50 protein-coding genes and 1 pseudogene (1 of these 51 running past the window's edge) are annotated in these 57,671 nt (G+C 71.1%); 25 read left to right on the forward strand and 26 right to left on the reverse strand.

Annotated features, from left to right (window positions below; translation table 11 throughout):
* Positions 1 to 145 precede the first annotated feature (145 nt).
* Positions 146 to 1,429, forward strand: coding sequence for an MFS transporter (locus tag ACWD4G_RS36135; protein WP_451301197.1), 1,284 nt, complete (start codon positions 146 to 148; stop codon positions 1,427 to 1,429).
* Positions 1,430 to 1,432: 3 nt separating this feature from the next.
* Here ACWD4G_RS36135 and ACWD4G_RS36140 read toward each other — a convergent pair whose 3' ends face one another.
* The 3 genes from ACWD4G_RS36140 to ACWD4G_RS36150 form a co-directional block, all read right to left on the reverse strand.
* Positions 1,433 to 1,951 carry a hypothetical protein gene (locus ACWD4G_RS36140; protein ID WP_451301199.1) on the reverse strand — a complete coding sequence of 173 codons (519 nt, stop codon included), beginning with the start codon at positions 1,949 to 1,951 and terminating at the stop codon, positions 1,433 to 1,435.
* 77 nt (positions 1,952 to 2,028) lie between these two features.
* On the reverse strand, positions 2,029 to 4,707 hold the full coding sequence (locus tag ACWD4G_RS36145; RefSeq protein WP_451301201.1) for a DUF6185 family protein: 2,679 nt from the start codon (positions 4,705 to 4,707) through the stop codon (positions 2,029 to 2,031).
* A gap of 98 nt (positions 4,708 to 4,805) precedes the next feature.
* Entirely contained in the window at positions 4,806 to 5,744 is a 939-nt protein-coding gene (locus tag ACWD4G_RS36150) for a nuclear transport factor 2 family protein (RefSeq protein ID WP_451301203.1), read from the reverse strand.
* Between the two features lie 147 nt (positions 5,745 to 5,891).
* Between ACWD4G_RS36150 and ACWD4G_RS36155 the strand changes: the two genes are divergently transcribed.
* Complete coding sequence (locus ACWD4G_RS36155) at positions 5,892 to 6,884, forward strand: aldo/keto reductase (protein ID WP_451301205.1); 993 nt, start codon at positions 5,892 to 5,894, stop codon at positions 6,882 to 6,884.
* A 157-nt stretch (positions 6,885 to 7,041) separates the two neighbouring features.
* On the opposite strand, the gene thpR is transcribed toward ACWD4G_RS36155, so the two are convergent.
* The 4 genes from thpR to ACWD4G_RS36175 all read right to left on the reverse strand — a co-directional run bounded on the left by thpR (position 7,042) and on the right by ACWD4G_RS36175 (position 10,768).
* Positions 7,042 to 7,614 (reverse strand): RNA 2',3'-cyclic phosphodiesterase, encoded by a 573-nt coding sequence (thpR, locus tag ACWD4G_RS36160; RefSeq protein WP_451301207.1) that lies wholly within the window; start codon positions 7,612 to 7,614, stop codon positions 7,042 to 7,044.
* Positions 7,615 to 7,840: 226 nt separating this feature from the next.
* Entirely contained in the window at positions 7,841 to 9,118 is a 1,278-nt protein-coding gene (locus ACWD4G_RS36165) for an MFS transporter (RefSeq protein WP_451301209.1), read from the reverse strand.
* 92 nt (positions 9,119 to 9,210) lie between these two features.
* The gene (locus tag ACWD4G_RS36170) at positions 9,211 to 9,402 is read right to left on the reverse strand and encodes a hypothetical protein (RefSeq protein WP_451301211.1); all 192 of its coding nucleotides are present in this window, start codon (positions 9,400 to 9,402) and stop codon (positions 9,211 to 9,213) included.
* Between the two features lie 928 nt (positions 9,403 to 10,330).
* Positions 10,331 to 10,768, reverse strand: coding sequence for a MarR family winged helix-turn-helix transcriptional regulator (locus tag ACWD4G_RS36175; protein WP_451301212.1), 438 nt, complete (start codon positions 10,766 to 10,768; stop codon positions 10,331 to 10,333).
* A gap of 143 nt (positions 10,769 to 10,911) precedes the next feature.
* On the opposite strand from ACWD4G_RS36175, the gene ACWD4G_RS36180 reads away from it, so the two are divergent.
* Positions 10,912 to 11,100, forward strand: a complete 189-nt coding sequence (locus ACWD4G_RS36180; protein WP_451301347.1) for a ribbon-helix-helix protein, CopG family — start codon at positions 10,912 to 10,914, stop codon at positions 11,098 to 11,100.
* 27 nt (positions 11,101 to 11,127) lie between these two features.
* Here ACWD4G_RS36180 and ACWD4G_RS36185 read toward each other — a convergent pair whose 3' ends face one another.
* Positions 11,128 to 12,558, reverse strand: coding sequence for an NCS2 family permease (locus ACWD4G_RS36185; protein ID WP_451301214.1), 1,431 nt, complete (start codon positions 12,556 to 12,558; stop codon positions 11,128 to 11,130).
* 153 nt (positions 12,559 to 12,711) lie between these two features.
* On the opposite strand from ACWD4G_RS36185, the gene ACWD4G_RS36190 reads away from it, so the two are divergent.
* The gene (locus ACWD4G_RS36190) at positions 12,712 to 13,008 is read left to right on the forward strand and encodes a DUF2530 domain-containing protein (RefSeq protein ID WP_451301216.1); all 297 of its coding nucleotides are present in this window, start codon (positions 12,712 to 12,714) and stop codon (positions 13,006 to 13,008) included.
* Positions 13,009 to 13,165: 157 nt separating this feature from the next.
* Positions 13,166 to 15,583 (forward strand): HAD-IC family P-type ATPase, encoded by a 2,418-nt coding sequence (locus tag ACWD4G_RS36195; RefSeq protein WP_451301218.1) that lies wholly within the window; start codon positions 13,166 to 13,168, stop codon positions 15,581 to 15,583.
* 34 nt (positions 15,584 to 15,617) lie between these two features.
* On the opposite strand, the gene ACWD4G_RS36200 is transcribed toward ACWD4G_RS36195, so the two are convergent.
* From ACWD4G_RS36200 to ACWD4G_RS36220, 5 genes are all read right to left on the reverse strand, one after another.
* A complete protein-coding gene (locus tag ACWD4G_RS36200) occupies positions 15,618 to 16,367 on the reverse strand; it encodes a calcium-binding protein (protein WP_451301220.1) in 750 nt (249 codons plus the stop codon).
* A gap of 105 nt (positions 16,368 to 16,472) precedes the next feature.
* Positions 16,473 to 17,324, reverse strand: a complete 852-nt coding sequence (locus tag ACWD4G_RS36205) for a hypothetical protein (protein ID WP_451301222.1) — start codon at positions 17,322 to 17,324, stop codon at positions 16,473 to 16,475.
* A gap of 240 nt (positions 17,325 to 17,564) precedes the next feature.
* Positions 17,565 to 18,344: a calcium-binding protein gene (locus tag ACWD4G_RS36210; protein ID WP_451301224.1), complete on the reverse strand. Its 780-nt coding sequence runs from the start codon at positions 18,342 to 18,344 to the stop codon at positions 17,565 to 17,567.
* A gap of 213 nt (positions 18,345 to 18,557) precedes the next feature.
* The gene (locus tag ACWD4G_RS36215; protein ID WP_451301226.1) at positions 18,558 to 21,689 is read right to left on the reverse strand and encodes a sacsin N-terminal ATP-binding-like domain-containing protein; all 3,132 of its coding nucleotides are present in this window, start codon (positions 21,687 to 21,689) and stop codon (positions 18,558 to 18,560) included.
* A gap of 280 nt (positions 21,690 to 21,969) precedes the next feature.
* Positions 21,970 to 22,902 carry a DUF3027 domain-containing protein gene (locus tag ACWD4G_RS36220; RefSeq protein WP_451301228.1) on the reverse strand — a complete coding sequence of 311 codons (933 nt, stop codon included), beginning with the start codon at positions 22,900 to 22,902 and terminating at the stop codon, positions 21,970 to 21,972.
* 591 nt (positions 22,903 to 23,493) lie between these two features.
* Between ACWD4G_RS36220 and ACWD4G_RS36225 the strand changes: the two genes are divergently transcribed.
* The 4 genes from ACWD4G_RS36225 (at position 23,494) to ACWD4G_RS36240 (ending at position 27,217) form a co-directional block, all read left to right on the forward strand.
* On the forward strand, positions 23,494 to 24,885 hold the full coding sequence (locus tag ACWD4G_RS36225; protein WP_451301230.1) for an MFS transporter: 1,392 nt from the start codon (positions 23,494 to 23,496) through the stop codon (positions 24,883 to 24,885).
* Between the two features lie 142 nt (positions 24,886 to 25,027).
* Positions 25,028 to 25,519, forward strand: a complete 492-nt coding sequence (locus ACWD4G_RS36230) for a hypothetical protein (protein ID WP_451301232.1) — start codon at positions 25,028 to 25,030, stop codon at positions 25,517 to 25,519.
* A gap of 31 nt (positions 25,520 to 25,550) precedes the next feature.
* Complete coding sequence (locus ACWD4G_RS36235) at positions 25,551 to 26,342, forward strand: futalosine hydrolase (RefSeq protein ID WP_451301234.1); 792 nt, start codon at positions 25,551 to 25,553, stop codon at positions 26,340 to 26,342.
* Positions 26,339 to 27,217 carry a 1,4-dihydroxy-6-naphthoate synthase gene (locus ACWD4G_RS36240; RefSeq protein WP_451301236.1) on the forward strand — a complete coding sequence of 293 codons (879 nt, stop codon included), beginning with the start codon at positions 26,339 to 26,341 and terminating at the stop codon, positions 27,215 to 27,217. Before ACWD4G_RS36235 ends, ACWD4G_RS36240 begins: the two co-directional genes overlap by 4 nt.
* Positions 27,218 to 27,299: 82 nt before the next feature.
* On the opposite strand, the gene ACWD4G_RS36245 is transcribed toward ACWD4G_RS36240, so the two are convergent.
* Complete coding sequence (locus ACWD4G_RS36245) at positions 27,300 to 27,683, reverse strand: cold-shock protein (RefSeq protein ID WP_451301238.1); 384 nt, start codon at positions 27,681 to 27,683, stop codon at positions 27,300 to 27,302.
* Between the two features lie 173 nt (positions 27,684 to 27,856).
* Here ACWD4G_RS36245 and ACWD4G_RS36250 point away from each other — a divergent pair, with 173 nt between their 5' ends.
* Positions 27,857 to 28,114, forward strand: a complete 258-nt coding sequence (locus tag ACWD4G_RS36250) for a hypothetical protein (RefSeq protein ID WP_451301240.1) — start codon at positions 27,857 to 27,859, stop codon at positions 28,112 to 28,114.
* A gap of 94 nt (positions 28,115 to 28,208) precedes the next feature.
* Here the strand turns inward: ACWD4G_RS36250 and ACWD4G_RS36255 are convergent, their stop codons facing one another.
* Entirely contained in the window at positions 28,209 to 28,838 is a 630-nt protein-coding gene (locus tag ACWD4G_RS36255; RefSeq protein ID WP_451301242.1) for an HAD family hydrolase, read from the reverse strand.
* Between the two features lie 427 nt (positions 28,839 to 29,265).
* Complete coding sequence (locus ACWD4G_RS36260; RefSeq protein WP_451301244.1) at positions 29,266 to 30,405, reverse strand: hypothetical protein; 1,140 nt, start codon at positions 30,403 to 30,405, stop codon at positions 29,266 to 29,268.
* A gap of 334 nt (positions 30,406 to 30,739) precedes the next feature.
* Here ACWD4G_RS36260 and ACWD4G_RS36265 point away from each other — a divergent pair, with 334 nt between their 5' ends.
* Both ACWD4G_RS36265 and ACWD4G_RS36270 read left to right on the forward strand, forming a co-directional pair.
* A complete protein-coding gene (locus ACWD4G_RS36265) occupies positions 30,740 to 33,355 on the forward strand; it encodes a helicase-associated domain-containing protein (protein ID WP_451301246.1) in 2,616 nt (871 codons plus the stop codon).
* A gap of 320 nt (positions 33,356 to 33,675) precedes the next feature.
* Entirely contained in the window at positions 33,676 to 33,846 is a 171-nt protein-coding gene (locus ACWD4G_RS36270; RefSeq protein ID WP_451301248.1) for a hypothetical protein, read from the forward strand.
* 6 nt (positions 33,847 to 33,852) lie between these two features.
* Here ACWD4G_RS36270 and istB read toward each other — a convergent pair whose 3' ends face one another.
* A complete protein-coding gene (gene istB, locus ACWD4G_RS36275; RefSeq protein WP_451301250.1) occupies positions 33,853 to 35,562 on the reverse strand; it encodes an IS21-like element helper ATPase IstB in 1,710 nt (569 codons plus the stop codon).
* A gap of 187 nt (positions 35,563 to 35,749) precedes the next feature.
* Here istB and ACWD4G_RS36280 point away from each other — a divergent pair, with 187 nt between their 5' ends.
* On the forward strand, positions 35,750 to 37,393 hold the full coding sequence (locus ACWD4G_RS36280; protein ID WP_451301252.1) for a DNA repair helicase XPB: 1,644 nt from the start codon (positions 35,750 to 35,752) through the stop codon (positions 37,391 to 37,393).
* A gap of 27 nt (positions 37,394 to 37,420) precedes the next feature.
* On the opposite strand, the gene ACWD4G_RS36285 is transcribed toward ACWD4G_RS36280, so the two are convergent.
* A complete protein-coding gene (locus ACWD4G_RS36285) occupies positions 37,421 to 37,618 on the reverse strand; it encodes a hypothetical protein (protein ID WP_451301254.1) in 198 nt (65 codons plus the stop codon).
* 325 nt (positions 37,619 to 37,943) lie between these two features.
* Here ACWD4G_RS36285 and ACWD4G_RS36290 point away from each other — a divergent pair, with 325 nt between their 5' ends.
* Entirely contained in the window at positions 37,944 to 40,088 is a 2,145-nt protein-coding gene (locus ACWD4G_RS36290) for a HelD family protein (protein WP_451301256.1), read from the forward strand.
* 109 nt (positions 40,089 to 40,197) lie between these two features.
* Here ACWD4G_RS36290 and ACWD4G_RS36295 read toward each other — a convergent pair whose 3' ends face one another.
* Positions 40,198 to 41,451 (reverse strand): trypsin-like serine peptidase, encoded by a 1,254-nt coding sequence (locus ACWD4G_RS36295; protein WP_451301258.1) that lies wholly within the window; start codon positions 41,449 to 41,451, stop codon positions 40,198 to 40,200.
* A 401-nt stretch (positions 41,452 to 41,852) separates the two neighbouring features.
* On the opposite strand from ACWD4G_RS36295, the gene ACWD4G_RS36300 reads away from it, so the two are divergent.
* On the forward strand, positions 41,853 to 42,629 hold the full coding sequence (locus tag ACWD4G_RS36300) for an NPP1 family protein (protein WP_451301260.1): 777 nt from the start codon (positions 41,853 to 41,855) through the stop codon (positions 42,627 to 42,629).
* Positions 42,630 to 42,679: 50 nt separating this feature from the next.
* Here the strand turns inward: ACWD4G_RS36300 and ACWD4G_RS36305 are convergent, their stop codons facing one another.
* Entirely contained in the window at positions 42,680 to 43,189 is a 510-nt protein-coding gene (locus tag ACWD4G_RS36305; protein WP_451301262.1) for a hypothetical protein, read from the reverse strand.
* A gap of 80 nt (positions 43,190 to 43,269) precedes the next feature.
* Positions 43,270 to 43,779 (reverse strand): RipA family octameric membrane protein, encoded by a 510-nt coding sequence (locus ACWD4G_RS36310; protein ID WP_451301263.1) that lies wholly within the window; start codon positions 43,777 to 43,779, stop codon positions 43,270 to 43,272.
* A gap of 141 nt (positions 43,780 to 43,920) precedes the next feature.
* On the opposite strand from ACWD4G_RS36310, the gene ACWD4G_RS36315 reads away from it, so the two are divergent.
* Positions 43,921 to 45,063 (forward strand): hypothetical protein, encoded by a 1,143-nt coding sequence (locus tag ACWD4G_RS36315; RefSeq protein ID WP_451301265.1) that lies wholly within the window; start codon positions 43,921 to 43,923, stop codon positions 45,061 to 45,063.
* A 77-nt stretch (positions 45,064 to 45,140) separates the two neighbouring features.
* Positions 45,141 to 45,482, forward strand: coding sequence for a hypothetical protein (locus ACWD4G_RS36320; RefSeq protein WP_451301267.1), 342 nt, complete (start codon positions 45,141 to 45,143; stop codon positions 45,480 to 45,482).
* A gap of 557 nt (positions 45,483 to 46,039) precedes the next feature.
* Here the strand turns inward: ACWD4G_RS36320 and ACWD4G_RS36325 are convergent.
* Together ACWD4G_RS36325 and ACWD4G_RS36330 are read right to left on the reverse strand one after the other, a co-directional pair.
* On the reverse strand, positions 46,040 to 46,825 hold the full coding sequence (locus ACWD4G_RS36325) for a copper homeostasis protein CutC (RefSeq protein WP_451301269.1): 786 nt from the start codon (positions 46,823 to 46,825) through the stop codon (positions 46,040 to 46,042).
* Positions 46,826 to 46,963: 138 nt separating this feature from the next.
* Positions 46,964 to 47,638: a maleylpyruvate isomerase family mycothiol-dependent enzyme gene (locus ACWD4G_RS36330; RefSeq protein WP_451301271.1), complete on the reverse strand. Its 675-nt coding sequence runs from the start codon at positions 47,636 to 47,638 to the stop codon at positions 46,964 to 46,966.
* Between the two features lie 448 nt (positions 47,639 to 48,086).
* Between ACWD4G_RS36330 and ACWD4G_RS36335 the strand changes: the two genes are divergently transcribed.
* The 4 genes from ACWD4G_RS36335 (at position 48,087) to ACWD4G_RS36350 (ending at position 51,724) form a co-directional block, all read left to right on the forward strand.
* Complete coding sequence (locus ACWD4G_RS36335) at positions 48,087 to 48,308, forward strand: hypothetical protein (protein ID WP_451301273.1); 222 nt, start codon at positions 48,087 to 48,089, stop codon at positions 48,306 to 48,308.
* A 118-nt stretch (positions 48,309 to 48,426) separates the two neighbouring features.
* Complete coding sequence (locus ACWD4G_RS36340) at positions 48,427 to 49,152, forward strand: HD domain-containing protein (protein WP_451301275.1); 726 nt, start codon at positions 48,427 to 48,429, stop codon at positions 49,150 to 49,152.
* Between the two features lie 134 nt (positions 49,153 to 49,286).
* Complete coding sequence (locus ACWD4G_RS36345) at positions 49,287 to 50,597, forward strand: Cmx/CmrA family chloramphenicol efflux MFS transporter (RefSeq protein ID WP_451301349.1); 1,311 nt, start codon at positions 49,287 to 49,289, stop codon at positions 50,595 to 50,597.
* A gap of 29 nt (positions 50,598 to 50,626) precedes the next feature.
* A complete protein-coding gene (locus ACWD4G_RS36350) occupies positions 50,627 to 51,724 on the forward strand; it encodes a GNAT family N-acetyltransferase (protein WP_451301351.1) in 1,098 nt (365 codons plus the stop codon).
* 125 nt (positions 51,725 to 51,849) lie between these two features.
* Here ACWD4G_RS36350 and ACWD4G_RS36355 read toward each other — a convergent pair.
* Positions 51,850 to 52,172, reverse strand: a pseudogene (locus ACWD4G_RS36355) (DUF4031 domain-containing protein).
* Positions 52,169 to 52,606 (reverse strand): hypothetical protein, encoded by a 438-nt coding sequence (locus ACWD4G_RS36360; RefSeq protein ID WP_451301277.1) that lies wholly within the window; start codon positions 52,604 to 52,606, stop codon positions 52,169 to 52,171. The pseudogene ACWD4G_RS36355 and the gene ACWD4G_RS36360 overlap by 4 nt, the downstream one beginning before the upstream one ends.
* Positions 52,607 to 52,675: 69 nt before the next feature.
* Between ACWD4G_RS36360 and ACWD4G_RS36365 the strand changes: the two genes are divergently transcribed.
* The 4 genes from ACWD4G_RS36365 (at position 52,676) to ACWD4G_RS36380 (ending at position 55,837) form a co-directional block, all read left to right on the forward strand.
* A complete protein-coding gene (locus tag ACWD4G_RS36365; protein WP_451301279.1) occupies positions 52,676 to 53,668 on the forward strand; it encodes a MurR/RpiR family transcriptional regulator in 993 nt (330 codons plus the stop codon).
* Positions 53,669 to 53,869: 201 nt separating this feature from the next.
* Positions 53,870 to 54,763, forward strand: coding sequence for an N-acetylmuramic acid 6-phosphate etherase (murQ, locus tag ACWD4G_RS36370; RefSeq protein ID WP_451301353.1), 894 nt, complete (start codon positions 53,870 to 53,872; stop codon positions 54,761 to 54,763).
* A gap of 197 nt (positions 54,764 to 54,960) precedes the next feature.
* Positions 54,961 to 55,140, forward strand: coding sequence for a hypothetical protein (locus tag ACWD4G_RS36375; RefSeq protein ID WP_451301281.1), 180 nt, complete (start codon positions 54,961 to 54,963; stop codon positions 55,138 to 55,140).
* Between the two features lie 118 nt (positions 55,141 to 55,258).
* Entirely contained in the window at positions 55,259 to 55,837 is a 579-nt protein-coding gene (locus ACWD4G_RS36380; RefSeq protein ID WP_451301283.1) for a hypothetical protein, read from the forward strand.
* Positions 55,838 to 56,138: 301 nt separating this feature from the next.
* Here the strand turns inward: ACWD4G_RS36380 and ACWD4G_RS36385 are convergent, their stop codons facing one another.
* A protein-coding gene (locus ACWD4G_RS36385; RefSeq protein WP_451301285.1) for a hypothetical protein crosses the window boundary here: on the reverse strand, positions 56,139 to 57,671 show its 3' portion. 468 nt of this gene lie beyond the right edge of the window; only the last 1,533 of its 2,001 coding nucleotides appear in the window; the start codon falls outside the window, past its right edge; the stop codon is at positions 56,139 to 56,141.

Raw genomic sequence — 57,671 nt, forward strand, 5'->3', positions numbered from 1 at the left:
ACGCCATCCAACCCCCGAGCAGTACGTCCGCCTGCGACGGACTGACACACCGGCCCGGCCCCGACCCACCCCCACACCCCAGGCGCCCCACCCGCTTGGATGGACCCGACCACACGGCAGGAACCCACAGACAACGGGGGCCGGAATGAGCAGCACACTGGGCCGAGAGTTCCGCTGGCTGTGGACGGCGTTCGCGGTCAGCACCGCCGGCACCTGGCTCGCCTTCGACGCCTTCCCCCTCATCGCCGTCCTGGTCCTCGACGCCACCCCCACCCAGGTCTCGGCCCTCGCCGCCACCGGCCTGGCGGTAGGCGCCGTCATGGCCGTACCCCTCGGCCCCTGGATGGAGTTCCGCCGCAAACGCCCGGTGATGATCACGATGGACCTCATCCGCTGCGCCGCCATCCTGACCATCCCCGCCGCCTACGCCCTGGACCTCCTCGGCTTCACCCAACTCCTCCTCGTAGCGGTCGTCATGGCCACCGCCGACCTCACCTTCAACGCGGCGAGCGGCGCGTACCTGAAATCCCTGGTCCCCCCGGACCACCTCCTCACCGCGAACGCCCGCTTCGAGGCCACCACGTGGACGGCCACGATGCTGGGCCCACCCCTCGGCGGCGCCGCGATCGGTGTCCTCGGCCCGATGACGACCCTGATCACCAACGCCGCCAGCTACGCCCTCTCGGCGGCGGGCATCCAGGCGATCGCCACCAAGGAGAAACACCCAACCGCCCCCACCGACCGCACCCACCCCACCACCCACACCCACCCGGCCAGCCGCCCCCACCGCACCCCCCTCCGCACCCCCCTCCACCCGGCCGACCTCCTGGAAGGCTGGCGCTTCCTCCTCCGCAGCCCCTCCCTACGCCCCCTCTTCCTCAACACGATCCTGGTCAACGGCCTGATCATGGCGACCTCCCCGTTGCTGCTCATCCTCATGGTCGACGACCTGGGCTTCGCCCCCTGGCAGTACGGCCTCGCCTTCGCGGTCCCCTGCGCCGGCGGTCTCATCGGCTCCCGCCTCTCCCGCCGGCTGGTCGCCCGCCACGGTCAGCGCAAGGTCCTGCTGATCGCGGGAACCCTCAGGGCGTGCTGGCCGCTGGGCCTGGCCTTCGTCCACCCCGGTACGCCCGGACTCCTCCTGGTCATGGCGGTGGAACTCGGCCTGATCACCTGCGCGGCGGTGTTCAACCCGGTGAGCGTCACCCACCGCCTCAACGAGACCCCACCGGACCGTACGGCCCGTACCCTCTCGGCCTGGTCGATCACCAGCAAACTCACCACGGCCGCCCTGACCGCCCTCTGGGGCCTCCTGGCCACAGCGACGGGCCCCCGCCGGGCGATAGCCCTGGCCGGCGCCCTCCTCCTGGCGACCCCGCTCCTCCTCCTACCCCACCGTCGCCCACTCCCCAGCCTCCAGAAAACCTGACCCTCACCCCTCCACCACACCGTCCCCCACCACACCGTCCCCCACGAGCCCGATCGCGGCGACGAACCCGGAGAACGTGGGCGCCACGACCCGCCACTCACACTCCACCGAGCTGCGGCCCCAGAAGTCGCTGCCCACGACGCGGGGGTCGGCCGGATCGGTGCGGTAGTCGAGCGCCAGGGCGACATCGTCACCGAGGTTGCGGTTGACCGCGATGAGGAACGCCTTCTCGACATCCAGCCAAGGCAGTTCCACGGGCCCGTCCGACTCACTGCCCCGCACCTCACGAAAAATCCCGGAGGGGCCGTCGTCGGCGAACAGGTCCATCGACCTGGACTCCCGCTCCATCTCCGCCAGACTCCCGCAGAAGTGCAGCGGGTCCTCGAACCAGGGAATCACCCGCCCCAACACCTCGTCCCCCGGATGCCTCCACCGCCCCTCCCGCACCAACTCCACCAACAAAGGCGGCACCACAAGCCCCCGCACCCTCACCACGCCCCCCATGCCCCCCATGCCCCCCATGCCCCCCACACCGTCCACGCCCTTCACACCCTCCACGCCCTCCACGCCCCACCCCTGCCGTATGTCCCTGTCGCATCTCAGTTCCCCGCCCCGTCATTCGAAGCCGGCGGCGCCTCCCCGCCCGACGGCACCGCGTCCGGCTCCGCGAAGAACTGCCAGATGGTGATGATCGCGATGAGCTGGCCGATGACGTAGGCGACCTGGAGGGAGTAGTACCGCATCTGGTAGATCGACAACAGCAGCCCCAACCGGCTCTGCCAGTACCGCCGTTCACCGGCGAAGGTGTCGAGGTCGAGGGCGATCGCGGTGACGGTGAGCACGAAAAGCATGGTCGACACGTACAGCGCCACGTTGGCCGAACTCTCGTGCAGCAGCCGGGCCAGCACGACATCGAGCCCCACGGGCAGCGCGAAGGCCACGGCGACGGGCAACGCCTTCACCGCACCCCGCCGCCCCGGCAGCACCCGCCACAGCGCGCCCAGCACGAACCCGGCGCCCGCGAAGGTGACCGTCCAGGAGACGAGTCCGGCCACCAGACCGGCGAAACCGAGCAGATCGGCGAGGGTGTTCTGCCACCCCTCGCCCCGAATCCACTGCGACCAGGTGTTGAGCACGGCCGCCGGAACCCCGGGCACGAGCGCGAAACGCGCCCCGCGCACCCCGTTGCCCCACCACCCGTCCCTCGGCCCGAGCGCCAGCACGGCGTCGACGACGGACACATTCGCGGGCAACCGGTCGGGCGCGGCCCCCGGCACGCTGTTCACCCGCCACTCGTGCAGCCGGTTCAACCGCCGCTCCAGGGCGTCCCGTCGGGGCGGCACATCCCCGAAGAGCCCCTGATCGAGCCGCCGTAGCTCGGCATGGATCTCCCGGTACGTCCGCGCCTTGTCCAACAGCCGCCGACGGGCGTCCGGGCCGACCACCGTGGCCAGCGGCCGCCTCGATATCTCGAACAGCTGGGCCAGCACGGAACGTTGGGCGAAGAGCGCCGTGACCCCGTACAGCGCCCCCGTGTACATGAAGATCCACAGGAATTCGAGCAGCGCGTTGTCCACATGATTCTGCGGGTCCAGGCCGACGGCGAGCGGGAAGAAGCCGAGCAGCAGCAGCCGGTCCGCCGGGTCGTGGAGCGGGGTGAGGGCGGCGGGGTTGTGTCCGAGGCGGAGTACGGCGATCAGGGCCAGGCTGGTCAGCCACCAGCCCTGTTCGACGAGCAGCCAGTCGACGATGTACGAGACGGACCACGCGGCCTCGGCGAGAAGGTCCTGCCGGTGCTCCTCCCCGTACTCGTGGTGCGCCGGGTTCATCAGCCAGGCGGCCTGCCCCCAGTTGCGTTCCTCGACGAGGGCGAAGCACACGGCCATGGCCAGGGTGACGGCGAGTACCGTCGGCCCGGCGATGCTCAGCCGCAGCCGCCGTTCCCGGCCGGGCGGGCGACGGCTCGGCGGCAGCAGCCGTCCATCGGCCGCGAGCCGCCAGGCCACCGCGACGAACGCGAACAGCAGCAGCGCCACGAGGCAGGAGGAACCGAGGGCCTGCAGAGCGAGCTGGACCTCCAGATCGACGTACGGTCCCGCCGGCCGGACCGCCACCGGGACCGAGCCCGGCTTCAGATCGACCGCCAATGCGGCCAGGAACGACACCGCCCACGTCAGCCCCAACCCGGCGACCAGCCATCGCGCGGACCTCGGCGGCCGGGCGAAGGAGAGCAACAGCCAGACGCACAGCAGACCGCAGCCGTGCTCGACGACCGGGAAGAGGATGTCCAGCGGCAGGTCCTCCTCCGTGTACAGCGCGAACGCCTCGACGAGACCGTCGGTGACGGCGAGCGCGCAGAGGCCGCAGACCGCGAGGACCCACCACCGCAGATTGGCCAGCGCGCGCCGGGCGTCGGGCGGCGTACCCGGTCGTCGGCGGTACCGCCGGACCGCCGCCAGCACCAGCCCGCCGAAGACGACGACCCAGAGCAGCACACCGAGGGAGTCCACTCCCACGAAGGCGACGTCGCCGCTCCACGCCGCCCAGGCCCGGGGCCAGGGCGGCCGGACCACCACGGCCACCGCGAGCCCCGCGGGCACCCCGTACGCCGTCCACTCCTCCTGGTCCACCCGGCCGGGCCGCCACACCAGCGCCGTGGCCCCTTCGCCCGCGCGGGGTTCGAGTTCCACGCTCTCGGCGCCGGGCCGCCCGGGGTCCACGGTGATCTCGTCCCACCAGGCGCCCGACAGCGCCTCCGGCGGCACGAGCCGCACCGTCCACTCGCCCCGGCCGGTGTGCCAGACCTGCCACGGCCCCACGTCGATGGGGCCCCGGTAGTAGTCGACCCAGCCGTACGTCTCGTCGACGACACGGACCCTGCCGCCCTCGCTGGTGACGACGGGCTTCCGGGGCCGCCGATCCGACCAGCGGGGGTCGTACCGGTCGGCCCCGGTGAGACAGGCCATCGCCGCCCCGTACCGCCTGCTGCCCTCACCGAGCAGCAGATCCCGGGCCGACGACCACGTCCCCGGCACCTCCACCGTCAGCTCGCTCACGACCTTGGTGTACGTCGTGTCGTCGTGCTCCAACCGCACCGAGGCGCGCACCTCGGCCCCCGCCAACTCCGCGGCGCGGCAGCCGTCCTGAGCCACCCGCGAGGGCACCTCTCTGGTCACCACGCCCCTGGTCATCACGCCCGTGATCACCGCACCCGTGATCGTCACACCCGTCAGGCAGACCACCACACCCAGCACCCACGCGACCGCACGTCTTCTCACCGGACACGTCCCCCCGACCGGAATCCTCAGATCCCCGCGGCCCCACCCCGGACCCCGTGTCTCCATTCATGACCAGCGACGCGCCGATGGGAACCCGGTCAGAACATCGTGTTGTCGTTCGCCGAAGTCTCCGGTACGTCCTGGATGACGTCCCAGTGCTCGACGATCCTCCCGTCGCGCACCCGGAACAGATCGAGGATGGCCTGACCGCGCTCGCCCGGCGCGTTGACGTAGTGGCTGTGAACGGCGACCAGGTCCCCCTCCGCGATGACCCGCTTGCGCTCCACGGAGAGCTGCGGGAACTGCTCGAAGTACGCCCCCAGCCCGGCCTTCACGCCCTCCACCCCGTTGGGGATGTTCGGGTTGTGCTGCTGGTACTCGGGCCCCCAGTACGTGTCGATCGCCGACAGGTCCTTCCGCACGAGCAACCGGTCGAACGCCTTGGTGACCAGCTTCTGGTGGTACGAGGTCAGCCAGGCCGGCCCCGGCCGGTTCGTACGCGGTGAAGTGACCGTCGAGAACATGTCGTTGCCGTTCGCGGTGGACTCGGGCACGTTCTGCGCCACGTCCCAGTGCTCGGCGATCCGGCCGCCCTGGAAGCGGAAGATGTCGACGACGGCGGAGCCCCGACTGCCGGGTGTCAGCACGACGTTGGAGTGGACCAGCACCAGGTCCCCCTGCGAGATGACCCGCTTGACGTCGTACTTCAGGTCCGGGAACTGCTCCGCCATCGCCCCCGCGAGCCCCTTCAGCGTCTCCGCCCCGTCGGGCGCGAGCGGGTTGTGCTGGATGTAGTCGGGCCGTACGTAACGGTCGACGACGCCGGTGTCCCCGTCCTCGAACACGCCCTTGAGCACCCGCACGGCGACGGACTTCTGGTAGCCGAGGCGCGCGCCGTCCCCGTACGAGACATGTGCGGTGGCGCCCGGTGTCGCCGCGACGGCCGGTACGACGGCGACGGTCGACGTCAGCGCGACGGCCGCGAGGGCGGAGAGGCCGGCGACAAGGGCCCGGCGGGCAGGCGTGGTGGGGGTCACGATCGCTCCCATGCGGTGGCAATGAACTTGAAGTCTCAACAGATAGCTTTCCAAAGGAAAGCACTAACCCCCAGTTAGCGTCAAGATCGGGATCGCCGACCGAGGCTCCTTGCCTAGAGCCCACTCCACGCCCTTGGCTAAGGAGTCATGAAGTACACACAGCTCGGACGCACGGGACTCAAGGTCAGTCGGATCGTTCTCGGGACGATGAACTTCGGTCCGCAGACGGACGAAGCGGACAGCCACGCGATCATGGACGCGGCGCTGGACGCGGGCATCAACTTCTTCGACACGGCGAACGTCTACGGCTGGGGCGAGAACAAGGGCCGCACCGAGACGATCATCGGCAACTGGTTCGCGAAGGGCGGCGACCGCCGCGACAAGGTCGTCCTCGCCACCAAGGTCTACGGCAACATGGGCGCGGACGGCGCCGCCTGGCCCAACCACGACAAGCTGTCGGCGGCGAACATCCGGCGTGCCGTGGACGCCTCACTCAAGCGGCTCCGGACCGACCACATCGACCTCTACCAGTTCCACCACATCGACCGGGACACCCCGTTCGACGAGATCTGGCAGGCGATCGACGTCCTCGTCCAGCAGGGCAAGATCCTCTACGCCGGCTCCTCCAACTTCCCCGGCTACAAGATCGCCCAGGCCAACGAGACCGCCGCCCGTCGCGGCGGCACCATCGGCCTGGTCAGCGAGCAGTGCCTCTACAACCTCTACGAGCGCCGCGCCGAGATGGAGGTCATCCCGGCCGCGCGGGAGTACGGCCTCGGCGTCATCCCCTGGTCACCGCTGCACGGCGGAATGCTCGGCGGTGTCCTCAAGAAGGAGGTCCAGGGCAGCCGCCGCGCCTCCGGCCGGGCCGCGGGCGCCTTGGCCGACCCAGCCGTACGCGCCCAGGTCCAGTCGTACGAGGACCTGATCGACAAGCACGCCCTGGAGCCCGGCGAGGTGGCCTTGGCCTGGCTGCTGACCCGCCCCGGCGTCACCGGCCCCATCGTCGGCCCGCGCACCGCCGAACAGCTCGACTCCGCTCTCCGCGCGGCCGAACTGGAGCTGTCCGACGAGCTGTTGACGGCCCTGGACGAGATCTTCCCGGGCCCCGGCCCGTCCCCGGAGGCCTTCGCCTGGTAGCGGCCCGGGACGGGCGCCACAGCCACCCGGCGCCTCGCGGCGGCCCTCTGTCGGCCCGCTACTTACCGAGGGCCGCCGCGACAGCGACAACGCCGAACATCAGCACGAGCACACCGGCCATGATCCGGTTACGGGTCTTCGGGTCCACCCAAAGAGCCTAACCGGCGTCCCCGAGCCCCCACCGCTCGACCACCTCGTACCGGGGCTGCTCCCCCGGCACCCCGGACACGGGCAGATTGCTGCGCACGAGGGCGAGCTCGGAAACGACCCAGGTACGCCCCGCGAACGCGCCCAGCGCATCGACCTGGCCCCGCACATCGCGCTCCCCCCGGCTCCGGGCCAGCGTCAGATGGGGCCGGTACCGCCGGTACTCCCCCATGTCGACCCCGGCCTTCCGCCCCGCGGCCTCGGCCCGCCCGGCAAGCAGCCGCAACGCCGCCACATCCCCCTCGACCCCCACCCAGAGGGCCCGCCCCCGCCCGAACTGTCCCCCGCCCCGCAAGGCCAACGAGAACCCCGGCCCCCGCCGCGCGGCCTTGGCGAGCCGCCGCGACAGCTCGGAGACGACGTCGTCACCGACCTCACCGTAGAACGCGAGCGTGAAGTGCCACCCCTCGGCCTCGGTCCACCGCAACCGCTCCCCGCCCGGCCGCCCCTTCAACTCCCCGACCACCGCGGCGAGTTCATCCACGACATCAGCGGGCGGCAACACGGCGGCGAAGAGTCTCATAGGGCCACTGTCTCAACACCGACCGACTGCAGCGAAGGCTCGGGGGAAGGGCTCTTGATTGAGGGGCGGAGCCCCGAAAGAAAGGGGCGCGGGGCTGTAATCAATATGCGGCTCCGCCGCGCGGGCGCGATCAACCCCAACCAACCCGCACCCGCCCCACAACCCACCCAGGCACCCCGGAAGGCGCCCACGCACCCCCAAACAGAACCCGCTCCGCGGAAAACCGCTACGCGGAAACCACCCGTCTCTCCTCCCCCCGCCCCTCCGAAACGACCTTCACCCGCGGATGCCCCCGCTCCCACCCCACGGACAACCGCACCCCACCCGCTCTCACCAGCACCAACCCCACAGTGATCGCGGCCACCGCGGAAACAGCGCCCCCGGCGACAAACCCCACCCGGGGCCCATACGCATCGGTCACCCACCCGGCGACCGGCGCTCCCAGCGGCGTACCCCCGAGGAACACCATCATGTACAGGGCCATCACCCGCCCCCGCATCACAGGATCGGTCCCCATCTGAATCGCCGTGTTGGTGGTGACGTTCACCGTCAGCCCGAACATCCCGATCGGCACCATGAGCGCCGCGAAGATCCAGTACGCCGGCGCCAGCGCGGCGACGATCTCCAGCACCCCGAAAGCCGCCGCCCCGGCGATCAGCACCCGCAGCCGAGCCGTCCCCCGCCGCGCGGCGAGAAGCGCTCCGGACACCGACCCGACCGCCATGAGCGTGTTGAAGAGGCTGTACGACCCGGCCCCGGAGTGGAACACATCGTCCGCGTACGCCGACAGCCAGACGGGGAAGTTGAAGCCGAACGTGCCGATGAAGCCGACGAGCACGATGGGCCAGAGCAGTTCGGGGCGCCCGGCGACATAGCGCAGCCCCTCCCGCAGCTGGCCCTTCTTGCGCGGCGCGCGCCGGGCGGGGTGCAGGTCACGGGCCCGCATCAGCAGCAGACCGGTGATGGGGGCGACGAAGGACAGCCCGTTGTAGAGGAACGCCCAGCCCGTGCCGACGGTCGTGATCAGTACACCGGCGACGGCGGGACCGACGAGCCGGGCCGACTGGAAGTTCGCCGAGTTGAGGCTGACCGCGTTCTGGAGGTGCTCGGGGCCGACCATCTCGGCGACGAACGACTGCCGGGCCGGATTGTCGACGACGGTCGCCATACCGACGGCGAACGCGGCGACGTACACATGCCAGACATGCACATGCCCGGAGAGGGTGAGCACGGCGAGCGTCAGCGCGGTCACGGCCATGGAGGTCTGCGTCAGGAACAGCAGCCGCCGCTTCGGGAACCGGTCGACGAGCACCCCGCCGTACAGCCCGAAGAACATCATCGGCACGAACTGCAGGGCCATGGTCACACCGACGGCCGTGGACGACCCGGTCAGGCTCAGCACCAGCCAGTCCTGGGCGATCCGCTGCATCCAGGTGCCGACGTTCGACACGACCTGCCCGACGAAGAACAGCCGATAGTTCCTGACCCGAAGGGACCGAAACATGGAGGCCCGCTTACGAGCCCCGCCGGCCCCTTCGAGAACGGCCCCCACCCCCTCGACGGGTCCGGAACCGGGGCCCTGTACCGGGCCGGAATTCACAGCGACACCCGAGCCAATGCTCGCGCCGGATTCAACGGCGGCATGGGAACCAACGTGAGCGCCGGATTCAACGGCGGCATGGGAATCAACGTGAGCGCCGGATTCAACAGCGGCACCAGAACCAGTGCCGGCGCGGGATTCAGCAGCGGCACCGGAATCAACATCAGCGCCGGATTCAACAGCGGCACCGGAGTCCGTCGGCACCTCGGCCGACGCCGTGCGGCACGCGACAGACGCGGCACGCGACCCGGCGGCCACGGTCCCCGGCCCAGCAGGCGCGGCACGCGACCCGGCCGACGCGGCCCCGAACCCGGCCGACGCGGTACGCGACCCGGCGGGCGCGGCCTCCGGCCCAGCAGACCCCGTACGCGACCCGGCGGGCGCGGCCCCCGGCCTAGCGGGCGCGGCCCCAGACCCGGCCGACGCGGTACGCAACCCGGCGGACGCGGCCCCAGACCCAGCAGACCCTGTACGCGCCGCGGCCGACGCGGCCCCAGACCCAGCCCCCGGCCCAGCGGGCGCGGCCCCCGACCCAGCAGACTCCGTACGCGCCCCGGCCGACGCGGTCCCCGGCCCGACAGACGCCGCACGTGCCCCGGCCGACCCGATCCCCGGCCCGGCGGGCCCGGCGGGCGCGCCCCCCGGCGCAGTCGTCGCGCCCCCGGGCGCAGTCGTCGCCGTGCCGTTCGTATCCGGTGGTGCTTCCCTGACGCCCGGATGGGCGCGGGGCTCGTGGGTGGGCGTAGGTGCGGGGGCGGACGCTGCTCCGGGTCCCGTACTCAAAGGGGTTCGCCTCCTTGCGTCACACGCGTGAACGTCCTGCGGTTGCGTAAGCCTCACTACTCCTGTTCTGTCTGCTGATCCGGGGCCCTGCCCATGCCCGCTCGGCCACGGCGCACGGGCTGTACGACGGGGCGTACCGGCGTCCGTTCCGGCGCATCCGCCGCGTCCGGCGCTTCCGGGCCGCTCAGCGGTCCTGGCCGCAACCGGCGACCCCGCTCACACCGGGCGCATCCGGCGCCTCCAGGGGGCGCCCACCGCACTCACCGGCCCGGCCCACGCCCGCCCCGCGGCCTCCCCCGAGCGCCTGCGACCACCCCGGTCGCTCCCACCCGCTCAGAGATGCGCGAGCTTCTCCAGCACCGGCGCCGCCACCCGCAGTGTCTCCCACTCCTCCTCGTCGAGCCCTTCGACGAGATGCGTGAGGAACGCGTTGCGCTTGCGACGGCTCTCTTCGAGCATCGCCTCGGCCTGCTCCGTCTGGGTGACCACCTTCTGCCGCCGGTCCTCGGGGTGCGGTTCCAGCCGCACCAGCCCCTTGCTCTCCAGCAGCGCCACGATGCGGGTCATCGACGGCGGCTGCACATGCTCCTTGCGGGCCAGCTCACCCGGGGTGGCGGTGCCACAGCGGGCGAGGGTGCCGAGGACCGACATCTCGGTCGGGCTCAGCGATTCGTCGACCCGCTGGTGCTTGAGCCGACGGGACAGTCGCATCACGGCGGACCGCAGAGCGTTCACGGCGGCCTCGTCGTCGCCACGATTCAGGTCAGGCATGTTCTTTAGCGTAACTCATTACTCTCGCTAAAGACCACCGGAACTCCACAACCGCCCACGTGAGCCCCGCCACGCCTCTCATCACTCATACGAGTGACTAATACGCAGAACGTGACACAGCGACCGCCCGCACCCCCACCCTGATACCCATGGGGACCACTGTGCTCAGCCTGCGGATAGACGGAGAACTGCTGGACCGCCTCCGGGACCACGCGGCGAAAAGGGGAATGAGCGTCCAGGACTATGTGGTCCGGACGCTCATTCGCGACGACTTCGACCAGCGCTTCCAGAACGCGGTCGAGGAGACGGAGAAGTTCTACGGGGTCACGTGAGACCCGAAGGACCACGCGAGTCGGCGGCTACGTCAGACCCAGCGCCGGCATCAGGTAGTAGAAGGCGAACACCGCCGCCACCACATACATCGCGACCGGCACCTCGCGGCCCCGCCCGGCGGTGAGGCGCAGTACGGCGAAGGTGATGAAGCCCATGCCGATGCCGTTGGTGATGGAGTAGGTGAACGGCATCATCACCATCGTCACGAAGGCGGGGATCGCGATCGTGTGGTCGGCCCAGTCGATCTCGCGGACGGAGCCCGCGAGGATCAGAAAGCCGACCGCGAGCAGCGCCGGGGTGGCCGCCTGCGACGGCACCATCGTGGCGACCGGCGTGAGGAACAGCGCGACGGCGAACAGCGCGCCCGTGACGACGTTCGCGAACCCGGTACGGGCGCCCTCGCCGACCCCGGCCGTGGACTCGACGAAGCAGGTCGTGGCCGAGGAGGAGCTGGCGCCACCGGCGGCGACGGCGATGCCGTCGACGAAGAGGACCTTGTTGATGCCGGGCATCTGACCGTCGGCGTCGGTCAGCTTGGCCTCGTCGCCGACGCCCATGATCGTGCCCATCGCGTCGAAGAAGCACGACAGCAGCACGGTGAAGACGAAGAGAACACCGGTCAGCAGCCCCACCTCGGCGAAGCCGCCGAAGAGACTCACCTCGCCGATCAGCCCGAAGTCCGGGGTGGCGACCGGATTGCCGGGCCACTTCGGTGTCGTCAGCCCCCAGGACCCCGCCGGCAGCTCGGCGATCGCCTCGACCACGACCGCGAGCAGCGTCATGGCGACGATCGAGATCAGAATCGCCCCCGGCACCTTGCGCACGATCAGCGCCAGCGTCAGCAGCGCACCGAGGACGAAGACGAGCACCGGCCACCCGTTCAGATGGCCGGCCATGCCCAGTTGCAGCGGCACGGTCGTCCCGGCGGCGTCCGGAATCCGGGTGACGAAGCCCGAATCGACCAGCCCGATCAGCATGATGAACAGCCCGATACCGATCGAGATGCCCTTGCGCAAACCCAGCGGGACGGCGTTCATCACCCGCTCCCGCAGCCCCGTCGCCACCAGCAGCATCACGATGAACCCGGCGAGCACCACCATGCCCATCGCGTCCGGCCACGACATACGCGGCGCGAGCTGCAGCGCGACCACCGTGTTGACGCCCAGCCCGGCCGCCAGGGCGATCGGCACATTGCCGATGACACCCATCAGCAGCGTCGTGAACGCGGCCGTGATCGCCGTGGCCGTCACCAGCTGGCCGTAGTCCAGCTGATGCCCGTACATGTCCTTCGCGCTGCTCAGGATGATCGGATTGAGAACGATGATGTACGCCATCGCGAAGAACGTGGCGAAGCCGCCGCGGATCTCACGAGACAGGGTGCTGCCCCGTTCCGTGATCCGGAAGTAGCGGTCGACGGCGCTGGGCGCGGAGACCTTGGCGGGAGCCGAGGTGGGCATGCGGGGAACCTCATCCCCAACAGTCCCCCCGGACGCTGTTGGAGTTTTCTACGAACAGAAGTGGTCAAATCAAAAACCGTTTCAGTATGAACGTATGCCGCCCGGAAACACCATCTCCGCGCGTAGACCCCTGGGCCTCGTAAGCTGTGCCCCATGGTGAAGTGGACCCCCAAGCACGAGGCACCGGAGCCCCTGGAAGGCCCCGTGGTGCCGGTCATCATCGGCGGCACGATCCTCTGGTTCACACTCTTCCTCGCCCAGATCCCGTTCTACGGCTGGTACGCCGACCACGGCCACACCTGGTGGCTCTGGACCTGCCTGGCCGGAACGGCCCTGGGCTGCCTGGGCATCCACTTGGTGAAGAAGCGGGACAAGGCCATCAAGCAGCACGCGGCGCGGCAGGCAGCCGACGAGGAGGCCGACTTGGAGTCCGACGCGACACCGGGCTGAAATCAAGCCCGTCCGGCGATTGAGGACGAGCCCGTAGGGCGATGGGGGTCCGGGGGCGCAGCCCCCGGAGGTTCACCGCACTCGGGGGTGCCCTGATCCCACCGGTGATGCGCACCCCCGGCGACACCGCGCCCAAAACCCCCGTACCGTCAAATCCATGACGCACATCGACGCGGGCGCCGGCCTCGACCCTGTGCACCCCTCCCCCGCCCCACCCCCGTACGCGAGGACAGCCACAGGGCGAGCCCTGGGTCTCACGGCGGCCGAGGTCGCCGAACGCGTGGCGCGCGGCGAGGTCAACGACGTCCCCGTCCGCAGCAGCCGCTCCACGGTCGACATCGTCCGCGCGAACGTCTTCACCCGGTTCAACGCGATCATCGGCGTCCTCTGGCTGATCATGCTGGCCGTCGCCCCCATCCAGGACAGCCTGTTCGGCTTCGTCATCCTGGCCAACACGGGCATCGGCATCATCCAGGAGTGGCGGGCCAAGAAGACCCTGGACTCCCTCGCCCTGATCGGCGAGGTCCGCCCGACCGTACGGCGGGACGGTGTGGCCGCCGAGGTCGGCACCTCGGAGATCGTCCTCGGGGATCTGATCGAGATCGGCCCCGGCGACAAGATCGTCGTGGACGGCGAGTGCGTAGAGGTCGACGGTCTGGAGATCGACGAGTCCCTGCTCACCGGCGAGGCCGACCCGGTGCTGAAGCAGCCCGGCGACCTGGTGATGTCCGGCAGTTTCGTGGTCGCGGGCGGCGGCGCCTTCACCGCCACGAAGGTCGGCCGGGAGGCCTACGCCGCCCAACTGGCGGAAGAGGCGTCCCGCTTCACGCTCGTCCACTCGGAACTCCGCTCGGGCATCTCCACGATCCTCAAGTACGTGACGTGGATGATGATCCCGACCGCGATCGGTCTGATCATCAGCCAACTGGTGGTGAAGGAGAACGACCTGCGGGACTCCATCGCCCGCACGGCCGGCGGCATCGTCCCCATGGTCCCGGAGGGCCTGGTCCTGCTCACCTCGGTCGCCTTCGCGATCGGCGTGATCCGCCTCGGCCGGCAGCAGTGCCTGGTGCAGGAACTGCCGGCCATCGAGGGCCTCGCCCGCGTCGACACGGTCTGCCTGGACAAGACGGGCACCCTCACCGAGGGCGGCATGGACGTCACCGAGCTGCGCGCCCTCGACGGCAACGACGAGTCGTACGTACGCAAAGTGCTCGGCGCCCTCGGCGAGTCCGACCCCCGCCCGAACGCCTCCCTGAAGGCCATCATCGACGCCTACCCCGACCACGACGACTGGCGCTGCACCGAGTCCCTCCCCTTCTCCTCGGCCCGCAAGTACAGCGGCGCCTCCTTCAGCGAGGGCGACGGCGAGTCGAGCACCTGGCTGCTGGGCGCCCCCGATGTCCTCCTCCCCGACGACGACCCGGCCCTCACCGAGACCGAACGCCTGAACGAGGAGGGGCTACGGGTCCTGCTGCTGGCCCGGGTCGCCCATGAGCTGGACGATCCGGAGGTCACCCGCGACGCGAAGCCCACCGCCCTGGTCGTCCTCGAACAACGGCTGCGCCCGGACGCCTCCGACACCCTGCGCTACTTCGAGGAGCAGAACGTACGGGCCAAGGTCATCTCCGGCGACAACGCGGTGTCCGTAGGAGCGGTCGCCGGAAAACTGGGCCTCACCGGCAAGGTGATCGACGCCCGCCGTCTCCCCGCCAAGCGCGACGAGATGGCGACGGCCCTCGACTCCGGCACCGTCTTCGGCCGCGTCACCCCGCAGCAGAAGCGGAACATGGTCGGCGCCCTCCAGTCGCACGGCCACACGGTCGCGATGACGGGCGACGGCGTGAACGACGTCCTGGCGCTGAAGGACGCGGACATCGGGGTGTCGATGGGCTCGGGTTCGGAGGCCACCCGTGCCGTCGCCCAGATCGTCCTCCTCAACAACAGCTTCGCCACGCTTCCGTCGGTGGTGGCCGAGGGGCGCCGGGTGATCGGCAACATCACCCGCGTCGCCACGCTGTTCCTGGTCAAGACGGTCTACTCGGTGCTGCTGGCCATCCTGGTGGTCTGCTCGCAGGTCGAGTACCCCTTCCTCCCCCGCCATCTGACCCTGCTGTCCACCCTCACGATCGGCGTCCCGGCCTTCTTCCTGGCCCTGGCCCCCAACAAGGAGCGCGCGAAACCCCACTTCGTACGCCGGGTCATGCGCTACGCGATCCCGGGCGGCGTCCTGGCCGCCGTGGCCACCTTCGCCACCTACCTGATCGCCCGCCACCACTACACCGGCGAAGGGGCGCTGAGCGCGGAGACCAGCGTGGCCACCCTGACCCTCTTCCTGATCTCCATGTGGGTCCTTGCGATCATCGCCCGCCCCTACACCTGGTGGCGCCTCGGCCTGGTCGCCGCCATGGGCGCCTGCTTCCTGCTCGTCCTCGTCGTCCCCTGGCTCCAGGACTTCTTCGCCCTGCGCCTGGTCGGTACGACGATGCCGTGGACGGCGGTCGCCATCGCGGCGGGGGCGGCGGCGGTCCTGGAGTTCCTGTGGAAGTGGGTGGACCGCCGCTTCCCGGCGTAGAAAGCGACTCTCGCGGGGCTACCTCACCGCCGGACTACTTCACATCGACGTAGTCGCCCGCCGCCTTGGCGCCGGAGTTGGTGGAGTCGCCGCCGTAGGTCCAGCGCCAGTAACCGTCGGCGGTGGCCTTGGCCGTGGTCTTCAGGGCGCCGGTGGAGGACGACTTGACGGTCTTGACGTCCTTGTAGGTGGACGTGCCCTTCTTCTTGAACTGGAGCTTCACCCAGCGGCCCGCGTACGGGACGGTCCTCTCGACGTACCAGTCCGCGTGGGTCAGCTTCCCGGAGACGGTGAGCTGGGCGTTCTTCTTCACCGGCTCCGGGGTGGCGTTGACGGTGAGTTTGGCGAGGCGTCGGACACGGAAGCTGTCGGCCTTGCCGTAATAGTGCCAGTCGCCGTCGTTCGCGGTCACCGTGGGCTGGACGAACCAGGTGCCGGCCGCCTCGTTGAGCAGCAGATCGCTCTTCTGGTCCACCGTGAATCCGCCGGTGCAGGTCTTGGTGGTCGCGTTGACGGCGGTGCAGCTCACCCCTCGGTCGGGGGACAGGGAGACCGTGCCCGGATTCCCTATGTGCAGGGTCATCGACTCGATACCCGAGTCGTCCTGAGCGGTGACCGACACATGGAAGGTCTTGGAACCCCCGACCCCGATGGCGAAGTCACCGCCTCCGCCGACGACGACATCGGTGATCACGATGTCACCGTCGGCGTGAGCGGACGGTACGGCGAGGGCACACAGGCCGAGGGCACCGGACAGGGCGACGGACAGAGATCGCATACGCATGCCGCGAAGCCTGACAGCGAAGTGTCCGAAGTGGTCGCCCCGCCCGGGGAGTTACGTAAGGAATTGCGTACTCTCACCGACAACCGGCCGCGATTGGCGAGGGGACTACTTCACGTCGACCCAGTCACCCGCGGCCTTGGCCGAGGCGGTCGTCGACGTGCCCGCGAAGGTGAAGCGCCAGTAACCGTCGTACGCGGCGGTGGCGGTGGCCTTCACATTGCCGTACGCGTCGGAGTACACGGTCTTGACCGTGGTGTACGTGCTGGTGCCGGCCTTCTTGAACTGCAGCTTCACCGGCTGCTTGGCGAAGCCCTTGTAGGTGTGGCTCTGCCAGTCGGCGCGGGTCAGCTTGCCGGTGGTGGTGATGGTCCTGCCCTTGGTGACCGGCTCGGGACCGGCGTTGGCCGACAGGAAGGCGTTGCGGAGGATGGCGGTGGAGGCGAGGTCGCCCTGCTCCTTGTAGCCGACCTTGCTGAGGTCCATGGTGCTGCCGGACGGGTCCTGGCCGTTGAACGCGGTGGCGTCGGCGCCCGCCTTCCAGGTGCCGGCCTGCGAGTTGAGGAGGTCACCGCTGCCCGGGCGGATCTCGATGGTGCCCTTGCAGGTCTCCGTGGTGGCGGAGGTGGTGGTGCAGGTGGCGAAATCGTCGCCGTAGAGCTGCGGGGTGCTGTCGTCGCCGAAGGTGCCTCGGTAGAGGAAGGGCTCGGTGTAGAAGTCCGACGCGGTGACGTCGACGGAGGAGTCATGGGTCAGCGTGTAGCTGACGGCGGTGTGGACCGTCCCGCCGACTCCGACCCTGATCGACTTGGCGATCTTGAAGTTCGAGAAGCTGACCTTCAGTGTGTACGGCGTTCCGCTGGTCGTGGCCGAGTCGGCGGCCTGCGCGGCCGGGGCGAGGACAGCGGAGGTGCAGGCCAGGGCGCCGGCGAGGGCGGCCACGGTGGCTCTTGTGCGCATATGTTCCCCAAGTGGAGAAGAGTGATCTCAGGGGCCGATGGGCCCGCATGATCAGAACACGCATGCGGAGCCGTGAGTACCGTCTTTCGGAACCTTTGGGGCCCGTCTTACGAAATCCACGTACACCTTATGAATTTCTCAACTCACCGAAAGGGCGCCGGACCCGGAGATTCCCGGACCCGACGCCCCTGCCGACTGTGCTCGGCTCGACCGAACTGGACCGGCCTCGGCCTCGGCGGCTTACTTCACGTCGATGAAGTCGCCCGCGGCGTTCGAGGGCGCCGTGGCCGCGGTGCCCGCGAAGACATAACGGTAGGAACCGTCGACGCCCGCCTTGACGGTGGTGGACAGGGCGCCCGTGGAGGACGACTTGATGGTCTTCACCGTCTTGTAGGAGGTGCCGTTCTTCGCCTTGAACTGCAGCTGCACCGACTGGCCGCCGAAGCCGCCGTTCTTGCCGGTGTCCCAGTTGGCGCGGGTCAGCTTGCTGGTGACGGTGATGGTCTTGCCCTTGGCCACCGGCTCCGGGGAGGCGTCGGTGGCGGCGAGCTGGCTGGCGCGCAGCAGCTTGAAGGACCTGGCGTTGTCCTTCTGCACGTAGTTGTTGTCCTTGGCCTGGGCGATCAGCCAGGTCTTCCAGGTACCGGCGACCTTGTTGATGGCGTTGCCGGTGGCGTCGAAGGTGAAGTCCGCCGAGCAGGTCGACTTGGTGGACGACACCTTCTTGCAGGTGAACGGGTCCTTGCTGGGCAGCGCGGCACTGTCCGCGGACTCGATGTCCTTGCCGTGGAACAGATACCCCGTGGCCATCTTCACGCCGGAGTTGTCCGTGACCGTGAAGGAGAGCTTGACCGTCTTCTTGGCCGTCGAGCCGAGGACGATGGCCTTGCCTCCGTTGACGGAGACGTTGGAGACGGAGATGTTGCCGTACTTGTCATCGGCCGACGCGGCCGGAGCGACGACGGCGGTCAGAGCCAGGGCACCGGTGATGGCGGCACCCAGAGCAACACGCTTGCGCAATGTTTTCCCCACGTTGAAGGGGACCCACGGACGACATTGGCATTCCGATTGGCATTCCGTGGGGCCCAAGTGTCTGGTGAGTCAGCTGACTCACCAGACACGACACGGGACGCGCGGGAAGGGTTGTACGAGTTGTGAACGAGTTTTGCGAATGTCGCGCAGATCACAACCGGAGGGTTTGAACGGCAGTCGACCGTTCCCGCGCGCGCCCTCTCAGTCGAACCAGCGGTCGCGGGCCAACTCCTCCGTCCGTGACGGGTCCTCCAGCAGCGCGGCCACCTCGAAGCGCCGGGGCCACTGACCGGCCGCCCAGGCGAGCCCGGCGGCGACGCCCTCCAGGGTGGCGGCGTGCAGCACCCCGTCCCGGGTCCGGCGCCAGTCCAACTCGACCCCGTCCACGACGAGTTCCTCGTGCTCGACGTACGTCTCCGGCGTGCTCGGCCCCAGCAGCACCCGTACCGACTCCGGCACCTCGTGCTCGGTGCCCTCGGAGTCCACCTCGCCGGTCACCGACTCGCTCAGCCGCCGCACCTGGAACAGCTCCGCCAACTCGGCGGCCCGGGACGGCCGTACGGGCAGCAGCGGCATCCCGGAGGTGAACGGAAGCAAATCCGGCGAGTCGACGACCACGGCGTCGGCCGCGTCCACCACCGTGACCTCGCCGTCCACCACGGCCCGCAACTCGTCCGGCAGGGTCACCTGTTCGGGGTCCAGCTCGGCCAACGCCCCGTACAGCCCGTGCAGTTGGGCGGCGCCCACGGAACGCTCCGGGTCGGCCAGCCGGTCCAGCAGCTCCGCCGCCCCGCCCGGCTCGTCCAGCAGCGCCGCCACCGAGGTCCGCACCCCGAGCGCCCGCAGCACCTGCTCGTCGTCGAACCCGGAGGCGTCGGCCTCCTCGTAGAGCCCCCGCAGCAGCGGATCGCCGCCGGCCGCGAGCAGCCCCGCCGGCCGCCGCCCGTCCAGCACCGGGTGGCCGCGCAACCACCAGGCGGTGTAGGGCCGTACGACCTCATGCGTACCGTCGGGCAGGAGCAGCCGCACGGGCTGTACCAGCGCGTCCCGCAACGGCGGTTGCGCGAGCAATGCCAGGGCCTGCGGCCAGCGGTCCTCGTCGACCAGATCCAGATCCCGTACGGCGACGATCTCGGTGGCGACGGGCGGCACCGGGCTGTCCGGGAAACGGTCGAGGATGTCCTCGCACCACACGTCCACGGCATCCAGCAGCCCGGCGTCGTCTGGCTCGGCGAAGTCCGAGTCGCGCGGCTCCAGTTCATCGGGGTCGAGGACGACATCCGTGGCGCGTACGAGGGCGAAGTTGGCGAGCACCCCACACGCGGCCAGCGGCCGCTCACCCCAGCGCTCGGCCAAATCGGCGTCGACGAAGGCGAGTTCGTCCTCGCTCATGATCCGGGCGAACGGGCTGCCGGGGAGGACGAGTTCACCGGCGGGGGCCGGTTCGCCGTCCTCGTCGGGGAGGGCGAGGGCGCCGAGCCAGGGTTCGTCACCGGGTTCGAGCCCGGCGTCGCGGACCAGGGTGAGGACCAGATCGGCCAGCTCCTCCGTGTCCGGCGCGTCCTCGTCCCAGCCGAGGGCCCCCTCGTCGTCGAGGGAGGCGGCGACGGCGGCCCGCACCTGCGGGGTCGTCAGCACGGCCCGAGGTGTGGCGGGCAGCGCACCCAGCTTCTCCAGCAACGGATGCGCCGCGTCCGGATGGGCCACCTTCAGCCCGAGCCGGGCCAGCGTCTCGGGCGAGGACTGCGATCCATCGGCGGTCGGCAGCAGGATCTGCCGGGGCCCGATGGTCGTCCGCCCGTCGGCCAGCGGCACGGGCAGCCCCGACAGCCGATCGGGATCGACCCCGGCGAGGCTGTCGTAGAGCCGCCGCCACCACGCGGGGTCCTTCTCCAGCCCGGCCAGCCGATCGATCGCGTCCCCCAACGGCAGCCGCGCGACCCCCAACGTCCGCAACTCCACCCGCCGTTCGAGCCCGGCGGGCAGCAGACTGGGCAGCACATCGGCGAGCACCCGTACGGTGTCCGCCCCCGCCCCCTCGACGACCTCGGCGTCACGCGGGCGCAATGCCTCCGGCAGCTCGTCCTCATCCCCGTCGGCCTTGGGCACAACGGCGCGCGGCAGAAAGGCGGTCCGGGGCAACCGCTCAAGGATCGCCTGCCGCAGGGCCCCGTCCAGCTCGCCCTTCCCCAACGGCCCGGGCACGAGATCGATGATCCCCTCCCCGACCGGCTCCCAGCCGGCCAGCAGCTCGGCATAGGCGTCGGCGGCCCGCCGCACCAGGAAGTCGGTCAGCGGCCCGGACGCGGCGTGCCGCCGGGTGGTGTCCAGGGGGAAGGAGGCGATGAGCAGAGCCGGTACACCGAGGGCCTCGTCACTCGGGGTCGGCGCGTGCACGACAGGGCTGGTACGGGGCCGGACGGGCGCCCCGTCGTCCCCGCTGGGCACGGCCCAGGTCACCGACCAGTGCGGCCGCAGCCGCTCCTCGACGGGCCGATCGGCGAGCAGCGCGGCTTCGAGGACCCCGTTCGCGGACGCCGTACGCCACCGAGTGGTCCCGTCCCGGCTGTCCTCGACGACGACGTATGCCCCCTCACCGCGCCGCCACAAGGTCCGGGTGGCCCGCTCCCCGTTCTCGATGACGACCTCATCGAGCCCCGGCAGCGCGAGCAGCAACGCGTCGTCGACGCCCTCCAGCAACCGCTCGGTGAGATCGACGGCGGCGGAGTCCCTGAGCGGCAGGATGACGACGGTGTCGTACGACTCCGGGGCGGTCCCCTCGGCCGCGAACGGCAGCCGCAGCAACGGCACATGACCGTCCCGCCGCCGGATCTCGTCCCCGAGCCCGGGGCTGTGCCGGGCGGTCTCGCCGGCCAGCATCCGGGCCTCGGCGAGGGACCACCGAATCCCCCCGTGCCGCCCGACGACAGCGGGCTCATCGGTCACGGCGAGCACGGCGGCGAACCCGACCCCGAACCGCCCGACCGCGACCTCCTGACTGTCCCGCTTCGCGGAGGCGCGGAGGGTGGAGAGGGACTCCACACCGGCGGCGTCGAGGGGGGCGCCGGTGTTGGCGGCGACGAGAACACCGTCCCGAAGGGTGAGCCGCAGCCGCCCCGGCACCTTGGCGCGGGCGGCGGCATCGGCGGCGTTCTGCGCCAGCTCGACGACGAGCCGGTCCCGGTACCCGCCGAGGACGAGATCCTCCTCGGCGTTGGCGTCCTCACGGAACCGCGCCGGACTGGTCGCCCAGGCGTCCAGCACTCCGCGCCGCAGCCGCGCCGTCCCGAACGGATCGGCCCCCTCGGCCGCCGGCCGCACGAACTTGCTCACGGTCCACTCTCCTCCTGCGATTGCGCCCCGCATGGCCGCCGCAAGAAGGTACCGCGCACGGGGGACACGACCGCACTACGGCCGGACCCCTGCCTGAGGGGCGAAGCCGCAAATGTCAGGGCCCCGCGCCCCTAAAGCTCGGGGCTGCGCCCCGCGCTTTTGATCGGCCCGGAGGGCCGTCAAGGGGCGCGGGGAACTGCGCGACCAGCCCCCACGAACCGGCAGTCGCCAAACAACAGCAACCACCCGAGCTATAAGGCGCCCGGCACCCCAGCGGAGCTCAAGAGTGTCCCAACTCCGCCTCGCCCTCCGCCTCCTCCGCCGAGACGGACACCGACCCGGAATCCGCCGCCGGCCGCAACGGAAAAAGATCAACCTTGGTCTCGTCGAGCCGCGGCGGAGCCGGCTGCGGCGGCTTCGGCATGACCGCCGCCTCCGAATGCCCCCCACACCCGTACGTCAACGACACGACCCGCCCGTCCGCCGGAGCGAACTCGTTCGCGCACACCCCGAAGGCCTGCCCGAGCGACCCCCCGATCGGCACGAGGAACCCACAGCTCACACATGAGGCGGGGGCGGCCTGAGCCATCGCGGTCTTCGCCCCGAACCCCTCCTCCCACCGGTCGGCGGCCGTGTGCAGCCCGTACCGGGACAGCACACGGGCCCGCCGCATCCCCAGTTCCTCGGCGACGGCGGAGATCGACCCGCGGCTGGGCGCGAGCGGCAGATTCGCCGGCACCCCCTGGGTGACATCGGCGTCCTCGGCCTCGACCAGCTCGGCCATGTCGTGCGAGACGGCGGAGTTCGGCAACGGCTCGTCCTCGCCGGAGAACCCGGGCTCCAGCCGCAGATCCTCGGCGTCGGTGGGCAGCAGATCGCCCGGCCCCATGTCCCCGGGCCGCAGCCGCTCGCTCCACGGCACCCACTCCGGCGCGAGCAGCGCGTCCGGACCGGGCAGCAGGACGACCTCGTCCAGCGTGACGAACTTCGCGCGGGAGGCGCGGGCGACGGTCACGGCCCAGCGCCAGCCCCGGTAGCCGAGTTCCTTGCACTCGAAGAAGTGGGTGACAACACGGTCGCCCTCGGAGACGAGCCCGGCGTGCTCGCCGACCACACCGGGTGCGGCGGCCTCCTCGGCGGCGGAGCGGGCGAGGTCGACGGCCTCGGCGCACAGACGGTCGGGGGTGCGGCTTCGCGTTGTCGCTGCGCTCACAGGTATCGCTTCTCTCCTACGCCGTCTCACGAGTGCGCCTGCCTCGGCGGGGGCTGCGGACGGAGCGGCTGGGGGTACCTCTCAGGCCTTGGGGCACTGGGGGAGGGCCGCGTCGACGTCCGTGCCCGATCGCGCTCGGGCGCACCTATGTCACCCATTCTGCGGGATGAACGTCAGGCGCGCGGCCGAGAACAACCGCCGCGGGCGCGTTATGCACGCTACCTTCTCGATGGCTCTACGCCCACACCGACGTCCACGGTTCCGCTGCGCTGGGCTTCGGCGGGGAGGGGTTCCCGGGGGCCACTGGGCGCCCCCAGCACCCCGGACCCCGCGCAAGAGCTCGATCCATCGGGTCGTGGGGCGTGTGCGGGTGGGTGGGGGCTGGTCGCGCAGTTCCCCGCGCCCCTTTCGGGCCTGCGGCCCGATAAAGCCGGGGCGCAGCCCCAGGCTTTCAGGGGCGCGGGGAACTGCGCGACCAGCCACGACGCAGCCGTACACGCAACACAACCGCAACCACCCGAGCTCTCCGGCGCCCCAGCCCCCCGGAGGGTTGCCGCACTATCGACCCCCTTCTCGGGGCACTATGACGGAGTGACCGGCGCCGGACGGACTCGTGGGCGTGACGGGTCGGGTCGGGTGACCGGAGCCGTCCGCTCGGTGGGCCGCGCGCTGCACCTCCCGCTCACCGGCCCCGCCCGAGGCATCCGCAAGGCCACCCACGCCCACGGCGCCGGCGAATCCGGACTCGGCAAACTCATCGAACTCCACGGGGTCAACGGCGCCGGCGACGTCATGATCACCGTCTCCCTCGCCTCCACGGTCTTCTTCTCCGTCCCCACCGACGAGGCCCGGGGCCGGGTCGCCCTCTACCTGGCCATCACCCTCGCCCCCTTCGCCCTCCTCGCCCCGGTCGTCGGCCCCCTCCTCGACCGTCTCCCGCACGGCCGCCGCGCCGCGATGGCCTGCGCCATGCTCGCCCGCGCCCTCCTCGCCCTGGTCCTGGTGGGCGCGGTCGAGAGCGGCGGCATCGAGCTGTACCCGGCGGCCCTGGGCGTCCTCGTCGCGTCCAAGGCGTACGGAGTCGTACGGAGTGCCGTCGTCCCCCGGCTCCTCCCGCCCCGGTTCTCCCTCGTCAAGGCGAACTCCCGCGTCACCCTCTGCGGTCTCCTCGCCACCGGCGTGGCGGCCCCCATCGGCGCCGGGCTCCAGGCCCTGGGCCCCCGCTGGCCCCTCTACGGCGCCTTCGTGATCTTCGTGGCCGGAACCTTTCTCTCCTTCTCCCTCCCCCACAAGGTCGACTCGGCGAAGGGCGAGGACCGGGCCCTGCTCGCGGCGGACCCCGAGCATCTCCACGGCCCGCACCGCCCCAGCACCCTCAAACGGCCGGGCTTGCGCACGGTCGGCCCTGCCGTCACCCACGCCCTCGCCGCCAACGCCGCCCTCCGCTGTCTCTCCGGCTTCCTGATCTTCTTCCTGGCGTTCCTGCTCCGCGTCCATCCGCTCGCCGGTCAGAGCGCCGCCGTCTCCCTCGGCATGGTCGCCGTGGCGGCGGGCACCGGAAACGCCCTCGGCACCGCCGTGGGGGCCTGGGTGAAGCAGCGCGCACCGGAGCTGATCATCGTGACCGTCGTCGCCGTGGAGCTGGGGGTGGCGATCATGGCGGCCTGCTTCTTCGGCGCGTTCCTGATCGCCTGTCTCGCGGCGGTCGCCGGTTTCTCGCAGGCCCTGTCCAAGCTGGCGCTGGACGCCCTGATCCAGCGCGACGTCCCGGAACTGGTGCGCACCTCCGCGTTCGCCCGCTCGGAGACCCTGCTGCAGATGGCCTGGGTGGTGGGCGGCGGCATCGGCATCGCGCTCCCCCTGAACGGCACCCTCGGCCTCTCCGTGGCCGCCGCGATCGTCGCCGCCGGCTGGTTCACCACGGTCCGCGGCCTCCTCTCCTCCGCCCGCCACGGCGGCGCCCCCCGCACCCGAGTGGCCTGACCCGACGGCCCCGCCGACCCACCCGTACGCGCCCCGCGCCCACGCCCCATGACCGGCACGCCGTACGCCCGCGCCCGCCCCCGCGACCGGCACGCCGTACCCACGTGGGAACACCCCTGGACACGCCCGATAGCCTTCGCGCATGACCTCTCTGCACCGCGGCGGAGCCGCTAATCGACACAGCCGTCGCGCCGCGGCCACTCTCGGCGCTGTTTCCGCCGGCCTCCTCCTGCTGTCGGCCTGCGACGAGCCGACGCCGATCGCCACCGTGACGCTTGGCAAGGAGTCGGTGCACGCCGAGGCCGAGTGCTACGGGACGCTCAGCATCGAACAGGTCCAGAAGTGCGCGAAGGAGAAGCCCTCCGAGTCGGTCGAGCTGCCGCAGGGCGAGACGCTGCGCATCGGTGTCGACCCCGAGATCGCGGACACCGGCTGGGCCCTGTGGATCGACGGGGAGCAGGCCACCAACCCGTACAAGAAGACGTACTACACCTTCGCGGACCCCGGGCTCTTCACCGCCCAGCCCGGCCAGGAGGCCAAGAAGTCGCTGACCATCAGCGTCGTCGAGCAGAACAAGGAAGGCACCGACTTCCAGGGCGTGTGGAACTTCACGCTCACCAACCCCGACGCCTGATCCGCGCCCGTACGCGGCTCCACCCCCGCCCATGCGCATCCTCGTAGCCACCGCGGTCCCACCCGAACGGGACGCGGTGGCACGGGCGTTCCCGGGCGAGTACGAAGCGGTACGCCTCCCGGCGGCGACCCTCCACCGCCACACCCCCGGACCCCACCCCACCGGTCCCCCGGGTGACCCCCTCTCCTACGACCTCCTCGCCGCCGGGGTCGGCCCCGCCCTGGCCGCCGCCTCCACCGCCACCGCGCTGACCGCGGCGGCCCTCGCCGGTACGCCGTACGCCCTGGTGATCTCGGCCGGTATCGCGGGCGGTTTCCAGCCGGAGGCCCCGGTCGGCTCGCTGGTCCTCGCCGACCGGATCACGGCGGCCGATCTGGGCGCCGAGACACCGGAGGGCTTTCTCCCGGTCACCGAGTTGGGGTTCGGCACGGTCACGCACCACCCGCCGCGCGCCCTCGTACGCCGGGTCGCGCCGGCGATCGGCGCGCGCGTGGGCACCGTGCTGACGGTCTCGACGGTGACGGGCAGCGCGCAGCGCGCCCTCGCGCTCCGGACCCGCCACCCGCACGCCGTGGCCGAGGCGATGGAGGGCTTCGGTGTGGCGGAGGCCGCCACCGCGCACACCACCCCCGTCCTCGAACTCCGGGCGATCTCCAACCCGGTGGGCCCCCGCGAACGAGCGGCCTGGCGCATCGGCGACGCGCTCGCCGCCCTCACGGACGCCTTCGGGAAGCTGACGCCGGTACTGGGGAGTTGGCACCCACAGGACCCCGACGGGCCCGAGGCGGCGAAAGAAACCACCGAGGAAGGCGCCCCCCCATGACGACCAGTGAAGGTGAACCGGTGCGCACCCCCGCCGAACCGGTGCGGATCGCGTACTCGCCCTGCCCCAACGACACGTTCGTCTTCGACGCCTGGGCGCACGGCCGCGTCCCGGGCGCACCCGCGCCGGACGTCACGTTCGCGGACATCGACATCACCAACGGCATGGCCGAGCGCGGAGAGTTGGACGTGCTGAAGGTGTCGTACGCCGTCCTGCCGTACGTCCTCGACGAGTACGCCCTGCTGCCGTGCGGCGGCGCGCTGGGCCGGGGCTGCGGCCCGCTGGTGCTGACGAGGGAGCCGGGCGCGGACCTCACCGGCCGTACGGTGGCGGTGCCGAGCGAGAGGTCGACCGCGTACATGCTGTTCCGCCTGTGGGCGGCGGACACCCTGCCCGGCGGGGTCGGCGAGATCGTCGTGCTGCCGTTCCACGAGATCATGCCGGCGGTACGGGACGGAAAGGTCGACGCGGGTCTGGTCATCCACGAGGCCCGCTTCACGTACCGGAACTACGGCCTGCACAAGCTGGCGGACATGGGCGAGCACTGGGAGCACACGACCGGCCTCCCCATCCCCCTGGGCGCGATCATCGCGAAACGCTCGCTGGGGACGGAGACCCTGACGAGGCTCGCCGAGACGATCCGCGCCTCGGTCCGCGCGGCATGGGACGACCCGGAGGTCTCCCGCCCGTATGTCCTCGAACACGCCCAGGAGATGGACCCGGCCGTCGCCGACCAGCACATCGGTCTGTACGTCAACGAGTTCACGGCGGACCTGGGCGAGGACGGCTACGCGGCGATCCGGGGCTTGCTCACCCGTGCGGCGGCCGAGGGACTGGTACCGCCCCTCGGCCCGACAGCCCTGGATTTCCCCTGATCCAGCTGCCCTACCTGACTCGGATGGCCTACCTGCCCGGGATGGCCTGCCTGACTCGGATGGCCTGCCTGCCCGGGATGGCCTACACGTCCAATTGGTCGGCGACGGCGCGGAGGAGACCGGCGATCTTCTTGCCGGCGGCGCGGTCGGGGTAGCGGCCGCGCTCCAGCATCGGTGTGATGTTCTCCAGCAGGGTCGTCAGATCCTGCACGATCGACGCGAGCTCGTCGGGCTTCTTGCGCTGGGCGGCGGCGACCGACGGGGCCGGTTCCAGGATCGTCACGGAGAGGGCCTGATCGCCGCGCTGACCGGCGACGACGCCGAACTCGACGCGCTGTCCCGGCTTCAGGGTGTCGACACCGGTGGGCAGTACGGAGGAGTGGACGAAGACGTCACCGCCGTCGTCGCGGGAGAGAAAGCCGAAGCCCTTCTCGCTGTTGAACCACTTGACCTTGCCGGTAGGCACGTCTGTCCTCGTCCTCGTACTCGTCGGAAACTGCGTCGGAAAGTTCGCACTAACTGCTCTGGATAGCACTACAGCGGGCCGTCGGGACCCGCCGGTACCAAGGCTAATGGTCCGGGGGCGGCTGACAAGACGTCGCCCGACTGTTCCCTCGCGCTGGGAACTACCCTGGTCCGGTGCGTGACAAAACCCAACCGAATTCCGCCGAACCCGGTGACCGGCTGATCCGCGTCGGCGCGATCGTCTTCTTCACCGGCACCGCGGCCACGCTGATCACCGTGGCCCCCCTGTTCCTGGGCACCACGCCTTTCCCCACATACATGTTCGCTTTGAGCATGTTGATGGGGGTGGGATTCCTGATCGCGGGGGCGGGTGTACTGCAGTCGATCGCGGCGGGGAGGAAGAAGGCGAGGGAGGCAAGTTCAACGCCCTGACAACGTCGCGGCCCACGAATGATTGGCGGCGCAGCCGCCATCAAGGGGCGCGGGGAACGGCGCGACCAGCCCCAACGCACCCGCACCCGCTGTCCTACGCACACTCCCCACCCATTAGGCGCGTTTCCAACCACCCCGGAAACTCCGTCAAATCCCCCAACACAACATCCGCACCGGCCACCCTCAATTCCCGCTCATCACAAGGCCCCGTAGCAACCCCCACGGAATACGCCCCGGCAACACGCGCCCCCCGCACATCCCCCACATGGTCCCCGACGTACACCCCCGCCCCATGCGCGCGCAGCGCCCCCGCCTTGGCCTCGGCCCACAGATCCCCGATCACCTCGTCCGGCCCCAGCCCCAGGTGTTCGAGGTGCAGCTTCGCGTTCGGCTCGTACTTGGCGGTGACCACGATCGCCCGCCCCCCGGCCGCCTGAACCGCGGCGATCGCCTGCGCGGCACCCGGCATCGCCGGTGTCGCCGCGATAGCGATAGCGGGGTACATCGCGCGGTACAGGTCGGCCATCGCCGGCACCTCATCGGCCGGGAACCAGTGCACCAGCTCGTCCACCAGCGGCGGCCCCAGCCGGGTGATCGCGAGATCGGCGTCAATGTACGTCCCCGTCCGCGCGGCCAGCGCCTCGTAACAGGCGTGAATGCCCGGCCTCGAGTCGATCAACGTCATGTCGAGGTCGAACCCGACGGTCAACGCAGGAGAAGTCATATCCCTCATTCTGCCCAGCCCCTACCCGCCCCCACGCGTGCCCTCCGGGGCGGGACCGCGGCATGGGTCGGGCCGGGGCGACCTGGTCGGGCCAGGGCAGCCGAGGTCTGCCGGGGGGCAACCGGAGAAGACCGGAGCGGGCCGGAGACCGAGGCACGGCGGCGGCGAAGGCCGGGCCGAGGGCCCGGTGGAGCGGGACGTCAGCGGACCGACCAACGCAGACCGAAACAGACAGACGGAGCAGGACGTCAGCGGACCGACCAACGCAGACCGGAACAGCCGAGACCGACCGGGGCCGGGGCGGGCACCGGCGCGTCCGTACGGATCACCTGGGCCGCTGCGATCGCCACAGCAGATAGGCGGCGGAAGAGAGCATCGCGATACGGAGGGCACAGAGCCACGGCAGACACCGGCCCGGCCGCATCGATCACCTGGGCCGCTGCGATCGCCACAGCAGATAGGCGGCGGAGGAGAGCGCGGCGATGCGAAGGGTCCAGGGCCAGGACTCGGTGAGGGCGGCGTTCATCTGGCCCTTGGCGATCGGGTCGCCCCAGCGGCCGTCGCTGCGGCCCCAGAGCCAGACGATCCAGCCCCCGGCCACCACTCCGGGAACACCCAGCACGGCCCACTTCGACTCGTCGGGTGTGAGCCGCCGTGAGAGATACGCGATCAGCCATCCGAGCCCCAACGGCACCAGGCTCCCGATCACGGCCCCCGCGACCAGCAGCGCGGCGGCCAGCAACAGCAGCGGGTTGCTCCACCCACCACCGGCGGGCCGCAACCGGAGCAGCCGAGGCCGCCGGGAGGCACCTTCGACGGCATCACCCGCGGCCCCCTGCGCGGCGCCCCCGCCACCACCCTCACCCGCGCCCTCCGCGCCCTCGCGGGCCGGCGCCTCCCCCGGCTGCCCGGCCCCCGCCCCGGCCGCCCCGTCCTCCTTCGCCGGCGGCGGCTTCAACAGCTCCGGGATCTCCACACCCCCGACGAACCCCGGTACGGCGTCCCCGATCCCGACCCCGGCCCCGAACCCGAAGTCGTCGCCGGGCCCCCGTCCAGGCCCGTCCCCGACCCGCCACCAGTCGGTCTGCGCGCCGTCACCGAGTTGGTCCAGCGGGGCGAGGTGGGGCGGCGAGGCACCGTCAGCGGCCGGCGGCGGGGTCGGCCCGGCGGGCCGCTCGGAGGGGCGGGGGCGCGGAACCACCCGCCGCAGGCTCTTGGACAGCCCTCCGGTCCACCCCTCGACGGCGCCGTCCTCCTCACCCTCGGTGGCCCGCTGCACGGGTACGGCGGCCCTCGGCTCCGGGGCGACCGGCGCCTGCGCCCCCTCGCCGACTCCACCGGGGGCGCCCGCGGCGGCGACGACGTCGTCCGGGGTACCGAGGCGGGCGATGATGCGGCGTACGGCGGCGGGGCTGTCCACCGGGGCCTTGGCGCGGCGCCGGTCGATCTCGTTGCGCAACTCCGAGACCAGCCGCATACGGGCCGACGACGGCAACTGCCGTTGCTGAGCCAGATCACCGACTCGGCTCAGATACTCGTAGACGACCTGGTCACTCTCAATCCCCACGAGGCCCCTCCGGGGGTTAGCCGCATCCCTCCAACGACCGTATCGCTTCCAGGTACGCGGGGTTGTACGCCGCCTTCTGGGCACCCGGCGGCCGGCGTCGGCCCTGGGGGCCGGGGTTTCGCTTACCGGCGCTGACAGGGTGCCGCCTGCGCCCACCCGTGCCGCCCCTAGCGGCACGCCTGCCCGCAGGGAGGCGGGCGACTAGTGGCCGCCGGGCACATCAAAGGGGCGCGGGGAACTGCGCGAGCAACCACCCACCACCCGCAGTCGCGAACCGACCCGCACCCCCGAGCTACTAGGCGCCCTCCGCACCCCCTCCGCTACCGTTGACCGGATGAGCACCGAGGAGCCCAGCACCACGGACGCCGGCCCGCCACAGGAAACGCCCGCGACAGCCACCGCATCCCCCCGTTCCCTAGCGGCAGCGCTCCGCACGCGCGACGACCACTCACTCGCCGTGCTGCTCCGAACGCGCCCGGATCTCATCACCCCCGTCCCCACGGACCTGACCCAGCTCGCCACCCGCGCCGGCACCCGCGCCTCCGTCGTACGCGCCCTGGAACGCCTCGACCGCTTCACCTCCCAGACCGCCCAGGCCCTGGCCGTGGCCGCGGACCCGGCGTCGTACGACGAACTCCTCCACCTCATGGCGGGCGACGAGCCGGACCCGACGATCGCCGCCGCGCTCCCCCGCGCCGTCGCGGCCCTGCGGGCGCAGGCCCTCCTCTGGGGCGCCGACGACCGCCTCCGCCTCGTACGGACGGCCCGCGAACTCCTCACGCCCTCCCCGCAGCACCCGTCCCCGACCGGGCTGGGCCCGACCGTCGCCGAGGCCACCTCCGGGATGTCGCCGGGCCGGGTGCAGGAGATCGTCGCGGCGGCCGGGCTGGCGAGTACGCATGACTCGGTGTCGGCGGTCACCGCGCTCATGGAACTGTTCACGGACCGGCGGCGGATGTCGGCCCTCCTCGACGACGCTCCCGCCGAGTCCCTGGACGTGCTGGACCGGCTGGTGTGGGGCCCGCCGTACGGGCAGGTCACGGCGCACCCGGCGGCGCATCTGCGCTGGCTGCTGGACCGGGGCCTGCTGCTGCCCACGACGCCGGGCACGGTCGTTCTGCCCCGTGAGGTCGCTTTGCATCTGCGGGCGGGTCGCGCGCACCGGGAGGTCGAGGCCGTGCCGCCGCCCGTCGAGGCGGCGGCCGCCCACCGTCCACAGGTTGTGGACGCGACGGCGGCCGGGCAGGCGTACACGGCGCTCGCGACCGTCGAGGAGTTGCTGAAGGACTGGGACGAGGGCGGCCCGAACGTCCTGCGCGCGGGCGGGCTGAGCGTCCGCGATCTGAAGCGGACCGCCGTCGCCCTCGACGTGCCCGAGCCGGTCGCCGCCTTCTGGGTCGAACTCGCCTACGCCGCCGGTCTGTTGGCCTCGGACGGCGAGGCCGACGAGCGGTACGCGGCGACGCCCGCGTACGACGAGTGGCTGGAGCTGCCCGCCGCCGAGCGCTGGGCGCGGCTGGCGACGGCATGGCTGTCGGCGACCCGTACGGCGGGCGTGGTCGGTGAACGGGACGCCAAGGACCGTACGTTGTCGGCGCTGGGCCCGGGTCTGGACCGTTCGGCGGCGCCCGAGGTACGGCACCGGGTGCTGGCGTTGCTCGCCGGGCTGCCGGAGGGCACGGCCGCCGCCCCCGGCTCCGTACTGGCCAGGCTGCGCTGGGAACGCCCCTCGCGCGGCCGGCAGCCCGACGACCTCCGTACCCGCCTCGCCGAATGGACCCTCACCGAGGCCGAACGACTGGGTGTCACCGGCCGGGGCGCCCTGTCCGCCCACGGCCGCGCACTCCTCGCCCTGCCACACCAGCCCCCACCGGCGGACACCGGCAGCCTCCCGGAAACCCCAGGCGACAAACTCCCCGCCCATCACATCCCCGTCCCCCACGACCCCATCGCCCCCTCTGCCGCCCTCCCGGGCTCTCCAGACCCCGTCCTGGAACAGGCCGCCGCGGCGGCCCGCGCCGCCCGTCTCCTCGCCCCCCTCCTCCCCGAGCCCCTCGACCACGTCCTGCTCCAGGCGGACCTGACCGCGGTGGCACCGGGCCCGTTGGAGCGGCCCCTGGCGGACATGCTGGGCGTGCTGGCGGACGTGGAGTCGAAGGGGGGCGCGACGGTGTACCGGTTCACGCCGGGTTCGGTACGACGCGCCCTGGACGCCGGTCGGACCGCCTCCGACCTCCACGACTTCCTGGCCGCCCACTCCCGTACGCCGATCCCGCAGCCGCTCGCCTATCTGATCGACGACGTCGCCCGGCGCCACGGCCATCTGCGGATCGGCGCGGCCTCGGCGTACGTGCGCTGCGACGACGACGCGATGCTCAGCGAGATCCTCGCCGACAAGCGCTCCCAGGGCCTCGGGCTGCGCCGCCTCGCCCCGACGGTCCTGGCCGCCCAGGCGGACCCGGCGGCACTGCTGGAGGGGCTGCGGGCGATGGGCTATGCCCCGGCCGCCGAGTCGGCGGAGGGCGACGTACTGATCACCCGCGCCCATGCCCACCGCACTCCGCCGCGTACGGCCCCGGAGCCGGTCCCGGACGGCCCGCCGCCCCCCGACGACACCCTGCTCGGCGCCGCGATCCGCGCCATCCGCGCCGGTGACCTGGCCTCCACCGCGCCCCGCAAGACCCCCGGCGACGGCCCGGCCCCGTCCGGCGCCCTGCCCCGCACCGGCTCCGCCGAGACCCTCGCCACGATGCAGGCCGCCGTCCTGACCGGCGAGGCCCTCTGGATCGGCTACGTCAACGCCGAGGGCTCCGCCAGCCAACGCGTCATCGCCCCCGTCCGCGTAGAGGGCGGCTTCGTCACGGCCTACGACCACACAGCCGACGAGGTCCGCACGTTCCCACTGCACCGCATCACCGGGGTGGCGGAGCTGGCCGACGACTCCCTCTGACCGACCGGCCCGAAGGGCCGACTTTCATAGGCCCGCAGGGCCATGAAAAGGGGCGCGGGGAACTGCGCGACCAGCCACGACGAGCCCGCACCCGCAAACCGACAAGCACCCCCGAGCTATTAGGCGAGCTGCGGCCAATGATCAAGCAGCCTCCCGCACCTCACCCATTCGGGCGTACGCCAACGTTCATGCAGGCCACCCCACCATTTCCCCCCTACGAGCGGTCGCGAACGAGTGCACGCATCGGGACCCGGCCCCCCGGGCAGCCACCCTGTGTCCGATCGAGATCAACTCCCCACGCTCGAAAGGCCCTTGTACACATGCGCCCCCTCTCCACCCTGCTCGCCCTCCTCGCCACCGCGACCCTCCTCGGCGCCCTCGCCACCCCGGCGGCGGCGGCCAACCCCGTCATCCCCGAACTCGGCACGCTGGTCGGCGAGGGCCTGTCCCTGGAGGGCCCGCTGATCCAGAACGTCAGCCTCCTCCAGTGACCCGGCTCAAGTGACCCGGCGCAGCCGGTAGCTGTCCCCTTCGAGGTGGACGATGTCGGCATGGTGGGCGAGACGGTCGACCAACGCCGGCGCGGCCCCGCCGAAGATCTCGTCCCAGCGGCCGAGCGGACGGTCGCTGGTGACGATCAGCGCGCCCCGCTCGTAGCGCCGGGCGACGAGTTGGAAGAACAGCCGGGCGGTGTCCGAGTCGAAGGGCAGATAGCCGACCTCGTCGACGATCAGCAGCGGGCAGGCGTCCAGCGCGGCCAACTCCTCGGCCAGCCGCCCCTCCGCCCGCGCCCCGGCGAGCCTCGCGGCCCACTCCTCGGCGGTCGCGAACAGCACCCGGTGCCCGGCCTGACAGGCCCGCACACCGAGCCCGATCGCGAGATGCGTCTTGCCGGTGCCGGGGGCGCCCACGAACACCACGTTCCGCGCGGCCCCGATGAAGTCCAGCGTCCCGAGCCGGGCCATCAACTGCCGGTCGTACGAGCGCGGATACTCCTCGTCGAACTCCTCCAACACCTTCCGCACCGGGAACCCGGCGGCCCGCACCCGCCCCTCGACCCCACCCTCGTACGGCACGAGCCGCGTCCCGCCCCGAGCGAACCGCGTCTCGAACGCCGCGTAGTTCTCATACGAACGCGCCTGCGCCGGAATCGGCAGCGGCGCCGGAAGCAACGCGGGCGCCGCGTGCCCGGGGGCGGCGGGCGCCGGGGCGACGTGCCCCGGAACGGAGTCGGCGGGAGCCGACGCCGAGGTGTAACCGAAGCCGACGCCCGCATGGGCCGGGCCGAAGTGGTCGACGACGCCGGCGGTGTGACCGCCGGCGACGAAGTCCCCGGCAGCGGCGGCGTGGCCGTCGTTGGCGGCGCCAGCAGTCGCCCGGGGGGCCGCGTGCCCGCTCACCCCCGTTTCCACGGCCGCCGCCCTCCCGGCCACCCCGACCTGCTCGGCCCGCTCCCCGCCGCCGACCCCCTGCGACCCCGCCGGTTCCTTCGACCCCCCGCGACCCCCATGCGACTCACTTGACCCATGTGACCCGTGGAGCCCATGCGACCCATGGACGTCACTGGGCCCATGGGGCGCATGGGCATCACTGGACCCATAGGCCCCATGCGACCCACCAGACCCATGCGCCCCACTCCCCCCATGCGACCCATGCCCCTTGTCCCCCCGCAACATCGGCCCCGACATATACGCCAGCAGCACCGCCGAGGCGATGAAGGCCATATGGATCACCGTGCCCCACAGGAGCGCGTGGTGGGAGGTGTGGTGGACGTCCACGAACATCTGGAGGAGGTGGACGGAGGAGATGCCGACGATGGCGGTGGCCAGCTTGACCTTGAGTACGTTGGAGTTGACGTGCGAAAGCCATTCCGGCTGGTCACGGTGGCCCTGGAGGCCGATTCGGGAGACGAAGGTCTCATAGCCGCCGACGATGGTCATGATCAGCAGATTGGCGATCATGACGACATCGACCAGCTTGAGCACCGCGAGCATGACGTAGTTCTCGGTGGCCATCCCGGTCACGCACTTCGTGATTAACGTCCACAGCTCATTGAAGAACTTGTAGACATACACGCCTTGCGCGGCGACCAGCCCGAAGTACAACGGTGCCTGAAGCCATCGGGTGGCGAACAGGGCGTACCCGAGCGTGGTGCCCTGCGGTGAGGCGGACGGGGTGGCCGGGACTGCGGGGGTCGTTGGCTGCACGGTTGGCCATTCTTCGGAACCATTGCCGCAAATCTGAATTCCGGCCACTCATCGGAATGAATAGACATCCAATAGGACTGGTCGCGGACTGATCGCTCGGAAGGACCCCACGAGATCGGCCTCACGAAAAGCCATAACGATCAGGCACACTGGACGTTTGGCCCACACGGAAGGGATGTGTACGTAGGTGAATGGTCCACTCATCGTCCAGTCCGACAAGACGCTGCTCCTGGAAGTCGATCACGAGCAGGCGGACGAGTGTCGGCGGGCCATCGCCCCGTTCGCGGAGTTGGAACGGGCTCCGGAGCACATCCACACCTATCGGGTGACGCCCCTGGGACTGTGGAACGCCCGGGCCGCCGGCCATGACGCCGAGCAGGTCGTGGACGCGCTGGTGCAGTTCAGCCGGTATCCGGTGCCGCACGCCCTGCTGGTCGACATCGCCGAGACGATGGACCGCTACGGTCGGCTCACCCTCTCCAAGCACCCCGCCCACGGCCTGGTGCTGACCACCACCGACCGGCCCGTCCTTGAGGAGATCCTGCGGTCCAAGAGGATCACCCCGCTCGTCGGCGCCCGGATCGACCCGGACACCGTCGCCGTGCACCCCTCCGAGCGCGGGCAGATCAAGCAGACCCTGCTGAAGCTCGGCTGGCCGGCCGAGGACCTCGCCGGATACGTGGACGGCGAGGCGCACCCGATCGAGCTGAACGAGGACGGCTGGGCGCTACGGCCGTATCAGAAGCAGGCCGTGGAGAACTTCTGGCACGGCGGGAGCGGGGTCGTGGTGCTGCCGTGCGGCGCCGGGAAGACCCTCGTCGGCGCCGGGTCCATGGCCCAGGCCAAGTCGACCACCCTGATCCTCGTCACCAACACCGTCTCGGCCCGGCAGTGGAAGCACGAGCTGGTGAAGCGGACCTCGCTGACCGAGGACGAGATCGGCGAGTACAGCGGTACGCGAAAGGAGATCCGCCCGGTCACCATCGCCACCTATCAGGTGCTGACGACCAAGCGGAAGGGTGTCTACCCGCACCTGGAGCTGTTCGACTCCCGGGACTGGGGTCTGATCGTCTACGACGAGGTGCATCTGCTGCCCGCTCCCGTCTTCAAGTTCACGGCGGATCTTCAGGCCCGGCGCCGGCTGGGGCTGACCGCCACCCTGGTGCGTGAGGACGGCCGTGAGTCCGACGTCTTCTCCCTCATCGGGCCCAAGCGGTTCGACGCGCCCTGGAAGGAGATCGAGGCGCAGGGCTATATCGCGCCCGCCGACTGTGTCGAGGTCAGGGTGAACCTCACGGACTCCGAGCGGCTCGCCTATGCCACCGCCGAGCAGGAGGAGAAGTACCGCTTCTGTTCGACGACCGCGACCAAGCGGAAGGTGACCGAGGCCATCGTGCGGCGGTTCGCCGGGCAGCAGATCCTCGTCATCGGGCAGTACATCGACCAACTCGACGAGCTGGGCGCCCACTTGGACGCGCCGGTAATCAAGGGCGAGACGTCCAACGCCCAGCGCGAGAAGCTCTTCGACGCCTTCCGCGAGGGCGAGATCCATGTGCTCGTGGTGTCGAAGGTGGCCAACTTCTCCATCGACCTCCCCGAGGCCACCGTCGCCATCCAGGTGTCCGGCACCTTCGGCTCACGGCAGGAGGAGGCCCAGCGGCTGGGACGGGTCCTGCGCCCCAAGGCGGACGGGCATCAGGCCCACTTCTACTCCGTCGTCGCCCGGGACACCATCGACCAGGACTTCGCCGCCCACCGCCAGCGCTTCCTTGCGGAACAGGGCTATGCCTACCGGATCATGGACGCCGACGAACTGCTGACGGAGGGCTGAACACCACCGACGGCACCTTAGGGCGCGTCACCGTCGGCGTATGCCCGCTTCCTCCGCGTACTCGCCGAGGACGACGACGCCGAACGCGGCGCCCGCGAAGACCTTGAGGGCGCGCAGGGCGTCGGCGAGACGGTGGGGCCGGTGGTGGTCGTCGAGACCGGTCGCGCCGGACGGCGGGCCGGGTCGGCCGGAGGCCGATGCTGGGATGAAGGTCGCTGCACTCATGTCTCCATGGTGGAACGTCCGCCTTTGGATTACGTCGGTCCAGGGAGTGAACCCGCTGAGCCCCGAGCTCCCTCTCAGGTCCCGCCGCCCCCTAGTACCCACGATGTACACGGCCCCTAGGGCTACGGGGCGGCAGGAGGACGGCCGTCCCCGGGCTGTGGAAATCCATTGGCCTTCACGCCCGGCGTTCACCTAGACTCTCCGCTCTTGCCCGCCTCCCGGCAGTCGTCGTGGAGTGCCGTCGACCGGACGGAAACCGGTCGGCCTCCGCCGCTCAGCGGCCCGTACGTCCCGTACACCCCACAGGCACCCCGGAGGCACCCCCTTGTCCGCGCCCGCCGCCGACCCCGCGCCCGCCGACGATCGCTCACCCGCCGACGCGACCGGCACCGAAGTGACCGACGCCGTCGACCCCCTCTCCCGTGAGCGCTCCCATCTCGCCTCCTCCCGTTCGGCCCTCCGGGCCATGCGGGAGGACGTGGAGGCACTCGACATCAGGGATGTCACGGCGAACTGGGTGAACGCCGAGGCGCTCGCCCATCAGATCGACGAGCGGATCAAGGCGCTCGCCGACCTCAGCGACACCCCGCTGTTCTTCGGCCGCCTCGACTACCTCCACGCCCCCGGCGCCGACCAGGCCGAGGGAGCGGAAGGCGAACGCCCGCGGCCGGAGGCCGCTTATCAGACACTGCACATCGGGCGGCGGCACGTGCACGACGCCGACGGCGACCCCATGGTCATCGACTGGCGTGCGCCGGTGTCGCAGCCCTTCTACCGGGCGTCCAAGAAGGACCCGATGGACATCGGGCTCAGGCGCCGGTTCGGCTACACCGGCGGTGATCTCACCGCGTACGAGGACGAGCACCTCTCCGACCCGGCCGAGGCCGAAAGCGAGACGGGGACCGCCAGCAGGCTGCTCCAGCAGGAGATCGAACGTCCGCGTGTCGGCCCGATGCGGGACATCGTCGCGACCATCCAGCCCGAACAGGACGAGATCGTGCGGTCGGATCTGTCGGGCAGTCTGTGCGTCCAGGGCGGTCCCGGGACCGGGAAGACCGCCGTGGGTCTGCACCGGGTCGCCTACCTCCTCTACGCCCACCGCGAGCGGCTGTCCCGTACCGGCACCCTCGTCATCGGCCCGAACCGGTCCTTCCTCCACTACATCGAGCAAGTCCTCCCCGCCCTCGGCGAGTTGGAGGTCAAGCAGGCGACCGTCGACGATCTCGTCGCCCATGTGGAGGTACGGGGCACGGACGAGGCGGCCGCGGCCGTCGTCAAGGGCGACGCCCGGATGGCCGAGGTGCTCCGCCGGGCCGTCCGCTCGCATGTCACCGTCCCCACCGAGCCCGTCGTGGTCGTACGGGGGTCGCGGCGCTGGCGCGTACCGGCGTACGAGGTCGAGGAGATCGTGCGGGAACTGCTGGAGCGGGACATCCGTTACGGGGCCGCGCGGGAGGCGTTGCCGCAGCGGATCGCGCATGCCGTGCTCGTCCAGATGGAGCGGTCCGGTGAGGCGCCCGACGACCGGGTGCAGGACGCGGTGGCCCGCAACCCGGCCGTGAAGGCGGCCGTCAAGGCGATCTGGCCGCCGGTCGACCCGGCCAAGCTCGTCCTCAGGCTTCTCTCCGACGCGGACTTCCTCGCGACGCACGCGGAGGGGATTCTCAGCGAGGACGAGTGCAAGACGATCCTCTGGGCGAAGCCGGCGCGGAGTGTGAAGGGCGCCAAGTGGTCGGCGGCCGACGCCGTGTTGATCGACGAGGCGACGGATCTCGTCCAGCGCACGCACTCACTCGGGCATGTCGTCCTCGACGAGGCGCAGGACCTCTCCCCGATGCAGTACCGCGCGGTCGGCCGCCGCTGCACCACCGGTTCCGCGACCGTCCTCGGCGACCTCGCGCAGGGCACCACCCCCTGGGCGACCCGGAGTTGGCAGGAGGCCCTGGCCCACCTCGGCAAGGCGGAGGCCCATGTCGAGGAGCTGACCGCCGGTTTCCGCGTCCCGACCGACGTCATCACCTACGCCTCCCGTCTCCTCCCCCATATCGCCCCCGGCCTCACCCCGGTCGCCTCGGTCCGCGAGAACCCGGGCTTCTTCGAGGTTCGCGACATCGCCGAGGACGCGGAAGTCATCGCCGGATGTGAGGAGTTGCTCCGCAACGAGGGTTCCGTCGGCCTCATCGCCGCCGACGCCCGCGTACCCGTCCTCGCCGAGGCGCTGACGGCGGCCGGGATCGGTTACCTCTCCCCCGGCGAGGAGACGACGTACGAGACCCGCCTCACCCTCGTACCGGCCTCGCTCGCCAAGGGACTTGAGTACGACTACGTGGTGCTCGACGAGCCGCGGGCCGTCGTCGACGGCGAGCCCGACGAACGGACCGGTCTGCGCCGCCTGTACGTGGCGCTCACGCGAGCCGTGTCGGGCCTGATCGTCACCCACGCGGCCTCGCTGCCGCCGCAGTTGGCGTAATCCGTACGGAAACGAGGGCGCCCCCGGCGACCGAGGTCACCGGGGGCGTCGCGGGCGCCGAGGCCCGCCCGAACGTGTGGCCGACCGACTGGATCGGCCGCCGTTGGGCCTACTTGAACTTGTTGCTGGTCGCCAAGTACACCTGCTTGGCGTTCTTGCCCAGGCGCGGGCCGGTGATGAACGTGGACCGGTCGCTGAGGGAGTTGTTGGAGACCAGGTAGGTGCGGCCCTTGTGGGTCATGTACCAGGGGCCGCCGGAGGCGCCGCCGTTCATGGTGCAGCCGACCATGTACTGGGCGGGGTAGCTGCTGGGGTAGCTGTAGCCGAGGACGAAGCGCTTGGTGGCGCCCTGGCAGTGGTACATCTTCGAGCCGTCGTACGGCGACTCGGCCGGGTAGCCGCGGACCTTCATCTTCTTGATCTTGTTGGCGGCCGGGGCGTTGAACCACACGGGAAGGGCTCCGCCGACCCGCTCCTCCAGGGACTTGCTGCCCTTCTCGGGCTTCACGTGCAGCACGGCGTAGTCGTACGCGGCGGCCACGGTGCCCTGGCTGGCGGCGCCGCCCTTGATCCAGCTGCCGGAGGTCGTGGCCCAGTTGGCCCAGTAGATGCCGTACGGGGAGACGCTCTTGGCGCGGTAGTTGCGCGAGGCCTGGCTGATGTTGAGCTTGCCGCTGTTGTTGAACGACGGGATGAAGGCGATGTTGCGGTACCAGCCGCCGCCCTTGCCCGCGTGGACGCAGTGGCCGGCGGTCCACACCATGTTGGACTTGCCGGGGTGGTTCGGGTCCTTCACCACGGCGGCCGAGCAGACGCTGGAGCCCTGCGGGGTGGTGAAGAAGAGCTTGCCGACCGTGGAGGCGTTCTTGTGGTAGGTCGGCTTGACCTTGGTGGCCTTCTGCCGCTTCACCTTGCCGTCGGGCAGCCAGACCTGCGTGGTCTTGCTCTTGCCCTTCTTCACACTGCCCGCCTCCGCGATCTGCGGCAGCTCCGGGATCGCCTCCTTGGCCTCGGCGATCCGCTCCGGGGTCCAGAAGTCCTCGATGTACGGGTTGGCGAAGTCCTCCGCCGCGGAGGCCCAGTCGCTGAAGTCCTCCCAGCCGCCGTTCTTCCACTTCTGCAGCGCGTCACCGGTGAGTTCGGTGGGCACGCCCTCCGGCAGCTTGAAGCCGCCGATGGTCGTGTCACCGTCGCCCTCGTTCTCGCCGGTGTCGATGGTGTCCCCGGAGCCGGCCTGGGTGGTCGACTGGTCCGAGGCCTTGGTGTCGCTGTTGTCCGTCTTGCTGCAGGCGGTGGTGGTGACCATGATCGCGGCGATCACGGCGGCGGCTGCCGCGAGGCCGCGGCGGCGTATGGATGGCATGGAGCGGTGTCCCCCTGTGGCCGAAACTTGTCATGCCCCCGCTTGGCTTGGGGCGGACACAACTATGCACGCGCGCGAGCCGTGATGGATCGTCGGGGGCCCCTGGGCGCAGAGTTCGCACACAACAACTACGTGGCGGATATCAGCCCGTGATGTGACACGGCGTCACACCACACACCCCGTCCGGCTCCCGCTGCCCCCACGCACAGCGTTCTCACATTGATTGATTCTTCATCGCTCCGACACCTCCCGCCTCTTGTGGACTACCGGCGGGTAGGGCGAACCTGACCTGCGCATGCCATCCCCCACGCCGCAGTACGCGCTCCACCCGAGGCACATGCCCCCACGCCCCCCACCGGCCCCGGCATCACCCCCGAGCCGCGGCCCCCCAGGAGGACGCAGTGAAGAAGAAGACAAGCTCGCGCATCGGCAGATCCGCGCTCACCGTCGGCGGCGCGCTCGCGCTGGTCGTCGGGATCGCCGGCAGCGCCTACGCCGCCCCGCCGGCCGCGCTGCCCGCGGGCGCGGAGACGCTGGAGACGACCTGGCAGCCCGCGTACGACTACGACACCGACGGCTGTTACCCGACCCCGGCCATCGGCCCCACCGGAACGGTCAACGGCGGACTCAGCCCGACCGGTTCGCTCAGCGGTGAGTGCCACGACCAGTCGGACCTGGACAACACCAACGGCTACTCGCGCTACAAGTGCAACAACGGCTGGTGCGCGATCATGTACGACCTCTACTTCGAGAAGGACCAGGCGCTCGCCAACAGCAGCATCGGCGGCCACCGTCACGACTGGGAGCACGTCGTCGTCTGGGTCCAGAACGGCAGCGCGCAGTACGTCTCGACGTCCAACCACGGCGACTTCACCGTCCACGCCGCGTCCTCGGTCATCTGGACCGGCACGCACCCGAAGATCGTGTACCACAAGGACGGCGCCAGCACCCACTGCTTCCGCCTCGCGGGCACGAGCGACGAGCCGCCGGAGAACCACGAGGGCACCTGGCAGTACCCGCCACTCGTCGGCTGGAACGGCTACCCGTCCACCGCGATCCGCGACACCCTCGTCGCGTACGACTTCGGCAGCGCCAACTTCGGCCTGAAGGACGGCAGTTTCGAGTCCAACCTCACGGCCGCGATGCCGTCGGGGATCTCGTTCGACCCGAACGCCTGACCGGCCGCGGCGCGGCGGACACAGCCCGAAAGGCGTGCCCCGGGGACCGTTCAGGTTTCCGGGGCGCGCCCCTCGTTCCTCCGGCTCGCGCCTTCGGGCCAGATCACGTCGACCGGGAGGCCGAGTCGGTGGGCCTCGGCGACGGTGGTGGCGGTGCCGCCCCGGGCGGTCGAGGACTCGCCGTCCCATACGGCGATCAGCCGGTCCGCGCGCTCCAGCAGAACCCCGTTGGCGTCCTCGTACGCCTGCCCGTCCGCGCGCTCATGCCCGAGGACGACGACCTCGTCGGCGGCTTCGACGAGCCGGTCGAACGTTTCGGCGTGCTCGGCGCCCACGTGCCGTTCCCGGTAGTCCCGCGACGGGATCACCGCGACCAGACGGCCGTCGAGGGCGAGCACCGCCTCGGCGAAGAGCGAGTCCGCGCCACTGGCGAGGCAGGAGAGCCCGGTGATCCCCTGCCGCCGCCGGTACCGTTCGAGGAGGTCCCGCAGGGCTTGCCGGACAAGGGGAACGCTCGCCTCCGTCAGGTCCATGTGCCCGGTCACGGCGATGACGGTCACGCGGGTCTCACCTGCTGCCTCCAGTCGGCGCGGAGAAGGAGTTCGCGGATCTTATGCCGCGGCCCCGCCGACCGGAAGTGCTACATCGTCAGCGCGAGGAACCCGACCACATAGGCGGCCACGAACAGGGGCGGCACCCACTGTTCGAGACGGGTCAGGGGCATATAGCGGCGCCAGTCCTCGCCCTCCCCCAACTCCGTCCATTCGGCGCGGGAGTAGGCGTAGGCGGGGAGCCGGTTCTCGAACGCCCCGATCACCGCCCATTTCGCCGTGTTCAGCTGACGGTACGAGCGGACCATCAGGTACCACGCCGCGCACTGTCCGACGAGGATCAGCAGACCGGCGAGGAGCAACCAGACCGACACGCTTCCCGGCCTCGGCCCCAGACCGCCGACCATGGCCGTGGCGATGGCGCTGTTGAGCGACAGGAAGAAGGTGTTGGCAGCACCTCGCCGCGCGCTGACGCGGTCGGCGGTCTCGACACAGAGCTTGTACTGCTCGAAGAGCACTCCCTGGTAAGGGGTGTTGGCGGGGGTGTAGCTCTCGGGGGCGACGTCGGAGTTCCACAGGGAGTGGTGGAGGTCTGCCATGCGCTCATCATGGCCGCCGGAGCGGGATGCCGTGGACGTGCGCCCGTACGTGCCACGAAAGAGCGAATCCGGGGTCGTGGCCCTGCTCAACCCTCGTTGTTCGATTGCGGGTTGACCACGGCCTCCGATCTGGTGTGTTTCATGACTGAACACCCCCTTCCGGACCCCTCGGTCCAAGGCTCCCCTCCGCCCCACTCCCACTCCCACTCCCCCTCCTCCATCCCCTCCTTCGGTACTCCCCGTCGACGGCAGCGTCCGCTGCTGGGTTGCGCGTTGCGGCTCGTGGGCATGGGGGGAACGCTCTGCGGTGGGCTGCTGGTGATGATGTCGGCGAAACGGCTCAACACGGTCTTCATCCCCACCCCCTTCGGCGACCCCATGTGGAAGAACGTTCTGATCGTCCTGGTGTGCGGGCTCTGGGGCGCGTTCTCGCTGCTGGTGGGCGCGCGGATGCGGCGGCACGGGCGGCGCCACCACGTCCGGGTGGTCAGGACGCTGGAGGAGGCCCGGCGTGAACCGTACGTTCTGTATCTGCGCCCCTTCGCGGAGGACGTGACCGGGAGGTCGATGCCGCACGCGTTCAGCCGTTGGATGGGGGTGGGCGGCTCGCTGGTGAACGGCAGTTCGCTGACGCTGGAGGAGGGCGTGTGCCGGGCGTTCAGCGGCTTCGGCCGCCCGCTCGCCGTGGGGGAACCCGACGAGGCGCTGCCCCTGGCCGGCTCGCGCCGCCTCTACCTCCCCCTCCACGACTGGCAGCCCACCGTCACTTCTCTGATCACCGACGCGCGCCTCGTCCTCCTCGTGGCCGGTACGAGCAAGGGCACCCTGTGGGAACTCACCGAGGTGACGCGCCTGCGCCGCCCCGAGTGCGTGGTGGTCCTGCTCTACGGCGACCGGGAGAAGGACGAGTACGACGTCCGGGAGGCGTACGACGCCTTCCGGGCCGCCGCCGAGCGCGAACTCGCCGAGCGGGCCGAGGAGTTGCGGGAGGTCCATGGCGCCGGCTGGCAGCCGCCCCGCTTCCCGCCCCTCCCCGGTTTCCATGACCCGAGCAGCCTGAAGTGGGTCCCGCTCCTGCGGGCCGTGATCCGGTTCCGGTCCGACTGGACGCCCGAGGTCGTGCTCCTCGATCCGACGGCCGTCAGCGCCTGGACGTACGAGGGGCGGGTGCGCAAGATGAACCGCAGCCAGTTGCTGCCGCTGCTCGCGGAGTTGCGCCATGAACTGGAGGGGACGGCCGAGGGTCGGGCCCGGCTGTCGCCGCTTCCGGCGGACCCTCGGTGACCGTTGAGTACGCGGGCGTCGACGACTGAGTACGTCGGCGGGTGTGCGGGCACCCGCACCCCTGCTGGACTGCTGTCATGACCACGGACACCTCGCGCCCCCTCTCCCTGCGGAAGGTCACGGCCACGGCCACGGCGACCGGCTCGGCCGTCGCGGTGGTGCTGCTGCCGCTGCTGGTCGGGGCGTTGGCCGCACGCTCGGTCGGGGGTGACCCGATGGCATCGGTCAACGCGATGATCGCGGGCGGCGGCCAACGCGCCAAACTCACCCGCACCCAACTACGCGGCTGCGGCCACCGAGCCCTGACCACGGCCCGCGACACCTGGAACCACTCCCGGAACACATGGGACACACGGGGCCACTCAACGTGGTGGCCAATCAGAAGACCGAACGGGACTGCCGACGGGCCGAAGGGTTAGACCGGCGGTAGGACGGTGAGACCACCGGGGGGCGTCGGCGGAGCCGCCTGTGGGGCCCGTCAGTGGGCCTATCGCCGGGCCGGTCGGCGGAGCCGCACGTGGCGCCCGTCAGTGGGCCGGTCGGCGGGCGGTCCGCGACGCCCGCCCATGGCGCCCGTCAGTGGGGCCACCAGCAGAGCCACCGACAGGCGCATTGCGGAACCGCCTGCGGGGCCCATCGCTGGGCCCGTCGACGGAACCACCCGTGGCGCCCGCCAGTAAGCCGGTCAGTGGGCCGGTCAGTGGGCCGGTCGTGGCACCCGTAAGTGAGCCCGTCAGCGGGCCGGTCAGCGAAGCCGCCCGTGGCGCCCGTCAGTAGGCCGGTCGGCGGGCGGACCCGCGAAGCCGCCTTCGGGGCCGTCGCTGGCCCGTGGGCCTGGCCCGTGGGCAGCCAATCGCGAAGCCGCCCGCGACGCCCGTCGGCGCGGGCCAGCCGGCGAAGCCGGGTGCGGGCGCGTCAGCGAGCCGATCGGTGGGCCCGGCCGGTCAGGCCTTCGGCGGAGCCGTCAGCAGGACGGTCACCGTCGAGTCGCCTTCGCCCCGCCCGAACCCTGGGCCCCCTCCAAGGCCCCACCCCCGCCCCAAGTCCTCCCCCCGTCGTCCCCTCTCCCCCCGCGCGCGTCCAACGCCCGCCGCCATTGCCGTACGGCGTCGGGGTCGACCGGTGAGGGCCAGCCGGCTGGGCGGGACGCGGTGCCGATGTGGAAGGCGTCGATGCCGGCGGCGCGGAGGGTGGGGACGTGGTCGAGTCTCAGGCCGCCGCCCACCAGGAGCCGTTGAGCGTAGCCGGGCTCGCCCCGCCGCGCGGCTTCGGCGAGGAGGACGGCCGTCCCCGCGTCGACGCCCTCCGCCGAACCGGCGGTGAGGTAGCCGTCCAGCCCCGGCAGGTCGGCGAGTTGCTTGCGGAGGGCGTCGCGGTCGGCGGCGCGGTCGATGGCCCGGTGGAACGTCCAGCGGCAGCCGTCGAGTTCGGCGACGACCCGCTCCAGGGCCCGCAGGTCGGGGGCGCCGCCCTCGTCCAGGAACCCCAGCACGAACTCCTCGGCCCCCGCCGCGCGCATGTCGCACGCGGCCCGCACCAGCGCGTCCACGTCACCCGCCGCGAAACCGTCCGCCAGCCGCAGCATGACCCGTGCGGGGATGTCGACCGCGCCGTGCACCTCGACGAACGTCCCCACGGACGGGGTCAGCCCGTCCGCCGCCATGTCGGTGACCAGCTCCAGCCGATCCGCCCCTCCGGCCTGAGCGGCGACGGCTTCCTCGGCTCCGAGGGCGATCACCTCCAACAGCGCGCGCGTGCCCATGGGGCCCCTTTCTCGTACGTTCTCACTCCGGCGACAGGTCTAGTCCAATTTTAGCAACAGGCGACACGTGACCCGCCGAAAGCGCCTTTCGCCCTTCGCCTACGTCTGATGACTCCCCGGGAAAGACCCGGCCAGGGCTCAGCCGAAGAGATTCAGCTCGGCCCCCGTGGCGCCGGCCAGTTCGTACGACGCGTCCGGGGTCGGGCGGCGCCCCATGCAGAGCCGTACGAGGGTCGCGCCGTCGCCGATGTACCGCGCGGGCGGAGCGTCGCCGCTCGGCGCCCCGAGCCTCAGGGGCTCGTCCAGGTCGTCGAGGTCGGCGTGGAGCGGAAGGGTGCCGCGTACGCGGGTGAGGTGGGCCAACAGGGTGAGCGCGAGCGGCAGTTGGGCTCCGCCGTAGGCGTCCGGCAGGCCCCAGGCGTCCCGTACGTCCCCGGCGTGCACCCACTCCCCGAGGGCGAGGCCGTCCAGCGCCCCGCCGGCCTCGGCGATCACCGCCCCGGCGTCCGTCATCCCCCGCTCCAACTCGTCCACGATCCGCCCCACCGGCCACTCACCCCGCTCGGCGATGTCCCGGTCGTTGGACTCCGGACTGAACACACCCTCCTCGAACCGACCCTCGATCACCCGGGACAACGCGGCCGAGGAGTGCGCCAGCACATCCCGCACCGACCACCCCGGACAACAGGTCCCCACCCCGAAGTCGTCCTCCGCCCGCTCCCGCAACAGAGGCACGAGAACGTCCCGTTCGGCGACCAGCAACCGCCCCGGCAGCTCCGGAACCCGTACAGCGTGCGCATCAGCAGCAGTCATGAAACCCACGCTAGGGCCTGTGCCGAACACAGGACACCGGACACCTTCAGCGAATCCGCACATCGCATACGCAACCACGGCGCGAGGGACACGTAAGCGGACGCGAAATCCGTGTGCGCGCCCGCCGTATGACGTCCCGTCGGCCTGGAGCGTCCCGTTCGAGAGGTTCGAGAAGTTCGAGAACGCGGCCGCCACCGCCGCCGGGCGCCGGAGTCGTGCGACTTGTGGAGGGACTGGCCAGCAGTCGCCCACGAACGGTGTGCGCGTCTGCACAGATGCGTCGCGTGTGCGATCGGCTTCCCGGCCGTTAACGCCGGTTCACTGGCTGCCCGACGTGCTCCGTGCTTTGATCCTGTCCGCCGCGGGGCCCGTGCGCTGTCCCAGCGCGGCCGTTCTCCCGCCGCCCGCCACCCCCCTTGTGGATCATCCATACGAAGGGAAGTCCCCCATGAACTCCGCTCACCAGTTTGAGACCGTCGAGATCTCCGACGCCGACCTCGACAACGTCTCCGGTGGCCTGAACCCGAGCGCCGGCCTCACCGTCGGCCCGGCGTCGGTCAGCTCCGCCGATGTCCTGGCCCAGGTCGACGCCGTCAAGAACGACGTCCTGGGCACCGTCGAGGGCACCCTCGGCCAGTACGCCCACGTCTGCGTCAACGTCTCCGTCTGACCGACGCCGTGATGAACTGACCGACGCCTGGCGAAGCCCCCGGCGCGGGAGCGCGTCCACAACCGTGGCCGCCCCTCCCCGCCGGGGGCTTCGCCGTGCCCCACGGCAGAATGCCCCCATGCCCGACCCCGACACCCCCGACACCCCCGACGCCCTCAGCTCCCGGTGGCTGGGCGCCCTGCTCTCCGCCCGCGAGGGCACGCCCCACCCGAGCCCGGCCCCGTACGCCGCCAACCTGATCGCCCGCTGGTCCGAGCCCCAGCGGAAGTACCACACGCTGGACCATCTGACCGCAGTACTCGACCACATCGACACGCTGGCGGAGTACGCCGACGACCCGGACGTGGTCCGGCTGGCCGCCTGGTTCCACGACGCCGTCTACCTCCCCGAGCGGTCGACGAACGAGGAGCGGTCGGCGCGGCTGGCCGAGCGTGCGCTGCCGGAGGCCGGGGTGCCGGAGGCAAAGGTCGCGGAGGTCGCCCGGCTGGTCCGCCTCACCGTCACCCACGCCCCGGCGGACGACGACCGCAACGGCCAGGTCCTCTGCGACGCCGACCTGGCGATCCTGGCGTCCGCCCCCGACGCGTACGCCGCGTACGCCGCCGCCGTACGCGAGGAGTACGGCTTCGTCCCGGACGAGGTGTTCCGCCGGGGCCGCGCCGGCGTACTCCGCCAACTCCTCGCCCTGCCAAAGCTGTTCAGGACCCCGTACGGGGAGCGGGAGTGGGAGCGGCGGGCCCGCGAGAACCTGCGGAGGGAACTGGCCGACCTGACGACCGACCCAGCAGGCGCCCCGGCCACCGCCCCACCCACCGAGCAGCCGACCGAGGGCCCGACCGACTGAACCAGGGGAACGCGACCCGGCCGAGGGGAATGCGCCCCGGCCCCCCGCCGTTGCCCTTGGATATGCCGCTCAACGAGTCCCCGTCCCCCGTCCCCGAGGCCCCCGGGGATTCCCGTCAAGCGGGCCCGCACCGGATACCCCTCTCCGTCTACGTCCTCGGGCTCGCCGTCTTCGCACTCGGGACGAGTGAGTTCATGCTCTCCGGGCTGCTGCCGCCCATCGCGGAGGACATGGACGTGTCCATCCCCCGCGCCGGCCTCCTCATCTCGGCGTTCGCGGTCGGGATGGTCGTCGGGGCGCCGCTGCTCGCCGTGGCGACGCTCCGCCTCCCCCGCCGTACCACCCTCGTCGCGCTGATCAGCGTCTTCGGAATCGGGCAGGTGGTCGGGGCCATCGCCCCCAGCTACGCCGTGCTCTTCGCCTCCCGGGTGGTGAGCGCGCTGGCGTGCGCCGGGTTCTGGGCCGTCGGCGCGGCCGTCGCCGTGGCGATGGTGCCGGTCAACGCCCGCGCCCGAGCGCTCGCCATCATGATCGGCGGATTGTCGATCGCGAATGTGCTGGGCGTCCCGGCGGGGGCGTTCCTCGGGGAGCGGTTCGGGTGGCGGTCGGCGTTCTGGGCGGTGGCGGTGGCCTCGGCCGTCGCGCTGGTCGGCGTCCTGACGCTCGTCCCGGCCATCCCGCGCCCCGACGAGCGCCCCCGGCTCGGCCAGGAGGCCCGGATCTACCGTGAACCGCAGGTCTGGCTGTCCATCGTGATCGTCGCGCTCTCCGCGGGCGGGGTGTTCTGCGCGTTCAGCTATCTCGCACCGCTGCTCACGGACGTGGCCGGGCTGGAGGACGGCTGGGTGCCGACCGTACTCGGCCTCTTCGGCATCGGGGCCCTGGTCGGCACGGCGATCGGCGGCCGGATCGCCGACGCGCACCTCTTCGGCGTCCTGCTCACCGGAATCGCCGCCTCCACCGCCCTCCTCCTCGCGCTGGCCCTGCTCGCCCAGTACGCCGTGGCCGCCGTGCTGCTCTCCTTCCTCATCGGAGTGTCCTGCTTCTACACGGCCCCCGCGCTCAACGCCCGTATGTTCAACGTCGCCGGCGCCGCCCCCACCCTCGCCGGGGCCACCACCACGGCCGCGTTCAACCTCGGCAACACCGGTGGCCCCTGGCTCGGCGGTGCCGTCATCAACGCCGGGTTCGGTTTCGCGGCGACGGCCTGGGCGGGCAGCGCGGTCATGGCCGCGGCCATCGGCGTCACCGCCGTATCGCTCCGCCTCCAGCGCCGCCACGACCGCCGACCCGACCGCCGGCAGGGCCGCGATCACCTCCGTACGGCCGTCTCCCGCGTCGTCGCCGGCGGCGAGGCGGGCGGCAAAGCCGGTGGCGAAGCAAGCGCCGAGGCCGGTGGCGAGAAGCGTGCGGCGGCCGTAAAACCGGTGCGCGGCGACGGCTGACCCCACCTATCCTCACCGCCATGCGACCAATGGGCGGGGAACAGGTACTAGAGGCCGTCGAGCACTGTGTCGAGGTGCTGGGGACGGCGATCGACCGGGACTGGGAGGGGGTCACGGCGGGCCGGCTGGACTGGAGCTGCCGGGGGACGGCCGATCACATCGCCTCCGATCTGCTCGCGTACGCGGCCCAGTTGGCGGGACGGGCGACCTCGGCGTACGTGCCCTTCGACATCGACACGAAGGAGTGCGACGGCCCCGCCGACCTGCTCCACGTCATCAGGACGACCGGCGTCCTGCTCGCCGCGACCGTCGAGACCACGCCCCGCGAGGTGCGCGCCTTCCACCCGTACCCCTTCCGCTGGGCCGACCGCGAGGGCTTCGCGGCGATGGGCGTCACCGAGGTCCTGCTGCACACCTACGACATCGCCGAGGGCCTGGGGCTGCCGCCGTACGAGGTCCCGGTCGACCTGTGTGAGTCGGTTCTCGCCCGCCTCTTCCCCCATGTCCGCCCCGGTGACGACCCCTGGGCGACCCTCCTGTGGGCCACCGGCCGGGGCGACCTCCCCGACCGTGCGCCGGTCACCGGGTGGCGCTGGAACAACCCCCTCCACATCCCCGCCGAACGGCTAGTGCTCCAGGGTGTCCACCCGGCCGCCGCCGAGGACCTCGCCAAGGGCGGCACCGGCGGCTTCGAGTGGATCGAGGGCGGCCCGATCGAGGGCACACGGTCCGGGGCGACCATCCTCGCCAAGGCGTACCGGGCGGGCGTCCACCGAGCGGAGTGGGGCATGTTCGCGCTGGTCAGGAAGGACGACGGGCTCGCCGTCGGCGCGCTCGGCTACCACGGGGTGCCGGACGAGGAGGGCCGCGTCGAGATCGGGTACGACCTGGTCGAGGGGGCGCGGGGACACGGCTATATGACCGAGGCGCTGCGCGCGCTGGCCGAGTGGTGCCGGGAGCGCGCCCGCGAGCGGGGAGACGTACGGTCCCTCTTCGCCGTCGTCGACAAGGTCAACACCGCTTCGCAGGGCGTCGTCACCCGGGCCGGATTCGCACAGGTGAGCGACGACTGGGGCGACGGGGAGCACGGGCCGGAGTTCGCGTACGAACTCCGGCTGCGCGCCTGAGGTACACCGGGCCCCACCGTTCCCGGTTTCGGCGCATACACGTCGCACGCGACCGTACGGGGCGCACGCATGCGCACACCGGGTGCTAGGAGGCACCGAGGCGCCCGGAGCACACGAGGGGCTCCTCAACGACGAGGGGTGCCGGGGCTGAGCCCCCGCCGCTTCGGCCGTCTCAGCCCCGCCCCCACCAGCCTCCGCAGCAGCTCCTTCGACCCGACCTCGACGGCCCCGGCCCGCACGATCTCGTCGTAGCGGTGGGCCGGGATGTCGATGGGGGTCCCCCGCTCGAGCGAAGCCGAGAGTGGGGGAGATCGCGCTCGAAGGCCCGCTCGGGGATGCCCAACTCCCGGGCGAAGGCGTGCAGTTCGTCGAACGAGACATCGCTGACGAGGTGGGACCAGAGACGGCCGTGGCCCGGCCAGGTGGGCGGGTCGATGTAGAGCGTCACGCCGTACTCCCACTGCCCGCCGCGCCCCCGCCCGTACCCCCGGTCGCCTTGGCCAGCGCCCCCACCGCAGCGACCCGCACGCCCGCCTTGTGGCACACCCAGTGCGGATCGGGGCCCAGCTCCGGCTCCACCTCAAGGGCGTGGGGATCACCGCCGCCGCAGACGGGGCACAGGGGCCAGCGGCCGTACCGTTCCAGCAGGGCGTCCTGTACGTCCTGCGCGACCAGCCCGGCGACGTACGCGGCACCCTCCGGCCACTGCCGCACCCACCACCGCCGCCGCACGACGGACTCCTCGACCATCGAGACGACATCCGCCTCGGCGACGTCCCCCGCGACGAGGTCGGCGATCACGAGCGCGCGAGCGGCGTGCAGCGCCTGTTCGAGGGGCCCGAGGGGATGGTCGGGGTGGACGGGGTCACTGCCGGAACTCATGCCCCCATTGTGCGCACCGTTGCCCCCAACCCTTGACCCCACCACCAGGCGGAAAATATCTTTCAAGGTGTGAGCGACGACGTGAAGGAATTTTTCTCCACCGCCGAGGCGCCAGCCGAAAGCCCTACGGAGGGCCCCGCCGACCAGCCCAAACCCAAGCCGCACGGTTCGCACACCCCACCCGCCCCCGCCGCCCTCGCGGCGAAGGTGCGGACGCTCACGCCCTCCATGACCCGTTCCATGCAGCGCGTCGCGGAGGCGGTCGCCGGCGACCCGGCGGGCTGCGCGGCGCTCACGGTCACCGGTCTCGCCGAGCGCACGGGCACCAGCGAGGCCACGGTCGTCCGCACGGCCCGCGTCCTCGGCTACCCCGGCTACCGCGACCTCCGCCTCGCCCTCGCCGGCCTCGCCGCCCAGCAGCAGTCGGGCCGCGCCCCCTCGGTCACGGCGGACATCGCGGTCGACGACCCGCTCCCCGACGTGGTCGCCAAGCTCGCCTACGACGAGCAGCAGACCCTCGCCGACACAGCCGCCGCCCTCGACATGATCCAGCTGGGCGCGGCGGTCCACGCGCTCGCCGGGGCCCGCCGGATCGACATCTACGGCGTCGGGGCGTCCGGCCTGGTCGCCCAGGACCTGGCCCAGAAGCTCCTGCGCATAGGGCTCATAGCCCACGCGCACAGCGACCCGCATCTCGCCGTCACCAACGCGGTCCAGCTGCGCGCCAAGGACGTCGCCGTCGCGATCACCCACTCCGGTTCGACGGGCGACGTCATAGAACCGCTGAGGGTCGCCTTCGACCACGGGGCCACGACGATCGCGGTCACCGGCAGACCGGACGGCCCCGTCACCCAGTACGCCGACCACGTACTGACCACCTCGACGGCCCGCGAGAGCGAGCTGCGCCCCGCCGCGATGTCGTCCCGGACGAGCCAACTGCTGGTGGTGGACTGCCTGTTCATCGGGGTCGCCCAGCGCACGTACGAGTCGGCGGCGCCGGCCCTGTCGGCGTCGTACGAGGCGCTGGCCCACCGACACCGGAGCGGGGGCCCGTCGCGATAGTACGGCGCCGCAGCCGTCGTACTACGGCGTACGGCACCGAAGCCGCCCATGGGCCCGCTGAGAGCACCGCACGAAAAGAGTCGCCCCATGCCGTCGTCCCCGTCGTCCCCGTCCTCCACCCCCTCTCCCCTCCCCTCTCCCGTCCCCACCCCCTCCCTCACCCCCTCCGCCCATCATCTCTCCGTACGGGCCGAGTTGGAGATGCTGACCACCGAGGCGTTCCGCCCGGACCTCGCGGACATCGACCGGCTCCCCACCCTCGACATCGCCAAGCTGATGAACGGCGAGGACGCGGCCGTCCCGACGGCGGTGGCCGCGCGGCTGCCCCTCATCGCGGCGGCGATCGACGCGATCGCGGAGCGGATGGCGCGCGGCGGCCGGTTGATCTACGCGGGCGCGGGGACGGCGGGCCGGCTGGGCGTGCTGGACGCGTCCGAGTGCCCGCCGACGTTCAACACGGCCCCCTCGCAGGTCGTGGGCCTGATCGCGGGCGGCCGGGAGGCGGTGGTCACGTCGATCGAGGGCGCGGAGGACTCGGCGGAGCTGGCGCGGACCGACCTGGACGCACTGGGTCTGACGGCCGAGGACACGGTGGTGGGCGTATCGGCGTCGGGCCGTACGCCGTACGCGGTCGGGGCGGTGGAGTGGGCGCGGACGTACGGGGCGTTGACGGTGGGCCTGTCGTGCAACGCGGGCAGCGCGCTCGCGGCGGCGGCCGACCACGGCATCGAGATCGTGGTGGGCCCCGAGCTGGTCACGGGCTCGACCCGCCTCAAAGCGGGCACGGCCCAGAAGCTGGTGCTCAACATGCTCTCGACGATCACGATGATCCGGCTGGGCAAGACGTTCGGAAACCTGATGGTCGACGTACGAGCCACCAACGACAAACTGCGGGCCCGCTCGCACCGCATCGTGGCACTGGCGACCGGCGCGACGGACAACGAAATCGAGCAGGCCCTGACGGCGACGGGCGGCCAGGTGAAACACGCCATCCTGATCATCCTGAGCGGAACGGACGCGACCACGGCGACGCGTCTCCTCACGGAGAACGAGGGCCATTTGAGAGCGGCGTTGGCAGCAGCAACGAACAAATAGCCAGCCCGAACGAACAAGCAGGCAGCCCGAACGGACAAGTGGACAGCCCGGCAGACAGCCCGAACCCCCATGCATCCATGCGCCCCCGTACTCCCCACCCCTCGTCTCCCGCGATTCGCCATGCTGGCCCAGCAAATCGCGACAGCACACAGTGCCCGGTACACAGTGCACCGCGCACAGTCCGAGGGGAGACCGCCTTGCTGGACCTGCTGGCCCTGCTCCTGTTCTTCTCCGCCTTCTTCCTCGTCGTCCTGGGCGCCCCCCAGATGCGAGGCCCCGAACGCCCGGCGCTGCCGTGGCGGATCGTCTACGTGACCGGCCTGGCCGTCCCGCTGATATCGGCGACCCTGGCGGCCCGCGCCGACGCGGCCCTCTGACGACCCACGCGCGCCACCCGTGCCTGCCACCCCCCACTGTCAGTGGCGTATGGCACGGTGGTTGTACTCGTACGCACCACGCCGACGCCGAACCCACGACACAAGAGGGACGACTCCCGTGAACCACGCCCAGCTCACCGCGCTCGGCCGGGCCCTGCGGCTGCTCGGGGAGCACGGTGAGTCATTGACCGCCGACACCCCGGACGCCCGGCTGCACGAGGTGAAGGCCGACATCAGACGCGCCCTGGAACTGCTGGACGAGTCGGTCACGACGGCGGCCCCCACGACCCGCTGCGCCGAGCACCCGAACGGCCCGGTGGACGAGGAGGCCCCGGACCGCTGTCTGCTCTGCGAGACCCGCCGCCGAGCCGCCCGCCGCAGCGAGGTGAACGACAGCTACGGCCCGCCCCGCCCCACCGGTACGGCCGCCCCGGCCCCGTCGCGTTACGGCGTACGGGACGACCGCCCCCAGCCCCAGCAGCGCTGGCTCCCCGAGTCCTGGAACGGCCAGGTCTGGCACCTGTGCGGCACCCCCCGAAGAGACCGCCGAGAAGCAGAGCTCTACCTGGCCGCCCAACGCCGAGGCCCCCGCCCCGCCCTCGCCTACCGCCTGATCCACGAGTTCACCGACTACGAAATCCTCCGTATATGGGGCGAACCAACCCGCACAGACCCCGAGCCCCTGAACAACTTCTAACGCAGGCAGCCACCCCAGCTACGCACAGCCGTCGTAGCTGCGGCCAGCCGCCCTAGCTGCGGCCAGCTGTCGTAGCTGCGGGCAATCACACCGCCGGGCCAGCCACCCACCCGGCAGCCGTCGTAGCTGCGGCCAATCGCACCGCCGGGCCGGCGGCCCACCCCCCCTCGCCATAGCTGCGGGCAATCGTGCCGCTGGGGCGGCACGGGTGGGCGCAGCGGCACCCTGCACGCGCCGGTAAGCGAAACCCCGGCCCGGCCCACACCACCCCCGGGCGCCCCACAACCAGGCCCCGGCAGGGTCAGTCCGCCGCACGGAAGGGCGGCAGGTTGTTCGGATTGTTTCGTTCGATCCACCCCTTTCCGTCCGCCGCGATTCCTTCCAAGAGACGGAAGGTATGGATGAAACCAGCCGAAGTGAGATTGATTTCAGCGATTTCCTGGGCGTTCTCATCCGGCGCCAACTGATGGGTGTCGGCGTCCTTGACCCGAATGTTCCGGGCAGGCCCGTTGGTGAGGACCAGCTCCAGGTCGTAACCGACATCGGCACGCTCCGTGACCTGCACGGACGACAACGCGTCAAACCGATAGTTGCTCCGCTGCTCAACCCCACGTTTCCCATCGGTGAAATCGAATTCCGTACTGATTTCACGAACACCGTCCTGCGTGACCAGGAAAAGACGGAAGCTGTAGCGCGAGTATCGCCAAGGACCGCCCCTCACACGCCCTCGCTTGTAGGGACGCGCCGGCGTCAAGAGGATGGTGTGGGTGATCAGATCGCGCCAGGTGAGCTGGTAGTGCCGGAGCGCTTCGTCGACGAACAGCGTCTTGTCGCAGGTGAGCCACGTCTCCATCTCCAGCTCACTGGGCCGCGTGGCGTCCAGCAACGACTTCCAGTTCTGGTACGCGGCTTGCCGCGCGTTCAGCCGCTCTTCATATTCCGAGGTCTCCTCGGCCATGCGCCGCTCTTCCCCCCGCGCCTCCAGCCACGAGAACGCGGCCGCGCGCCCGCACAGGACCGCAGCGACCACGGCCGGGATGGCCAGCTGCAACCGCGACCCCCCGTCACCCGAGGCCACCGTTCCGAGCAGCGCCAGAGTCGTCACACCGAGCGCGATGAGGGCGATCACACACAGCGCCTTCGCCACCGCCACGGCCACCGTCTGATTCTGGTGGCGTTGATCGAACAGAGTGCCTCTGTGATGACGGTCCCGGGCATCCTCGGCGAGATACCGGATCAGCCATTTGACCCGGTCCACACTGATACGGCTCTCCCGGTAGAGAAGCGCGATCTCGGCGACGAGGCCGTTACGGATGTGGACGGTGAGCCCGAGCCATTCCTGCGGGGCGAGTCCATGGGGCACGCGGACACTGAAGTAGTGGTCGAACTCATGACGGACACGGTTGGTGAACCCGTCCCCGGGAAAGGCGGGATCGCGCATGTGCGGGACCTGCGCCGCCGGGCTGGACTGACCGTTCCCGGCCTTCAGCTGATGTTCCTGGTACCACCACCGGCTGCCGAAGTGACCCGCGGCCAGCCCCGCCCCGAGCGCCACCACCAGCTCGATGACCGCCGCGGCCGGATTCGCGATCAGCGCCAAGATCCACAGGAGTGCGGTGCTGACGCCGAACAGACCGGCGCGGAGCGGGAGAGCCGCCCGGGCGGCGGCGGCGGTGCTCGGCCGGGGCGGCATGGCCCGTGCCCCGATCGGGTCGGGCTCGAAATAGGCCCAGACCCGCTTGACCCGGTCGTTGCCGAAGCGATCCGCCTCGGCCCGCTCCCGGTTCTCGGCCCACAGGCCGTCCTTCAGCGCTCCGGTGAGGACGAGATCGAG

It is taken from the genome of Streptomyces sp. NPDC002643, from assembly GCF_053592555.1.

Excerpts from the sequence above, each read along its gene's own strand:
- ACWD4G_RS36135 (WP_451301197.1), top strand. The coding sequence starts at position 146 with ATGAGCAGCACACTGGGCCGAGAGTTCCGCTGGCTGTGGACGGCGTTC.
- ACWD4G_RS36140 (WP_451301199.1), bottom strand. The coding sequence starts at position 1,951 with ATGGGGGGCATGGGGGGCATGGGGGGCGTGGTGAGGGTGCGGGGGCTT.
- ACWD4G_RS36155 (WP_451301205.1), top strand. The coding sequence starts at position 5,892 with ATGAAGTACACACAGCTCGGACGCACGGGACTCAAGGTCAGTCGGATC.
- thpR (WP_451301207.1), bottom strand. The coding sequence starts at position 7,614 with ATGAGACTCTTCGCCGCCGTGTTGCCGCCCGCTGATGTCGTGGATGAA.
- ACWD4G_RS36165 (WP_451301209.1), bottom strand. The coding sequence starts at position 9,118 with ATGTTTCGGTCCCTTCGGGTCAGGAACTATCGGCTGTTCTTCGTCGGG.
- ACWD4G_RS36175 (WP_451301212.1), bottom strand. The coding sequence starts at position 10,768 with ATGCCTGACCTGAATCGTGGCGACGACGAGGCCGCCGTGAACGCTCTG.
- ACWD4G_RS36185 (WP_451301214.1), bottom strand. The coding sequence starts at position 12,558 with ATGCCCACCTCGGCTCCCGCCAAGGTCTCCGCGCCCAGCGCCGTCGAC.
- ACWD4G_RS36190 (WP_451301216.1), top strand. The coding sequence starts at position 12,712 with ATGGTGAAGTGGACCCCCAAGCACGAGGCACCGGAGCCCCTGGAAGGC.
- ACWD4G_RS36195 (WP_451301218.1), top strand. The coding sequence starts at position 13,166 with ATGACGCACATCGACGCGGGCGCCGGCCTCGACCCTGTGCACCCCTCC.
- ACWD4G_RS36200 (WP_451301220.1), bottom strand. The coding sequence starts at position 16,367 with ATGCGTATGCGATCTCTGTCCGTCGCCCTGTCCGGTGCCCTCGGCCTG.
- ACWD4G_RS36205 (WP_451301222.1), bottom strand. The coding sequence starts at position 17,324 with ATGCGCACAAGAGCCACCGTGGCCGCCCTCGCCGGCGCCCTGGCCTGC.
- ACWD4G_RS36230 (WP_451301232.1), top strand. The coding sequence starts at position 25,028 with ATGACCTCTCTGCACCGCGGCGGAGCCGCTAATCGACACAGCCGTCGC.
- ACWD4G_RS36235 (WP_451301234.1), top strand. The coding sequence starts at position 25,551 with ATGCGCATCCTCGTAGCCACCGCGGTCCCACCCGAACGGGACGCGGTG.
- ACWD4G_RS36240 (WP_451301236.1), top strand. The coding sequence starts at position 26,339 with ATGACGACCAGTGAAGGTGAACCGGTGCGCACCCCCGCCGAACCGGTG.
- ACWD4G_RS36255 (WP_451301242.1), bottom strand. The coding sequence starts at position 28,838 with ATGACTTCTCCTGCGTTGACCGTCGGGTTCGACCTCGACATGACGTTG.
- ACWD4G_RS36265 (WP_451301246.1), top strand. The coding sequence starts at position 30,740 with ATGAGCACCGAGGAGCCCAGCACCACGGACGCCGGCCCGCCACAGGAA.
- ACWD4G_RS36270 (WP_451301248.1), top strand. The coding sequence starts at position 33,676 with ATGCGCCCCCTCTCCACCCTGCTCGCCCTCCTCGCCACCGCGACCCTC.
- ACWD4G_RS36285 (WP_451301254.1), bottom strand. The coding sequence starts at position 37,618 with ATGAGTGCAGCGACCTTCATCCCAGCATCGGCCTCCGGCCGACCCGGC.
- ACWD4G_RS36295 (WP_451301258.1), bottom strand. The coding sequence starts at position 41,451 with ATGCCATCCATACGCCGCCGCGGCCTCGCGGCAGCCGCCGCCGTGATC.
- ACWD4G_RS36310 (WP_451301263.1), bottom strand. The coding sequence starts at position 43,779 with ATGGCAGACCTCCACCACTCCCTGTGGAACTCCGACGTCGCCCCCGAG.
- ACWD4G_RS36315 (WP_451301265.1), top strand. The coding sequence starts at position 43,921 with ATGACTGAACACCCCCTTCCGGACCCCTCGGTCCAAGGCTCCCCTCCG.
- ACWD4G_RS36320 (WP_451301267.1), top strand. The coding sequence starts at position 45,141 with ATGACCACGGACACCTCGCGCCCCCTCTCCCTGCGGAAGGTCACGGCC.
- ACWD4G_RS36325 (WP_451301269.1), bottom strand. The coding sequence starts at position 46,825 with ATGGGCACGCGCGCGCTGTTGGAGGTGATCGCCCTCGGAGCCGAGGAA.
- ACWD4G_RS36330 (WP_451301271.1), bottom strand. The coding sequence starts at position 47,638 with ATGACTGCTGCTGATGCGCACGCTGTACGGGTTCCGGAGCTGCCGGGG.
- ACWD4G_RS36335 (WP_451301273.1), top strand. The coding sequence starts at position 48,087 with ATGAACTCCGCTCACCAGTTTGAGACCGTCGAGATCTCCGACGCCGAC.
- ACWD4G_RS36340 (WP_451301275.1), top strand. The coding sequence starts at position 48,427 with ATGCCCGACCCCGACACCCCCGACACCCCCGACGCCCTCAGCTCCCGG.
- ACWD4G_RS36350 (WP_451301351.1), top strand. The coding sequence starts at position 50,627 with ATGGGCGGGGAACAGGTACTAGAGGCCGTCGAGCACTGTGTCGAGGTG.
- ACWD4G_RS36360 (WP_451301277.1), bottom strand. The coding sequence starts at position 52,606 with ATGAGTTCCGGCAGTGACCCCGTCCACCCCGACCATCCCCTCGGGCCC.
- murQ (WP_451301353.1), top strand. The coding sequence starts at position 53,870 with ATGCTGACCACCGAGGCGTTCCGCCCGGACCTCGCGGACATCGACCGG.